The 55,372-nt window shown below is 43.0% G+C and carries 49 protein-coding genes and 3 pseudogenes; 27 read left to right on the top strand and 25 right to left on the bottom strand.

All coding sequences use genetic code 11. The features are described from left to right. The first annotated feature begins 21 nt into the window (after window positions 1–21). From LYNGBM3L_RS44510 to LYNGBM3L_RS28725, 3 genes are all read left to right on the top strand, one after another. A complete protein-coding gene (locus LYNGBM3L_RS44510; protein ID WP_154659947.1) occupies window positions 22–180 on the top strand; it encodes a hypothetical protein in 159 nt (52 codons plus the stop codon). A 339-nt stretch (window positions 181–519) separates the two neighbouring features. Then, window positions 520–1,788 (top strand): tetratricopeptide repeat protein, encoded by a 1,269-nt coding sequence (locus LYNGBM3L_RS28720; protein WP_008189714.1) that lies wholly within the window; start codon window positions 520–522, stop codon window positions 1,786–1,788. Beyond that, window positions 1,761–2,870: a tetratricopeptide repeat protein gene (locus LYNGBM3L_RS28725; RefSeq protein ID WP_008189716.1), complete on the top strand. Its 1,110-nt coding sequence runs from the start codon at window positions 1,761–1,763 to the stop codon at window positions 2,868–2,870. The genes LYNGBM3L_RS28720 and LYNGBM3L_RS28725 overlap by 28 nt, the downstream gene beginning before the upstream one ends. 160 nt (window positions 2,871–3,030) lie before the next feature. On the opposite strand, the gene LYNGBM3L_RS28730 is transcribed toward LYNGBM3L_RS28725, so the two are convergent. Together LYNGBM3L_RS28730 and LYNGBM3L_RS28735 are read right to left on the bottom strand one after the other, a co-directional pair. Continuing rightward, a complete protein-coding gene (locus tag LYNGBM3L_RS28730) occupies window positions 3,031–3,816 on the bottom strand; it encodes a Uma2 family endonuclease (protein ID WP_008189717.1) in 786 nt (261 codons plus the stop codon). A gap of 144 nt (window positions 3,817–3,960) precedes the next feature. After that, window positions 3,961–4,788, bottom strand: a complete 828-nt coding sequence (locus LYNGBM3L_RS28735; RefSeq protein ID WP_008189719.1) for a Uma2 family endonuclease — start codon at window positions 4,786–4,788, stop codon at window positions 3,961–3,963. A 146-nt stretch (window positions 4,789–4,934) separates the two neighbouring features. Here LYNGBM3L_RS28735 and LYNGBM3L_RS28740 point away from each other — a divergent pair, with 146 nt between their 5' ends. From LYNGBM3L_RS28740 to LYNGBM3L_RS28775, 8 genes are all read left to right on the top strand, one after another. Next, window positions 4,935–6,674: a VWA domain-containing protein gene (locus LYNGBM3L_RS28740; RefSeq protein WP_008189721.1), complete on the top strand. Its 1,740-nt coding sequence runs from the start codon at window positions 4,935–4,937 to the stop codon at window positions 6,672–6,674. Window positions 6,675–6,837: 163 nt separating this feature from the next. Then, on the top strand, window positions 6,838–7,563 hold the full coding sequence (locus tag LYNGBM3L_RS28745) for a hypothetical protein (protein ID WP_008189722.1): 726 nt from the start codon (window positions 6,838–6,840) through the stop codon (window positions 7,561–7,563). A gap of 239 nt (window positions 7,564–7,802) precedes the next feature. Further along, on the top strand, window positions 7,803–8,909 hold the full coding sequence (locus LYNGBM3L_RS28750; RefSeq protein ID WP_008189723.1) for a substrate-binding domain-containing protein: 1,107 nt from the start codon (window positions 7,803–7,805) through the stop codon (window positions 8,907–8,909). Between the two features lie 287 nt (window positions 8,910–9,196). Continuing rightward, window positions 9,197–23,785, top strand: a complete 14,589-nt coding sequence (locus LYNGBM3L_RS28755; protein WP_008189724.1) for a hemopexin repeat-containing protein — start codon at window positions 9,197–9,199, stop codon at window positions 23,783–23,785. 53 nt (window positions 23,786–23,838) lie between these two features. Next, the gene (locus LYNGBM3L_RS34365) at window positions 23,839–25,497 is read left to right on the top strand and encodes an EF-hand domain-containing protein (RefSeq protein ID WP_008189725.1); all 1,659 of its coding nucleotides are present in this window, start codon (window positions 23,839–23,841) and stop codon (window positions 25,495–25,497) included. 145 nt (window positions 25,498–25,642) lie between these two features. Next, window positions 25,643–26,590 carry a hypothetical protein gene (locus LYNGBM3L_RS28765; protein ID WP_008189727.1) on the top strand — a complete coding sequence of 316 codons (948 nt, stop codon included), beginning with the start codon at window positions 25,643–25,645 and terminating at the stop codon, window positions 26,588–26,590. A gap of 128 nt (window positions 26,591–26,718) precedes the next feature. Then, complete coding sequence (locus LYNGBM3L_RS28770; protein WP_008189729.1) at window positions 26,719–26,940, top strand: hypothetical protein; 222 nt, start codon at window positions 26,719–26,721, stop codon at window positions 26,938–26,940. A gap of 120 nt (window positions 26,941–27,060) precedes the next feature. Further along, window positions 27,061–27,837, top strand: a complete 777-nt coding sequence (locus LYNGBM3L_RS28775) for a hypothetical protein (protein WP_071986961.1) — start codon at window positions 27,061–27,063, stop codon at window positions 27,835–27,837. A 104-nt stretch (window positions 27,838–27,941) separates the two neighbouring features. On the opposite strand, the gene LYNGBM3L_RS28780 is transcribed toward LYNGBM3L_RS28775, so the two are convergent. From LYNGBM3L_RS28780 to LYNGBM3L_RS44515, 3 genes are all read right to left on the bottom strand, one after another. Next, window positions 27,942–28,157 (bottom strand): type II toxin-antitoxin system HicB family antitoxin, encoded by a 216-nt coding sequence (locus LYNGBM3L_RS28780; RefSeq protein ID WP_008189734.1) that lies wholly within the window; start codon window positions 28,155–28,157, stop codon window positions 27,942–27,944. After that, window positions 28,154–28,348: a type II toxin-antitoxin system HicA family toxin gene (locus LYNGBM3L_RS28785; protein ID WP_008189736.1), complete on the bottom strand. Its 195-nt coding sequence runs from the start codon at window positions 28,346–28,348 to the stop codon at window positions 28,154–28,156. Before LYNGBM3L_RS28785 ends, LYNGBM3L_RS28780 begins: the two co-directional genes overlap by 4 nt. Before the next feature lie 98 nt (window positions 28,349–28,446). Next, window positions 28,447–28,614 carry a hypothetical protein gene (locus LYNGBM3L_RS44515; protein WP_008189738.1) on the bottom strand — a complete coding sequence of 56 codons (168 nt, stop codon included), beginning with the start codon at window positions 28,612–28,614 and terminating at the stop codon, window positions 28,447–28,449. Between the two features lie 179 nt (window positions 28,615–28,793). Between LYNGBM3L_RS44515 and LYNGBM3L_RS28790 the strand changes: the two genes are divergently transcribed. From LYNGBM3L_RS28790 to LYNGBM3L_RS28800, 4 genes are all read left to right on the top strand, one after another. Beyond that, window positions 28,794–29,048, top strand: coding sequence for a hypothetical protein (locus LYNGBM3L_RS28790; RefSeq protein WP_008189740.1), 255 nt, complete (start codon window positions 28,794–28,796; stop codon window positions 29,046–29,048). Further along, a complete protein-coding gene (locus LYNGBM3L_RS28795; protein ID WP_008189742.1) occupies window positions 29,045–29,377 on the top strand; it encodes a type II toxin-antitoxin system RelE/ParE family toxin in 333 nt (110 codons plus the stop codon). Before LYNGBM3L_RS28790 ends, LYNGBM3L_RS28795 begins: the two co-directional genes overlap by 4 nt. A 48-nt stretch (window positions 29,378–29,425) precedes the next feature. Further along, complete coding sequence (locus LYNGBM3L_RS44520) at window positions 29,426–29,581, top strand: hypothetical protein (protein ID WP_154659948.1); 156 nt, start codon at window positions 29,426–29,428, stop codon at window positions 29,579–29,581. A gap of 97 nt (window positions 29,582–29,678) precedes the next feature. Next, window positions 29,679–29,888, top strand: a complete 210-nt coding sequence (locus tag LYNGBM3L_RS28800; protein ID WP_008189744.1) for a hypothetical protein — start codon at window positions 29,679–29,681, stop codon at window positions 29,886–29,888. Between the two features lie 98 nt (window positions 29,889–29,986). Here the strand turns inward: LYNGBM3L_RS28800 and LYNGBM3L_RS46190 are convergent, their stop codons facing one another. The 4 genes from LYNGBM3L_RS46190 to LYNGBM3L_RS44530 all read right to left on the bottom strand — a co-directional run bounded on the left by LYNGBM3L_RS46190 (window position 29,987) and on the right by LYNGBM3L_RS44530 (window position 31,157). Further along, window positions 29,987–30,163 carry a hypothetical protein gene (locus LYNGBM3L_RS46190; protein ID WP_154659949.1) on the bottom strand — a complete coding sequence of 59 codons (177 nt, stop codon included), beginning with the start codon at window positions 30,161–30,163 and terminating at the stop codon, window positions 29,987–29,989. A 29-nt stretch (window positions 30,164–30,192) separates the two neighbouring features. Continuing rightward, window positions 30,193–30,495 carry a helix-turn-helix transcriptional regulator gene (locus tag LYNGBM3L_RS28805; protein ID WP_008189746.1) on the bottom strand — a complete coding sequence of 101 codons (303 nt, stop codon included), beginning with the start codon at window positions 30,493–30,495 and terminating at the stop codon, window positions 30,193–30,195. Next, window positions 30,492–30,815, bottom strand: a complete 324-nt coding sequence (locus LYNGBM3L_RS28810) for a type II toxin-antitoxin system RelE/ParE family toxin (RefSeq protein ID WP_008189748.1) — start codon at window positions 30,813–30,815, stop codon at window positions 30,492–30,494. Before LYNGBM3L_RS28810 ends, LYNGBM3L_RS28805 begins: the two co-directional genes overlap by 4 nt. Before the next feature lie 180 nt (window positions 30,816–30,995). After that, window positions 30,996–31,157 carry a hypothetical protein gene (locus LYNGBM3L_RS44530; protein WP_154659950.1) on the bottom strand — a complete coding sequence of 54 codons (162 nt, stop codon included), beginning with the start codon at window positions 31,155–31,157 and terminating at the stop codon, window positions 30,996–30,998. A gap of 135 nt (window positions 31,158–31,292) precedes the next feature. On the opposite strand from LYNGBM3L_RS44530, the gene LYNGBM3L_RS28815 reads away from it, so the two are divergent. From LYNGBM3L_RS28815 to LYNGBM3L_RS50670, 7 genes and pseudogenes are all read left to right on the top strand, one after another. After that, entirely contained in the window at window positions 31,293–31,691 is a 399-nt protein-coding gene (locus LYNGBM3L_RS28815; protein ID WP_008189750.1) for a DUF433 domain-containing protein, read from the top strand. A 98-nt stretch (window positions 31,692–31,789) separates the two neighbouring features. Next, the gene (locus LYNGBM3L_RS50000; protein WP_229415549.1) at window positions 31,790–32,056 is read left to right on the top strand and encodes a DUF5615 family PIN-like protein; all 267 of its coding nucleotides are present in this window, start codon (window positions 31,790–31,792) and stop codon (window positions 32,054–32,056) included. A gap of 73 nt (window positions 32,057–32,129) precedes the next feature. After that, window positions 32,130–32,423, top strand: coding sequence for a type II toxin-antitoxin system BrnA family antitoxin (gene brnA / locus LYNGBM3L_RS28820; RefSeq protein WP_008189752.1), 294 nt, complete (start codon window positions 32,130–32,132; stop codon window positions 32,421–32,423). Between the two features lie 161 nt (window positions 32,424–32,584). Beyond that, window positions 32,585–32,806, top strand: coding sequence for a type II toxin-antitoxin system HicB family antitoxin (locus LYNGBM3L_RS28825; RefSeq protein ID WP_008189754.1), 222 nt, complete (start codon window positions 32,585–32,587; stop codon window positions 32,804–32,806). Beyond that, window positions 32,796–33,008 carry a type II toxin-antitoxin system HicA family toxin gene (locus LYNGBM3L_RS28830; RefSeq protein WP_008189756.1) on the top strand — a complete coding sequence of 71 codons (213 nt, stop codon included), beginning with the start codon at window positions 32,796–32,798 and terminating at the stop codon, window positions 33,006–33,008. The genes LYNGBM3L_RS28825 and LYNGBM3L_RS28830 overlap by 11 nt, the downstream gene beginning before the upstream one ends. 86 nt (window positions 33,009–33,094) lie before the next feature. Then, window positions 33,095–33,349, top strand: a complete 255-nt coding sequence (locus LYNGBM3L_RS28835; protein ID WP_008189757.1) for a type II toxin-antitoxin system Phd/YefM family antitoxin — start codon at window positions 33,095–33,097, stop codon at window positions 33,347–33,349. Continuing rightward, window positions 33,346–33,438, top strand: a pseudogene (locus LYNGBM3L_RS50670) (Txe/YoeB family addiction module toxin); the annotation flags it as partial. The gene LYNGBM3L_RS28835 and the pseudogene LYNGBM3L_RS50670, both read left to right, overlap by 4 nt. A 187-nt stretch (window positions 33,439–33,625) precedes the next feature. Here the strand turns inward: LYNGBM3L_RS50670 and LYNGBM3L_RS28845 are convergent. From LYNGBM3L_RS28845 to LYNGBM3L_RS39035, 6 genes are all read right to left on the bottom strand, one after another. Further along, window positions 33,626–33,892, bottom strand: a complete 267-nt coding sequence (locus tag LYNGBM3L_RS28845; protein WP_008189761.1) for a DUF2442 domain-containing protein — start codon at window positions 33,890–33,892, stop codon at window positions 33,626–33,628. Then, window positions 33,864–34,109, bottom strand: coding sequence for a DUF4160 domain-containing protein (locus LYNGBM3L_RS28850; RefSeq protein ID WP_008189763.1), 246 nt, complete (start codon window positions 34,107–34,109; stop codon window positions 33,864–33,866). Before LYNGBM3L_RS28850 ends, LYNGBM3L_RS28845 begins: the two co-directional genes overlap by 29 nt. Window positions 34,110–34,437: 328 nt before the next feature. Next, window positions 34,438–35,346 carry a hypothetical protein gene (locus LYNGBM3L_RS28855; RefSeq protein WP_044495369.1) on the bottom strand — a complete coding sequence of 303 codons (909 nt, stop codon included), beginning with the start codon at window positions 35,344–35,346 and terminating at the stop codon, window positions 34,438–34,440. A gap of 168 nt (window positions 35,347–35,514) precedes the next feature. Next, on the bottom strand, window positions 35,515–35,709 hold the full coding sequence (locus LYNGBM3L_RS46195) for a hypothetical protein (RefSeq protein ID WP_008189766.1): 195 nt from the start codon (window positions 35,707–35,709) through the stop codon (window positions 35,515–35,517). Next, entirely contained in the window at window positions 35,710–36,063 is a 354-nt protein-coding gene (locus tag LYNGBM3L_RS28865) for an HNH endonuclease (RefSeq protein ID WP_008189767.1), read from the bottom strand. Next, a complete protein-coding gene (locus LYNGBM3L_RS39035; protein ID WP_044495371.1) occupies window positions 36,060–36,332 on the bottom strand; it encodes a hypothetical protein in 273 nt (90 codons plus the stop codon). The genes LYNGBM3L_RS28865 and LYNGBM3L_RS39035 overlap by 4 nt, the downstream gene beginning before the upstream one ends. Window positions 36,333–36,970: 638 nt before the next feature. On the opposite strand from LYNGBM3L_RS39035, the gene LYNGBM3L_RS50675 reads away from it, so the two are divergent. Both LYNGBM3L_RS50675 and LYNGBM3L_RS50680 read left to right on the top strand, forming a co-directional pair. Next, on the top strand, window positions 36,971–37,162 hold the full coding sequence (locus LYNGBM3L_RS50675; RefSeq protein ID WP_044495373.1) for a hypothetical protein: 192 nt from the start codon (window positions 36,971–36,973) through the stop codon (window positions 37,160–37,162). Continuing rightward, window positions 37,159–37,329 (top strand): annotated as a pseudogene (locus LYNGBM3L_RS50680) (type II toxin-antitoxin system HicA family toxin); the annotation flags it as partial. The gene LYNGBM3L_RS50675 and the pseudogene LYNGBM3L_RS50680, both read left to right, overlap by 4 nt. Before the next feature lie 146 nt (window positions 37,330–37,475). Here LYNGBM3L_RS50680 and LYNGBM3L_RS28880 read toward each other — a convergent pair. Continuing rightward, window positions 37,476–38,012 (bottom strand): annotated as a pseudogene (locus tag LYNGBM3L_RS28880) (AhpC/TSA family protein); the annotation flags it as partial. Window positions 38,013–38,348: 336 nt separating this feature from the next. Then, window positions 38,349–38,639, bottom strand: a complete 291-nt coding sequence (locus LYNGBM3L_RS28885; RefSeq protein WP_008189775.1) for a hypothetical protein — start codon at window positions 38,637–38,639, stop codon at window positions 38,349–38,351. A gap of 463 nt (window positions 38,640–39,102) precedes the next feature. Between LYNGBM3L_RS28885 and LYNGBM3L_RS28890 the strand changes: the two genes are divergently transcribed. Both LYNGBM3L_RS28890 and LYNGBM3L_RS28895 read left to right on the top strand, forming a co-directional pair. After that, window positions 39,103–39,477 (top strand): DUF433 domain-containing protein, encoded by a 375-nt coding sequence (locus LYNGBM3L_RS28890; RefSeq protein ID WP_008189779.1) that lies wholly within the window; start codon window positions 39,103–39,105, stop codon window positions 39,475–39,477. A 2-nt stretch (window positions 39,478–39,479) separates the two neighbouring features. Further along, window positions 39,480–39,851: a DUF5615 family PIN-like protein gene (locus LYNGBM3L_RS28895; RefSeq protein ID WP_008189781.1), complete on the top strand. Its 372-nt coding sequence runs from the start codon at window positions 39,480–39,482 to the stop codon at window positions 39,849–39,851. Window positions 39,852–40,046: 195 nt separating this feature from the next. Here the strand turns inward: LYNGBM3L_RS28895 and LYNGBM3L_RS28900 are convergent, their stop codons facing one another. The 4 genes from LYNGBM3L_RS28900 to LYNGBM3L_RS28910 form a co-directional block, all read right to left on the bottom strand. After that, window positions 40,047–40,619 (bottom strand): Uma2 family endonuclease, encoded by a 573-nt coding sequence (locus LYNGBM3L_RS28900; protein ID WP_008189786.1) that lies wholly within the window; start codon window positions 40,617–40,619, stop codon window positions 40,047–40,049. 304 nt (window positions 40,620–40,923) lie between these two features. Next, complete coding sequence (locus tag LYNGBM3L_RS28905; RefSeq protein WP_008189790.1) at window positions 40,924–41,730, bottom strand: Uma2 family endonuclease; 807 nt, start codon at window positions 41,728–41,730, stop codon at window positions 40,924–40,926. Window positions 41,731–42,011: 281 nt separating this feature from the next. Beyond that, complete coding sequence (locus tag LYNGBM3L_RS37330) at window positions 42,012–42,215, bottom strand: type II TA system antitoxin, ParD family (protein WP_267872116.1); 204 nt, start codon at window positions 42,213–42,215, stop codon at window positions 42,012–42,014. Between the two features lie 96 nt (window positions 42,216–42,311). Continuing rightward, complete coding sequence (locus LYNGBM3L_RS28910) at window positions 42,312–43,487, bottom strand: RNA-guided endonuclease InsQ/TnpB family protein (protein ID WP_008189792.1); 1,176 nt, start codon at window positions 43,485–43,487, stop codon at window positions 42,312–42,314. Window positions 43,488–43,717: 230 nt separating this feature from the next. Between LYNGBM3L_RS28910 and LYNGBM3L_RS28915 the strand changes: the two genes are divergently transcribed. Next, a complete protein-coding gene (locus LYNGBM3L_RS28915; RefSeq protein ID WP_131826858.1) occupies window positions 43,718–44,008 on the top strand; it encodes a hypothetical protein in 291 nt (96 codons plus the stop codon). Between the two features lie 357 nt (window positions 44,009–44,365). Here LYNGBM3L_RS28915 and LYNGBM3L_RS28920 read toward each other — a convergent pair whose 3' ends face one another. The 4 genes from LYNGBM3L_RS28920 to LYNGBM3L_RS28930 all read right to left on the bottom strand — a co-directional run bounded on the left by LYNGBM3L_RS28920 (window position 44,366) and on the right by LYNGBM3L_RS28930 (window position 55,028). After that, the gene (locus LYNGBM3L_RS28920; RefSeq protein WP_044495378.1) at window positions 44,366–46,096 is read right to left on the bottom strand and encodes a ShlB/FhaC/HecB family hemolysin secretion/activation protein; all 1,731 of its coding nucleotides are present in this window, start codon (window positions 46,094–46,096) and stop codon (window positions 44,366–44,368) included. 4 nt (window positions 46,097–46,100) lie between these two features. Beyond that, window positions 46,101–46,397 (bottom strand): hypothetical protein, encoded by a 297-nt coding sequence (locus tag LYNGBM3L_RS42040; protein WP_229414752.1) that lies wholly within the window; start codon window positions 46,395–46,397, stop codon window positions 46,101–46,103. Window positions 46,398–46,576: 179 nt separating this feature from the next. Then, window positions 46,577–47,446, bottom strand: coding sequence for a calcium-binding protein (locus LYNGBM3L_RS35135; protein WP_052308483.1), 870 nt, complete (start codon window positions 47,444–47,446; stop codon window positions 46,577–46,579). Between the two features lie 433 nt (window positions 47,447–47,879). Continuing rightward, the gene (locus LYNGBM3L_RS28930; protein WP_008189801.1) at window positions 47,880–55,028 is read right to left on the bottom strand and encodes a two-partner secretion domain-containing protein; all 7,149 of its coding nucleotides are present in this window, start codon (window positions 55,026–55,028) and stop codon (window positions 47,880–47,882) included. Window positions 55,029–55,372: the final 344 nt, after the last annotated feature.

The raw sequence follows: 55,372 nt of genomic DNA on the forward strand, positions 1-55,372 counted from the left end.
AACTCGGGAATCATGCCATAATTGAGATCTGAAATTATCCATTTTGAGCTGTACTTGTGGAACCTTCAAGTACAGATTCGGTCAAGGATTGGGGTTAACCCAAACTTGACCGATTTTTTTTTAGGGAGTCGGGAGTCGGGAGTCGGGAGCGGTGCGACCCGTGGCGAATTTAATTCTTAATGGGTCAAGGGCACCGAGGGAGTCGGGAGTGTGGGGAGGGTGGGAAGTGTAACGTCTATGTTAACGGTTGTTATTACTTAGCCTGCGCCCTACAATAAAAAGCGGGAACAAAAAAATGTGAGCCAGCTGCAATTACCCCTAGATCAGGTAATCAGCTATCAGCTATCAGCGTGTCGCGTATCAGCTGATGCCCTTGGCTGACGGCTGACGGCTGACTGCTGAATGCTTACAGTCAAGCTTTTCGAGCTTAGTAGTACAAATCTATAAAATCAACTATATAACTATATAAGCTGCAATAACAATTAAGTTTAATTTTTGCTTCTTTGACCCACAAAGTAAATGACTAATCCTCCCTTAGATGAGGCTCTCAAGACTTACGAAATAGCCCTTGAACACCTTGAAGATTCAGCATCACCGATGTCTGAAAAGCAAATTATCGTGGTTTTAAATGCTAGGGATTTTGTTCAGGCTGTTGGTCAGGCACAAGTTTACCCTTCTTATCACCAACAAAAAAAGCTTGTTGCCTTGGATGTGCGCCTCAAACAAAATGCTTGGCAGATCAGCAAAGTTATTGATTTTGCCAGCTGGCGAACTAGTTTGGAACCCCCAGACACAGCTTGGTGGTGGCATTTAGAAACAGAAGCGGAGCTTGCCCGCTGGCAATGGTGGGATTGGTTATGGCGAGGATTGAGCATTGCTGGCTGGACGGCGAATCTTGGCTTGTTAATCGACCTTCTGCCTCGTTTTTTGATAGCAGGCACTGGATTTGCGGGAGCAGTAGCAATTGCTTTTCCCAGTCTTTTGACCGTATTACAAGGGATCAGCGAACTAACGGAAACCGGACAAGAAGGATTTGATAAATTATTAATCCGACTGGGTATTCCCAAGCATTTTCATGCGGAAGCCCAGCTCGGGGCGACGGAGTTATTACTGGTAATCTTACTAGGTTTTCACTTTTATCTGCCCAATTTTTCTAATTTCTCCAATAAAAGAGGTTTTGAAAAGTATAACCAAGGTCAACTAGCCAGTGCTGAAGCCCACTATCAGCAAGCGTTAGCCCTTAATCCTGATAATGTCAAAGCTCACTACAACTTAGCTTTTGTTTACGAAGATTTACAACAGTTTGATAAAGCCAGAACTCAATACCAATTCGCCGTAAAAGGCGGTTTTGTCAAAGCCTATAACAACTTAGGTCGCTTGCATATTCTGAACAACAAACCATCTTTAGCTATACCCCTACTCTTAAAAGGTTTAGCCAAGGCTGAGCAAGCCAGTATCAAAGTTAAATACGACCTGATGAAAAACTTGGGTTGGGCAAGGCTTAAGCAACAGCGCTGGTATGAAGCGGAGAAATTTATCCTGGGTGCTGTTTCTCTAGGAAGTAGTCAAGAAGGTAGTAAACGAATCTCTAATCGCGGTTCAGCCCACTGCTTATTAGCTCAGGTTTATCAAGGACAAAACCAGAAAACCAAAGCCCTGAACCAGTGGCAAAAATGTTGTCAATTCGGCTCAAGTGCTAATCCTGATGAGGATCTGTGGCTGGGCTTAGCTCATAAAAAATTAAAGGAGGACAATCAATCATGTGGTCAAAACAATCGAAAACCTTAATTGCCTTTGCACTGGGGCTAGGTGTGGCAGTTACTTTCATCAAACCTGCCCTGCCTCAAATACCAAGGTTTAACCTAATTATCGCCTTGGGTCCTCCAGGTGAAGTCAAATTCCAGAAGCCCAATTGGTCAAATTTTCAACCAGCTTCTATTGGTTCTGTACTCAGGGGGGATTATCAGCTGTTGGTAGGCTCAAATGCTACGGTTGAAGTGCTGTGTTCCAACTGGACAACCTGGAAACCTGAACCGGGAAGAACTTCCACCGTTAATGAAGGCTGTCCTGCCACCAGAGATAATAGAATAATTCACTCAGAGGATGATACCGCTCCTACTAGGGCAGCAAATAATCAAAACATTCCTTATCTATTAAGTCCGAGGAACACATCCTTACTCGACAACCGACCCACCCTACGCTGGCATCAGGTTGAAGGTGCAGAAAGTTACTCTGTTAGGATTCGTGGACAAGGATTAGATCTAGACTGGAAAACCCACAGTAGGGAGACAGAAATTCTTTATTCAGGGGAACAACCTCTACCACCTGGTTATTATTGGTTAATTGTTGAGACTGACAACGGTCAACGTTCTATAGAGGAAGGGGTATTTGGTTTTCGGGTACTTGATGAAAAGAAAGCTACCACCCTATTAAAAGAAGTAGAGAAACTCCAGCAAAAACAGTTAAGTGAAGAAGCAAAAACCTTAGCCATAGCCCATTTTTACCTCAGCGAAGACTTGAAATATGATGCGATTGATATCCTCGAACAAAGCATCAAAGATGGTAATAATTTGGTAGCCACCTATCAACTGCTAGGGAATACCTACACACAAGTGGGGTTAACTCGACTGGCAAAGGAGCGTTACCTCAAAGGTTTAGAACTGGCTCAAACAGCATCAGATTTAAACAGTCAAGCGGAAATACAAAAGAGTTTAGTGATTATCACCCTAATTCTTGATAGTAAAGAAGAAGCGTTACAGTGGTTAGAGCAAGCCCAGGTCAGTTATCGGGCTTTAGGGGATGAATCAGAAGTGCGTGAATTAGAACAGAATAAAAGTGAAATTTTAGAGGCGGCTCTGGATTTGAGGTAGGGGGTATCGGTATGGTTTCAACTAAATCAAAACGGCCAAAAATTTGGGCAACAGCTCTAGTTAGTCTGATCTCAGTAGGGGTAATTATGCCTTTGCCCACAGTGGGACAAACTACGACGAAACAAGATAGTAGCAACCAACAACTTATCAATCAAATCCCTTACAGGTTAAAATCCTCGGGATTTATCCCTTTGGCTTTTAATTGCTCTAGCAATGCCTTCATGCGAATTCGTTCAAGCTCTAAAGCTTGCTGTGCTTGCTCTGCTCGTTTTGATGCCTGTTGTTTTTCGAGCCTTTCAAGCTCTAAAGCTTCCTGTGTTTGTTCTAAAGCTTCTTCGGCTTGCTCTGCCCGTTGACGTTGTTGTTCTCTCTGCTCACTAATTTCCAAATAGCTAGCAAAAGGCTCACCATTGGGATAATAGAGCACCAATTGAGATGCTACTAACTCAAAGGTAATTCCTAAACGGGGACTAACCCAACCAAGCATCTGAGGGATTGGTTCTAGTTTTTCGGCTGAACGCAACCAGCCTTTTAGTTTGGCTCTATTTGGATCATAGAGATAGTACTCTTCTACTCCATGGGTCCGGTAAAACTTGAGTTTATCGTCTTCTAATTCTTTGATGGTGTTGGTTAATGATGCAATTTCAAAGGTGACTTGGGGATTAAGGTTATCTTCAACCCAGGTTTTATAAGAACGCCGATGCCCTTTGGGTCTACCGATAACTACCATCACATCCGGGGCTTGATTGATTTTGGGTTGTCCTTGTATTGGATACCACAACAAATCCCCAGCAACGAATACATTGGGGTCATCTTTGAAGTGGACTTCCAGGCCATACTTAATGGTGGTAATTAGTTCAAATTGAAGGGTATTGTCGGCCATTGGTTTGCCGTCACTTTCGGGATAGAAGATGTCATCGGTTGTGGGAGTAATTTGCTGAACCATAGGAAAAATTGTTTGGGTTGTAGGGAGTAGGGAGGATCCCCCCTAGCCCCCCTTAATAAGGGGGGAACCTTAATAAGGGGGGAATGGAGTAGGGAAGAGGGAAAAAATTATTTGTATCTCACTCGTGATCAGAATTGCTAGAGATTATAGGTTAAAATCCTCGGGATTTATCCCTTTGGCTTTTAATTGTTCCAGTAATGCTTTCATACGAGTTCGTTCAAGCTCTAAAGCTTGCTGTGCTTGCTCTGCTCGTTGTGATGCCTGTTGTTTTTCCAGCCTTTCAAGCTCTAAAGCTTGCTCCGTTTGCTCTAAAGCTTCCTGCGCTTGCTCTGCCCGTTGGCGTTCTTGTTCTTTTGCCAGCCTTTCGAGCTCTGCCTGTTGTTGAGCCATATCTCTTTGCTCACTAATTTCCAAATAGCTAGCAAAAGGCTCACCATTGGGATAATAGAGTACCAATTGAGATGCTACTAACTCAAAGGTAATTCCTAAACGGGGACTCACCCAACCTCGCATCTGAGGGATGGGTTCTAGTTTTTTTCCTGAACGCAACCAGCCTTTCAGTTTTGTCCGATCTGGGTCATAGAGATAGTACTCTTCTACCCCATGGGTCTGATAAAACTTGAGTTTCTTTTCTTCTAATTCTTTGATGGTATTGGTTTCGGAGGCTATTTCAAAGGTGACTTGGGGATTAAGGTTATCTTCAACCCAAGTTTTATAAGAACGCCGATGCCCTTTCGGTCTACCGATAACTACCATTACATCGGGGGCTTGGTTGATTTTGGGTTGTCCTTGTATTGGATACCACAACAAATCCCCAGCAACGAATACATTGGGTTCATCTTTGAAGTGGACTTCCAGGCCATACTTAATGGTGGTAATTAGTTCAAATTGAAGGGTATTGTCGGCCATGGGTTTCCCGTCACTTTCGGGATAGAAGATATCATCGGTGGTGGGAGTAATTTGCTGAATCATAGGAAAAATTTTCACCAAATACTGGAAGCCTATTCTATCTTATCACACCCTATAAAAAACTACCATTTTAACAGATTTTTTGTAAAGCAAACGTGTTATTATTTAATTGGTGCTTGATCTTAGATTCAACAACTAAGGGATGTGTGATGTTTAATTATAGCAATCTCCCCAAGATTTTCTCTTCAATCTCTTGGAAACTATCTTTGGTACCGGTCTCTTCTGTTCTCTTGCTCCTTGGTGCTTGTCAGAATAGTCAAACGATCAACCAAACAGTCAACCGAGGTTTAGAAATTCGCTTTCTGGCAGGGAGTGACTTAAAAGATTTTTGCGATCGCGCTGCGACCAAACTCAATAACTCCCAGCCTAAACTAGAGGATGGTACTCCCTTTTATCTAACCTGCGATACTAAAGGAAGTGGGGATGTGGTCGATGAAGTTCTTAATCTTACGCAACAATTGCAATCCGGTGCGATCGCTCCTGAAGATTCCCAATTTCCTACTTTAATTTCTGTGGATGGGGAAATTTACCAGAGTCAGCTGATCTTCCAGATTAATAAAATTTTTCCAGGACAGAACTATATCCCAGATTTAACTGAATCACCTCTGCTTGCTTACAGTCCGATGGTTTTTATGACCCAAGCTGATTTAGCCGGAGGTTTAGCAGCAGTGGACGATCTCTATGTTTCCTTGGTAGAGGCGAAAAATCACCAGGATCTAGACTCCAAAGCGGCTCCTTTACCAATAACTTACGTTCACACTGCTCCAACCCGTTCCAATTCTGGCTTGCAAACCCTAGTGGCTCAATTTGCTTCGGTTTCCGGTAAGCGTCCTCAAGAACTCACCATAGCCGATGTTAAAAAATACCAAGATCGGGTTCAGAAAATCCAAAACAAAATCACCCGTTACGGCAAATCTACGGGATCCTTAGCGAAATCGATGGTGAAAAACGGTCCCTTTTGGGCTTCTGTGGGCTCTGTCTACGAATCCTTAGTGATTTCTGCCAACAGCCAAGGTAATAATACGGTTAACTATCAAGCGGTTTATCCTTCTGCTACCTTCAGTTCCAACATCCGCGCCATCCTCCCCAATGCTCCATGGGTGAGTGAAAAAGAGAAAGCAGCAGGGGAAAAAGTTATTGAATTCCTACGGCAACCAGAAACCCAAAAAATTGCGGTAGACTTGGGCTTACGTCCGGGGATTCCAGGGGTGCCCCTTGGCAGTAAGTTTTCCCCTCAATTTGGGGTACAAGCTAATCCTCAATACGATTCCTACCGTCCTCCTAAACCGGAAGTGGTAGAAGCGATGTTGCAAAGTTGGCAAAGCTACGCCAAAAAACCTTCCCAAGTTGCTTTAGTCGTAGATGTTTCCGGTTCTATGAGAGGTGAGAAACTCTCGGGTGTGCAGAATACGTTACTGAACTACGTGCAGAATCTCGGTTCAAGGGAAAAGATTGCCATTATTCCTTTCAGTAATGAGATTAAGCAGCCATTTATGGTGGAAGGAACACCCCAAGGAAAAGCTGAGGGGATAAAATTTATCGGTAGTCTGAAAGCTGGGGGAGGAACTCGATTATATGATAGTGCTATTTTTGCTCGGAACTGGTTAAAACAAAATTTTAAAACAGACGCGATTAATGCGGTGTTGATTTTGACCGATGGTCAGGATTCTGGCTCAGAAATCACTCTCGATAACCTCTCAAAACAATTACAAAGCAGTAACTTTGAAGCGGAGGAAAGTATTGCTTTTTTCACCGTCGGTTACGGCAAACAAGGAGAATTTAGTCCTAAAGTCCTGCAAACAATTGCTGAACTAAATGGGGGCTATTATCGTCAGGGCAATCCCGAAACAATTTCTAATTTAATCGCAGATTTACAAGTTGAGTTTTAAGTACAGCAGTTTTCAATTGGGTGAGGTACAGATTCTTGGGTTTTAGGGAACAGGGAACAGGGAACAGGGAACAGGGAAAAAAATTTAGATGTACCTCATTAAAATAGTTAACCATATATAGTTAAAGTAAATTATCAGTCGCTGATTACCGATTACTAAACCCATGTTAACCTTTGCAAATCCTCTTCATTATCCCCTAGCGGTCTTAGCAGGAGGTGTAGTCCTGGCGATCGCAGTACGAGTTGCTCGACTTCCGAGCCCCATTGCTATTCCCCTAGCAGGAGTGGTCACGGTGGCTAGTGCCACTGTTCTTAAGCAAAAGGAAAGTCAACCACGCCCGACCCTACAAAACCCTGCTTTGGAAAGGGAATTACAACAGGTACGACAACAGGCTCAACTGATTGCTCAAAAAGCAGAAAGCCTGCGCTCAGAATCGGAAAAACTTGCCCTTGCTACCACCGAAATGGAGCTACTTTCTACTATTCAATTCGCATGCGATCGCGCTTTGGAATTACCCAGCAAAATTGATCAATTCTCCCAACGTCTCCATGGTACAGACTCCCTGCTTTCAGTAACCGATTTACAGCAGCAGTTGCAAGAGGTAGAAGCCAAACAAAATAATAGTTCTGGAGTCGCTAGGCAACAATTACAACAATTAGCGACCAGCTTAAACCACAACATTACCCTTGCCCGACAAGGGGAAGATGCCAGACAAGCCCAGGTGATTGCTCTAGCTACTTTGATTACCGATACAGCAGGAGTTCTACAACAGTTGCAGAATAGCCTGCGGACAAGCAATTTACAAGATGCCCAAACAGTGGAAGAATTGCGCTCCCTCAGTACGGAATTGGCAGGTTTTCAAGACAATATGGCTCTTTTCCTATCTTAACTTGATAGTAAGCTATCAGCTATCAGCTATCAGCTATTAGCTATCAGCTATCAGCTATAGCGGTTTTCAATACCCAATTGCAAACTGCTTTAAATAACTTAAGTTTAATACCAACTGATCTATTCCCTGTTCCCTGTTCTCTGTTCCCTATTCCCTCTTCCCTCTTCTCTGTTCCCTATTCCCTGTTCCCTAAAAAACCAGAAATATGTACTCAATAAAGTCGCAAATCGTTATAAATCATGGATAATAAAACCACTAAAACAATTACCTCCCTGGGGATTATCGCTGTTTCCCTAGGCATTGCCTACGCTCCTTTACCAGGGGGAAATCAAACCCTTTATGTGGTAAGTGGAACAGAATTGCAAGAACCCCTCGCTGTTCTCGAACAACGTTTTGAAGAAACCCATTCTAATATTAACATCGAATTTAAATTCCAAGGCTCCCAGGAATTAGTCAATCGCTATCTCGATGAAAAGAATGATTTTAAACCCACAATTTTAATTCCCGCTAATGGGGTTTTGTTGAATGAGTTAAGCGTCCGCTGGCAAGCCCAAAACACTAGTGAAGCCTTTTATGATAACCCCCAACCCATTGCCAAAACCCTCTTAGTAGGTATTGCTTGGCCAGAACGGGGACAAGTTCTATTTCCCGATGGTCGTTTTCAATGGTTAAGACTGGAAAATGCCATGAAAAAGCGCAATTGGCAGGAGATTGGAGGCAATCCTAACTGGGGGAGTTTTGACTTTGTGACTACCGATCCTAATCGTTCCAATAGCGGACAACTGACCTTAAGTCTTTGGACACAGAGTAATTCTGGGGGCGCAACCTTATCCCCAACTAATTTTAATAGCTCGGAAACTCAATCTCTGTTCAGTTTAGTCAAGCGGTCTGTCTATCAACCGCCACGGTCAACAGACACTCTATTGCAAGAGTTTATTGCCCGTGGTCCCAATGAGGCAGATGTTGCTACTGTATATGAAAGCATTGCCCTCTACCGTTGGGAACAGGTAGCCCAGACTCAAAGCAAGCCCTATCAGATTTATTATTTTAATCCCACCATTGAAACGGTTTCCACCGCAGCCATTGTCCGCAGAGATGTGAACTCGCAACAGGTAAAAGCAGCACGGAAATTCCTCCAATTCCTAACTGCTCCAGAACAACAAAAAACCTTTGTGCAATACGGTTTTCGTCCTGTGATTGGGGGTATTGATTTGCAATCTGTCTCCGGGAGTCCTTGGACAAAAGGTATTCCCGGTGCAAAAACTGACCCTAATTTAAAAACCTTAGCACCACCAAATTCTGAGGTGATTGGGGAAATTCAACGGATGTGGAATCGGGTGCAGTAGGGAGTCGGGAGTCGGGAGTCGGGAGTCGGGAGTCGGGAGTCGGGAGTCGGGAGTCGCGAAACTCCCTTATTAAGGTGCTGCATCGCTATTCCCTATTCCCTGTTCCCTATTCCCTATTCCCTGTTCCCTGTTCCCTGCTCCCTGCTCCCTTTGCTTTATATCGATTAATCTTTCTTAACAAAAAAGGTACCCGCAAGGGTACTGTTAAAGCTGTATCAGGTCCAATAGTATAGAAAGACGCACCAGTACAGAGTTGGTATACATACTCGGAATAACTAGGAGCAGATATGACTAAAAATTTACCAAGCTATGAACGGATTTTTGGCGAAATTGACTTCAAGAAAGGCGATGAAGCCCGTTCAGTTTATTCTCCTGCTGCTTATTTAGCTGATTTATTACAACTGTTGGATGATGAGTTTAAGGAACACGGGTTTGACCAGCGTCGCAGCGATATCAAGGAAATACTGCTGGATGCTAAAAATACCTTTGATATGCTACCTTACCTGGATCGAGTCAATGAGATCCTAGCCTCTAAAATCAAGAACGATTCAACTGCCAAGGAAGAGGCATTTGAACAGATTCGCAAAGCAGTTTATCCCTTTAACCTGCCCCAAGATATTGACTACGCCACAGTCAAGGTTTATCTTCAGCATCTTGGTGTCAAAGCAGAGGAACTTTATAGATTGCTTGATGAGATGCCACAGCAAGAGCTGTTGGCAAAAGCCTATTTAGGGATCTTAGAACAAGAGTGGGCGACTCTGATCGAAACACCTCGTAAGGGCGATGATCTCGCAGAGTGTTATGGCGTTGCTAAGCTATCAGACCTAAAGGATTCAGTTAGTAAATATATTATTGTAGATAAGTTTATTGCAGCTACCGGCATCAGTGAACTAGAACTTCGAGAACTTTTATTTCAAAATCTTAATAAAAATAGTGAAGAATTTCAGTACGCTAATTTCTTCAAATTTTTCTGTAATGACCCTCAAATAGGTGCTGCTGATCTAACTGAGGATGAAGAACGCATTAAGTGGCAAAGTAAAGGCTCTACATCGATTGAGTTCTGGTTAGACCGTGCTAACCGCTTCATCCGTCTCGCTAAGAAAACCGGGTTCACGTTTATTGAGCTGGATATCATCCTACGTAACTGCTGTAACAATCAGTTAAACGCAGAAGCGCTTACCCCTATCGCAGTTGTTCACTGGCTCAAGGCTAAGCTGGAACTGGAAGTTGATGAGATTTGTGCCTTTTTTGCTCCGATGAATATCCTCGGGCAAGGTAATGAGGAGATGCCCATTGACCTGTTTAACCGCGTTTACAATAACCCCTGTGCCATCGCCGATAAACAGTATATCTGGAATCACGCCAATATTCCTCAACAATTTTATGCCCTAGGACTTTCCAGGATTGAATTCAAACTAGATATTCTCGATACATCCAATGACGGTTATCGAAAAAGGGTTGCCCACTCTCTAGATTTACCTACCAAGCAACTGACCTACTTAATTAAAAAGTTTCGTAGCCACTTGGATAACGATGAGCTTTGGAACACTGGGGATCAAGAAACGTCAATGCTTACCACTTTCTACCGTGTGAGTAAGCTAGCGAATATCTGTGAGATTTCCCTGGAAGAGCTATTTATTATTTTCGATATTTTAGAAAAAGACCCCGCTGTTCGTCAATTTCAAAATTGCCACGTTTTAATAGACTTTAAGATAGATCAGCGGGATTGTTATCAAATAATATCCAACGATAATGTTCAAGACTCCATGTGGTTGATTCAAGTCGTTTATGGATTGACCCAATGGATGCAAAAGAACGACTTTTCTGCCCATGACTTGTTAAAAATAACCAGTGGTGCTTATGTCGATAAAATCGACTTGAAGAAAATTGATGACACCATGCCGGTTAAGAAAGTCAAAACCCAAAAGGAGATTGACGACCAAGAGCAACTGGCGTTATTCAATAGTTGGCATCAAGCTTTTAAACCCTTACATTTTAAAGAGTCATTACTAAAAGAAGCTGGGCTCGACAGCCGGACATCACGGCTGGTTTACGAAACCTTAAGCGATCGCAACTATCATCTGACTAAGAAAGAGCCTAGGCTGATTTCCTTTGAGGCTAATCTTGTCAAAAAAGCGGCCATCGACGCTGTTAATAAAATTGACACCATTACCGAGAAAGATTTCTTAGGCTTGGGGATTGGGGAAAAAATAGCCGATAAAATCTATGACAATTTGATTCATAAAGGTCACTTGAATACTCAAGGCAGGCTGATTGAAGACAAACTCACTACCGATGTAAGTAAATTCCACATTGATACAGATTTTACCCCGATTCGGTCTGAGCTGTTCAATCAAATTAGCAAGCTCCATCAAGACCATGATGATGTTTCTATTTATCCTTCTGATCTCAAACCCTTGGGCTTACAAGAATTTGAATCTAGAGAGCTCTACCATAATCTAATTTTTAACGGTTATATCGATGATCAAGGTGCCCTAGTTGAAAAGTCATTCTTCGAGGATTCTGATAATGAAGATAATTTTGAAGTTAATGCCAATATCGGTACCCAGTCAAAAGATGTATTCGAGATTCTGTCTAAGCGGAGTCAGGAGATAAAACTACACAAAATTGCGGTTAACAAAGGTATCTTTTCTGAGTTACCACTAACCGAGCTCGAAGTGGATGATTTGATTGAAAATCTCAAGTTTAACGACTATATCGATGAAGACGGGCATTTTGTCGATAACCTGAAACTAACTCAGCTCCCACTCAAAGATTTTTCCCTGGCGTTGCAATTCTATCCCCATAGAACAGCGATATTATCAGCCTTAAAGCAACATCTTGAAAAAAATCTGTCTAGTTATCTTCAGTTTAGCCGAGAGGATTTTATTAAGGTTGCCGAAAAGATTGTGGCCAGATGGTCTTTCCAGGCGGTAAACTACCACTTTCTAGAAGGGGGTAAAATAGCCGAAAAACATAAAGCATTTTTCAGAGAAGAAGAAAATTTCCAAAACTTCGATATTTGGTGGTCATTCGAGCCCACTGATAACCGGGTTGTGTTTAATACTTTGCGCAATATCGTACTGCTATCAGACAAGCTACAGTTAGTGGATCATCCACTAGATCAGCTGGGCTTCAGTAGCAGCGAAAAAGAGGAATTATTTGACCTTCTGATCAGTTTAGAGCACATCACCGATGACCGGAAAATCCCAGAGGATAAGCTTGACTATTTCCTAAATATCGACAATGCCCTGGCCATATCCCTAGAAGCATTTGAAGATTACAATAAAGATGTATTCTTTTTATTGCATGCCATTGCTAAAGAGCAATCGGCGATGGTTAATCAGGTAGTTAGCCAGATTAAAACCCTAGCTGAACAACAAGAAACCTTTATCTATAAACAGTTAAAGCAGACGTTTAACCTTAATGTGGACAGTATGCGAGTGATCTCTGCTGAGATGTTTAAAGGCAGTGATCATATTGCATCTGAATGGTTGTTACCCTTATTAAAGGCTGAAGATCTTCTGGGCAATATTACCACACTGCCCAAAGAACAACGGTTCAATACTGCCTATCGCCGAACTCAACAGTTTGCCTTGCTAGCCAATAAACTCAAACTGACTAAAGAAGATGTTGAGCTAGTCTTTTACGATCAAAGTATAGTGGAGAAGTTTCCTGAACAGCTGGAACTTCCCCAAAAATCTAAACAAGAATCTACACCCATTACCACATTTGATGCCCTCCTGGAGAGCACCCATGGCAAGATCTACTTGTTCAAAGGTAACCGATATTGGATTTATGATGGCATAACCTATGAATTAGAAGAAGAAGACGGAAAGGAACTTAAAGAACTTTCAGTTCACTTTGCCGGTAAAACCATTGATGCGGCTTTTGTGGACAATGAAGCTCGAAACGTGATTATCGCAGGCGGAAAATACTATCAGCAAGCCAAAGATAGTAAAGTTTGGGAACTAAAAGAACGAGAATGGGGTAAGCTCCATAATAACTTCCAGAACCTGGATAAAATTGATGCCGCTTATACCGATAGTAGTGGATACACCTATCTCTTTTCAGGGGAAGAATATGTCCGCCAATCAAAGGAAAGCAACTATATCGATGAAGGCTATCCTAAAACTATAGCCCAACACTGGAAAAATGAACCAGGTAACGAACAATTACCAAAAATATTTCAAGAATCCATAGATGCTGCCTTTGTCGGGCATGATGGTAAGACCTACTTATTTAAAAACGATCAATTTGTTAGTTCAGAGGACCTGACTAAAGCCCAGAGTATTATGGCTAAGTGGGGGCGGACGCAAAATAATCTGAAAACTACCGGCAAAGTGGATGCAGTTTATATCGATGGTAGTCAGATCATGATCTTCTGCGGCGATCAGATATTTAGCTTTAAGGATTGCCTTGAAAATGATGGAGTGATGCCGACGGAAGGGTTCCCTAAACTCATTAAAGAACACTTTAACAATCTTCCTGCTGAGTTCCACCAAGATATTGATGCGGCTTTTAAAGATAAAAATGAAGTACTTTACCTATTTAAAGACAAAAAATCTATAACCGTTGACTCAGCCGGTAATCGTAACGGCCCCGTAGAGATTAAGGAGAAATGGGGTAAAACCTTAAACCCCATAACCAATGGTAAAGTGGATGCCGCCTTTGTTGGTCTTGATGGCAAAACCTATCTCTTCAGCGGCAATCAGTATTTCCGTTATTCCAGTGATGACTATTCCGAAGTCGATGCAGGGTATCCGAGAACGATCGCATCTGACTGGGGGGGATTAGAACAAGTTAATGCAGCCTTTGTCTTGGATGGAAAGACTTATTTATTCGATAAGTCTACTTCAAAACCGAAGTATGTTCGCTATTCAACTAATGACTACAAAGAAGCAGATGAAGGGTATCGGGAGCCAAAACTTGTCAATGATAACTGGTGGAATCTGCCTCAGCATTTAATTAATGCTGGTTTTGCAGCAGTTGATGCGGTTTTCACAGATTATAATGGCAGCCACTATCTATTTTCTGGCAACCAATTTATCCACTCTGATGCTATGCACCGTTGGTGGTCAGAGCCGCAAACTATTTCCGAAAAATGGGACGACATCCCCTTTACTAAAATACATGCAGCCTTTACCGGAAAAGATGGAAAAACCTATTTCTTTTCTGGCAATGAGTATGTTCGTTTTTCAGACAAAGAGTTTTGTCATTTGGACAACGGCTATCCCAGAACAACTAACAAATTCTGGGGCAACATCAAAAATAATATTTTAGAAACCGGCAAGATTGATGCGGCGGTGCGACTGCATTCTGAATGGGAGGAGGAAGTTAAAGGTCAAACTGAGACTCAGAAGCAAAGCGCAATTCATACTTATCTATTTTCCGGTTCACAATTCTTCCGATACACAGATGACAATTACGAGAATGTTGAATCTGGTTATCCGAAGTCAATCAAAGATGCTTTAGCCGATGAGCCTCGCTTTAAACAGCTAAAGGAAGATAAAGAGAGTCTCGCCTTAGTCGAAAAATTGACTGCCGCGTTTGCTGATCAGCGTAATGTTTATCTTTTTGCTGATCAACAGCTTCGCGTCATTTCCAATAGCAGATCAAAAACCTACAAAGACTACACTAATGCAACCTATGTAATTCAATGTGCCTTTATTCAAGACGGCTCGGTTTACATTGAGAGCCAAAACAGAGGTTGGGAGCATAGTACTAGCTTAGAAGGCGTAAAGTGGGACCGACTTAACAAACAGCCTGAATGGTTCACTAAACTCCCTAATGATTTCAAATCGGGTATAGACGCTGTACTCAAAGGCACAGATGGTAATACCTATCTATTCAAAGGTAATCGGGTTTACAACCGATTGCTAGATGAAACCAGGGAGATAAAAGAAGAATGGGGGCGCGTAGCCAACCGCATCTATGAATCTGGACAGGTTGATGCTGGACTCGTGGGCCGGGATGGAAAAACTTATCTGTTTTCACAGGATCAGTTTTTTACCTATGAAAATAATAAACCCATGGATAACCCAGCGTCGGAACTACCGGAAATGATCAAAGATCATTGGGGTGGGTTAACTCGTGTCGCTCATGCTTATGTTCTCGATGGTAAGACCTATCTACTAGAACCCCCTAATGAAGATGGCGAGTTCCGATATGTTTGTTACTCATCCAACGACTACACAGAACCCGATACCGAAAACCCCATACAAGCCGACCAGAGTTTTTGGAATATTCCCCAGGACTATCAAGAAGCGGGTTTTGACCAGGTTGATGCGTTATATGTAGATGGTGACAATCTGATCTTGATCCATGATGGTGAATTCCTGGAATACAATCCCGAAAATGATTATTGGTCTTATCCTAAGTCTCTAGATAAGTTGTGGAAGGGGATTGATTGTGATAATCACGTCATTGAGGAGTTAACCACTGTCTTCGTTGATCAAAGCGGTGCTATTCATTGTTTCAACCCTGAGTGTTTCTTAACTATTACCCCTGGTTCAACTAATCCAGAGCCTAAGATCCACAGAACACGAGATCATTGGGGGCTGGTTAAGAATGTTTTAACCGAAAAAGTAGATGCTGCGGTTGTTGATACTAAAGGGATAACGTATCTATTCTCAGGTGACCAATACGTCCGTTATTCCAGCGATGACTATCGAGAGATTGATCAAGATTATCCCAAATCTATCGCGATCAATTTACGGAAAGAAGCCAGCTTTAAACATCTACCGGATGAATTTGAAGAGAAGATAGCCCAACAGCAAGCCAAGCTAGCAGCAGTGGTGATCAATCAACGGAATGTGTATCTCGTGATCGATACCACCTTGTTTGTTGCCTCCATGGAACTGGCGGCTAATTACGACCTGACTAAACTGGCTTGCGGTGAACAACCCTTTTTAGCCAATGGTAAAATCGATGCTGCGATCGCCTATCACAATTTATCGGACAAGAAGAGCTATACCTACTTGTTCTCCGGTAACCGTTTTATTCGCTATTCCGGTGACGAATACGAATATATCGACAGCGGCTATCCCAAAACCATTGCTTCTGGGTTACTGGGTGAGCCGATATTACCTCAATCTACTTTCCCTACTGTTCCAGTTGAGTTAGTTGATGGCATCGATGCTGCCCTAAAAGACAAAGATGGGAAAGTTCATCTGATTAAGGATAGACAGGTTTGGGTTAACGATCGCAACACTCAACTTAAGGTAACAGAGACCTGGTTAAAGACCAATAACAATTTTGAGGAACCCGTTACATCAATCGATGCTGCCATTATTGACCAGGAAGGGGGTTTACTCGTCTTTAAAGGCAATCAATATATCCGCTATGGTAGCCCATTACAGAAATATGTTGACCCAGGTTATCCTAAGTCCATTGCCAATAACTGGGGTAATCTGCCCCATGACTTTGAAAGTGGTATTGATGCAGCATTCCAGTTTGAAGGTCATAGCTACTTTGTTAAGGCTGACCACTATGTTCGGTTCATCAATAACAGCCATGAATGTCCTAAGATTATGGGGCCTTATCAGTTTAAGCTGCGATGGGGAGACTGGGCTGATTACCTGATCTCCGATATTAAAGTAATCACCGAGTTTAAACAGCTTAACGATACCTATGCTAGCGGTGATTCCACCTTGACCGATATCCTTCATCCGAAACAAGGCTATACCAAATTGCCCTATTTTGATTTAGCAGAGCTATTTGATTGGGATATCAATCAGCTCAAGTGGCTCAAGAAAAATAATGGCTTTATCCAAAAGCATAATCAATTTGAGAATCGGTTTAATATTGAGCTTATCCTACGGATATTCGATTTCTTCCAGGTTGCTCATAAAATTTCCACAGAGCCTAAGACGCTTTATTCACAACTACTGGTTAAACTCTTTGTAACCAAGGCCCAGTTCAATAGCGGTCAGCAGTATCCCAGTCATAGTAATATCGTTGCTGCCAAAGAGGAGTTAAACAAACTGCTGACCACAACCCACTGTGGTGCAAAAGGGGTGGAGTTGCTACACAACGAAATCCGGGATGAATTGAATCTGATCAAGCGTGATGCACTCTTACCTTATGCTATTCATAAAGATCAAGAGGTAAATAATGCTCGTGAACTTTATCAGAAATTATTAATTGATGTGGAAATGGGCAGCGAGGCATCCACTTCTAAGATCAAAGAAGCGATCGCAGCAGTTCAACTGTTTATGCATCGTTACTTTATTAATCTCGAATCCGCCGAGCTAAAACCAGATCAGGCTCAACGCCGTCAAGACTTGCTGAACCGATGGGAATGGATGAAGAACTATCGGGTTTGGGAAGCCAACCGTAAAGTCTTCTTGTATCCAGAAAACTATATTCGAGCGGAACTCAGAGATACCAAAACCCCAGAATTTAAAGCCTTAGAGCAAGAACTCCTGCAAGGGGAACTGAATGAGGCCAATGTCACCCAAGCCTTTAATCGGTTTATCGACCAATATACCGAGCTATCACAGCTCAAGGTGGCTGGGGGCTATGTGTATGATCATCCCGACAATCCTGATGATAAAAACATAGTTCTGTTTGGTCATACCATCAGTGAGCCTCGACGCTATTATTATCGAAGCGCTACCTTTATCAATGGCGAAACCGACTCAGTTAATTGGCAACCCTGGGAAGAGGTTAATATTCAAATTAATTCCGAGCGGGTTTACCCAGTATATACCCTGAATCGGGTTTATGTTTTCTGGGCTGAAATCGAACAGAAAAGCAGTATAGGTTCAGATACAGGGGTCAATATCAGTTCAGAAAATAACAACACTAAGGTCGAGTCTAACGCTGTCACCGAATCTGTTTTGCAGATTTATTACTCCTATTATGATTTGAACAAAACTTGGGTTCCTGCCCAGAAACTAAATCATCAGATGACATCCAATTACACCATTACTAACTATTTTATAGATTTTAGTGGTTCAGAAAGGAGTAAGGCACTCAATCTGGATAGTATTCTAGTACACTGTCACTATGTGACCGAAAAACAGATTAAACCGAAATTGAATGCAGATGGGTTCGCAGAAAGGGAAGAACTTATTAAGGCGATTGAAAAAGCGTCTGTGGATGGTGACAGTAAAGTCTATCTTAAGGCAACTAACACTGATAGGCTTCATCTGGTCAATTATGAAAAGGATCTTCTAAGTTACGTTAAACGGATTCTTCCTGGAGATGCATTTGAAGCACCAGAAAACCAGTTTAAAATAGTTGAATCTACCCTCGATAAAAATCGCAATGATCTTATTTCTATCAAGTCCACTGCAACAGATAAGCCGGATTTCTATCTCAGGCATCAGGGAGATCGAATCAAGCTTCACGAACAAGCAGACGATAATTTATATAAAAATGATTCCAGTTTTCAAATCGTTAAAGGCTTAATTGGTGACGGTTACACCTTCGTATCAGTCAATTATTCCTACGATGTATTGTACTTTGATAATGATGGTGCGATGTGGAAGAAAGACTGGCGAACACTTACGTCTCAGCAAGAAAAACGCCATGCCACCTTCCAAATTATTGCTGATCGCAGAAACGAGGTTAGCAGTTTTAACTTCTATCCCGAAACCAGAGATGTAAAAATTAAGGCAAGTCAGTCTAATACTGCTGGTGTCAACCGTTCTGGTATTGATACCTTTAAAGAATTATTTCCTACTGAAAAAGTGAATAAACTTGAACCCCCTGTACTGTTGCATGTTCCAGAAAACAAAAACTCACTCACCTGGGCATGCTTCTATTACAAAGGGGCGAGCTTCCTGTGTAAACCAGCTTCGGGAGCAACGGATACTTATACGAACGGAGACGTTAAAACACTAGATACTACAAAAGTGTTTACTATGAACGCGGCCTTTGTTGCTAATAATCAGTTGTACGCATTTTCAAAGGAAGGCGAATATACGACAACTAGTATTCCATCAGAGTCAGAGAATAAGAAGATGGAGGATCTTGTTATTTCTTCTGTAGAAGCGACGAAAGATAAGTGGGGTAAGGTCAATAATAATATTCAACAAAATAACCATGTAGACGCTGCAATGGTTAAAGGAGGAAAGACCATATTGTTCAGCGGAGACCAGTACTTCGTCTATTCTACTTCCTTTGAACAGGTTGATGATGGTTATCCAATAAAACTAAGTGAAAATAAAGATAACCTACCCCAGTGGGAATCCATGGACGCTGCCTTTGAATATGGCAATAAGTCGTATTTTATCAAAGGAAATCAGTATGTCACATCCGATGATCTTAACAACCCATTAAAGATTTCGGATAAGCTCTGGCCACCGACTGATGACGCAAAAAGTATTAGAAACGCATTTGATTATGGACAAGATACTTATTTGCATGATACCAGCGGAACTCTCAAGAAGGCGTCAAGTAAAGAAGAGTTACTTAGTAAGCTTGATGGATTATATACTGCTAATATAGAACAACTGAACTTAAGTCAGGTTACCGAAGCGTTTGTGGTTAATGAGGATGCTTTCTTTATCGCCGACAATCAGTTCTACAAAAATAGCTCTACTAGTGATGCCTATCTACTACACTATATTGCTGAAATAAAAAGTTCACGGAGTAAATCCCTCGTCGGGTTATCCATATATGGGGAGCACTTTATTTTAGCGGTTAATGATCCTCAACCGAAACTATTTGTATTTCATAAGGACTTTGCCAGAAATGTTGATGGAAGAAATCAACCCACAAGGTCACCTATGAAAACTATTCATGTTAACGGAGTGCCTTCTAACCAGTTAACAGGAATGTATATTGACTCCCAGGGTCAACTAATGCTTCTTTCTGCGCAAAATTACATAATGGGTCCTAGCTTTAATAAGGTAATGAGTTCATTGCTTATTCCATGGTCTCAACCCAAGAATATTGCAAATTATACATCTAGGGCAGATACTGCCGTTTCATCCATTGACTATGCCTTAACCAAGAGGGATTCCACCGGTAGCCAAATCTTGTATTTGGTGTCTGGCAACCAATACATTAAGTTTGTTGGCGACCCATCATTGTCTCAGCCTGTTACGGGATATCCAAAGAAAATTTCCCAAGGCGGAGAAGATGGTATTCCCAACGAAAATGGAATTAATGCTGCTTTCTTTGGCTCAGATAATAAAATCCGATTTTTCCAAGGAAATATTTATTTCACATCTGATAATGCCTCGGATACAAAGACCATTAAGAAGGATTGGGGAAAAGTAAAAAATAACATCCAAGATGGTAAAGGTGTGGTTGATGCAGCTTTTACTCACAACGAAAAAACATACCTCTTTTCCGGGGACCAGTATTATCGTTACCAGGGTACTGAGTTCGATAATGTCGAACCGGGATATCCTCGACTATTGAGGAATAATACGGAAGGGTTGCCTCGATGGAATGGACCGGTTCGAGCGGTATTTGAATTGGATAATAAGGTTTATCTCTTCGACCATAGTCAATACGCAATTTTCGATCCCGAATCCAAAGCCACCAAAGAAATTAACAATATCCAAGGTAACTGGGTATGGCCCGAGGGATTCGATAAGTTCGACGCTGCCTTTCAATATAATAGTCATGCCTACCTAGTATCAGGAAATGACTATGTGAAGGTTAAGGAATTTGTCACTAAGCAAAATGCTAAGTATGACATCATTCGTTTGTCTTCGATGACGGGAAGTAAATTGAGTCAAAAATTGTTTGCCCATGGCATTGATGACCTATTTAGCCTACAGAATCAGGAAATCGATGAAGTCCCGAAGTTTACTAAAGATGGCGAAAGTGGGGAGACAATAATTCAAGTGAACCCCACAAGGGTCGAAACCCTCCCCTTACATTCACACTTGGAGTTTCGGGGTGCAAATGGCCTTCACTATTGGGAACTCTTCTTCCACGCGCCTTTGCTGATTGCTCAATCTCTGAATACTCAACAGAAGTTTGAAGAAGCGAAGAAATGGTTTGAGTACATATTTGACCCGACCGATGAAGTGGAATATTGGAAGTTCTTGCCGTTCTTATCAGTGGATATTGAGGCTTTGATTGCTCGGATCAAGTCTTATGCTAGGGCATTAAACCTGAATGCATCCGCAGTCATTGGCTTGCTTCAACCCGAAAAGGACAAGAAAAAGTTTGAAGAAGCGTTTGAAGGAAAACGCGAGCTTTCCAGTGCAGACAGGACTCAGTTGGCAAACTTGCCTACAGAACTAGCAGATACCGAACTGAAAAAGACTATCGATAATAAAGTCAAAAATGCTCAGGAGAATAAGCTTCTGATTGACCTTAATACCAAAGCTCTATCCGAAACCTTGGAGATAGTTAAACGACTTCCGATCCGATATGGATTTATGGTTCCTGATGAAACCAGCAGTCAGCCCCAAATCCAAGCCTACCTGAAAGACCCCTTCGACCCTCATGCCATTGCCCGACTGAGACGGATTGCCTATCGACGCACCACAGTGATGGCCTATATCGATAATCTGATCGACTGGGGGGATCAACTGTTCCGTCAGTACACCCGTGAGAGTATCAACGAAGCCCGGATGCACTATATCTTAGCTTACGATCTCCTCGGACAAAAACCCGAAAATACCGGCACCAGACTATTGTCTGATTCAAAACCCTTTGGGCGTAATGGCAACAATGGGATTGAAGGCATTCATGATAAAGGCGCGGAGGCAGATAGTAGTCAATATGACTTTTTGTTTGATGTGAGTAGGAAAGACCCAGATGAAAAGAGTCTAACCTTCGCGGCTAATATTCATAGCTCGGTCACTCAACCCTACTTCTATATACCCGAAAATCAAAATTTAATTGACTATTGGGATCGGATTGAAGACCGGCTGTATAAAATTCGCCATAGCCTAAACATTATGGGGATTAAGCAACCCTTGCCCTTGTTCCAACCTCCCATTGACCCGATGGCTTTAGTTCGCGCAGTAGCAGGTGGCGGTGGCATCGGTGGCGCGATCGCAGGATTGTCTGTTGCTGTACCTCATTATCGCTTCAACTTTATGTTGAATAAAGCGCGAGAGTTGGTAGGTAAACTCAATCAATTCGGTGGGGATTTGTTGGGAGCGATCGAAAAGAAAGATAGCGAAGCCCTGAGTTTGTTACAAAATCGTCATGAAAAAGAAATTCTCGAAGTTACGAGCCGGATTAAGGAAGCGCAATTAAATGATGCACTAGAAAACTTGAAATCCCTTGAAGAAAATAAGAAAAGTGCTGAAGGGCAACTTGAGCATTATAACAAACTGATTGATCAAGGAATGATTGCTTCAGAAATCGTTCAAATTGCCATGATGACCGCATCAGCTTATATGAACTATGGAATTTCCGGTCTCAAATTTGCAGCAGCGATTAGTGGGGCATCGCCAGAAGTAGCTGTTGGTCCTCCATTTGCCTCTTATATTGAGCACGGCGGTATGCACTTAAGTGACATATTAACTACGACTGCTGATGGTATATCGTCTATTTCGGAAGCAATAAATATGGGAGGTGAGATTGCAGGTCTATTTGCCCAGTATCAACGCACAAAAGAGGATTGGGAGTTACAACAAACAATGGCTGAAAGTGAAATCAAGCAACTGGAAGCCCAAATCGAAGGGGCGAAATTTCAAATCAATGTCGCAAGGCTAGAGATACAGTCAACCGAAAAGGAGATCAAACAAAATGAATCAATGAAACGCTTTATGACCAGCAAGTTCTCAAACGAACAGTTGTATCAATGGATGACGAGCAAGTTATCAGGCTTGTTCTTCCAAACCTATAAGCTAGCCCACGATATGGCAAAATCTGCCGAAAAAGCTTATCAATTCGAGCGCGGTCTTAAAGAGAGTGAGGTTTCGTTCATTGGCGGTATGTATTGGGACAGCTTGCGGAAAGGTTTACTCAGTGGTGATTCCCTAGGGCATGACCTAGACCGCATGGAGAAGGCTTATATTGATACCAATAGCCGTTCTTTAGAAATCGGGAAACATATTTCCTTGGCGGAGCTGGACCCCATGGCCTTTATTCAATTAAAAACCAAAGGCACATGTGAGTTCAACCTCTCGGAAGCCTTATTCGATTACGACTTCCAAGGGCACTATAACCGACAAGTTAAAACGATTGCCATTGAAATCGATGCGGGTGAAGGAAAAACCGTGAATGCCACCTTAACTCAACTCCGTCATAAAACAGTGATGGAACCAGACGTGAAAGCGGTGAAATACTTACTGAATCCCAAAGGTAAGGAACCGATGTCAATCCGCAGCGATTGGCGCACCACTCAGCAAATAGCCTTGGGTGACATAGGAGAATATGACGAACCGAACGGTTTATTTGAACTGCGATTAGATGATGAACGTTTCCTTCCCTTTGAAGGAACAGGTGCGGTATCAACCTGGCGATTAGAGTTAAGCGGTAAGCGTGGCAGCTACAACTTGAACGAACTGAATAAGGTGACTATCAAGTTGAAGTACACTGCCCTTAATGGCGGCAGTGCCTTCGCCAGTGCGGTGAAGGGGATGTTAAAGCCTTATCCCACTGCTGTTTATATCAATATGGCGGAAACATTTCCTCAAGAATGGCAGGCGTTTATTAGTGGGGAAACAGAAGAACTTGAGATTATGGTCAAGCGGGAGATGTTACCCAATTTATCGGGTAGTAAAATTACTGGGTTGGTGCCTCATTATGAAATGCAAGGGGAAGGGCAGGTGAGTTTAATTATGAATGATGATACGGACCTGACGCTGAAGCATGGCAAGTTTAATGAGGCGAATGGGCTGATGCTCCGAAGCTCGGGTGCGACTTGGAATTTTAAAGCGAAGGGGGATAGGAAGAGTTTGAGTAATTTGGGGTTGGTTGTGATGTATAAGGCGGTTGTTTAGACAACCAATACATCCAAGATTTAGTTGAATAATAGTAAAGAGGAAATAGTGACATGGGTAAGTCAAGACGTAAAGAAGCTGAACTCGCAAGAAAAAAAGCAAGAGAAAGAAAATATGCTCATGTAGATGATAGCTCGGATATAGCTATCCGCCAGCAAGCAATGGAGAAATATGAAGCGGAGAAAAAACACGAATCAAAAAACAATAAATTATTCCCAAACGAGAATGTGAGAAGAGGAGCTATCCAAAAGGAAGAGTATGAAGCGATAGAAGCCCTAAAAAGACAGGAGTTAAATCAACAAGAACAAAGGCAACGCCAAGAAATTGAAAGGGAAGAGTATGAAGCGATAGAAGCCCTAAGAAGACAGGAGTTAAATCAACAAGAACAAAGGCAACGCGAAGAAATTGAAAGGGAATATGAGGAGGGGATAGAAGCCCTAAAAAGACAGGAGTTAAATCAACAAGAACAAAGGCAACGCGAAGAAATTGAAAGGGAATATGAGGAGGGGATAGAAGCCCTAAGAAGACAGGAGTTAAATCAACAAGAACAAAGGCAACGCGAAGAAATTGAAAGGGAATATGAGGAGGGGATAGAAGCCCTAAGAAGACAGGAGTTAAATCAACAAGAACAAAGGCAACGCGAAGAAATTGAAAGAGAATATGAGGAGGGGATAGAAGCTTTTAAAATACAGCAAACTCAAGAGCGCAATAGGAAAAAGATAACCCAATTAATTGAAAAGGAAATTGATACGTTGGTGAACAATCAGAGGGATAACTTACAAGTTGATCAAATAAAGGGGTATAATGTAATGAAAGATTTCGACCAACTTGCAAACCAGGATAAGCAATATTTTCTTGAAAAGGTTTCTAGTGACGTTATAGGATATCTAAACAAAGAGAATGCACTGGATGACAATTTGCAGGAGGAGAAATTATATGAGCCCATCAACGAAAGAATAGGAATTATAAAAAAAAATGCCTGGAAAATAGGGCTTGTTAGATTACGACAAAAAGGCACAAGAGATTCCAAAACCGGAAACAGCCCCGGATTTCTACTAGGGGCCAACCTAGGGAAAAACAAGCAACAATTTCCTAAAAACCAACATGATGCCAAGAAAGTAAGGAATGAAAATGGGCTCTATATTCCAGATAACAATGAGATATCAAACAAAACAGCCGCTGCCGTAAGAGGCCATCAAATTGCGGACGATTTTGGGGGTGCAGCACACCACATTAATGCAGTATCAAACACATATTGGCAAGAAGAAAAACAAACGGCTATCGAGAAAGCAATCAAACAATCTATCGCCAATAATATAATAGATCCTTCCAAAGTCGTCATCAAACACACAGCATACGCCTACCCCGGAACCACAACGGACAGTATTCAGGCGGCAAAATATATAAGTTATAAGGTGTTGATAAAAAACGGGGACAAAGTGGACACCGTGATTCGAGAGGTGATCGATGATCGCACCTACGAAGGGCAGAAGGAAGAGACAAGTCGAAAAGAGATCAATAATTATCAGGATCAAATGGAGAAAAAGCTCAAGGAATATAGGGATCACGAGAAAAGACTCTCGGCCAAAAACGAAACAACAGGCCAACCCCAAAAGCTCACCATTTCAGCTTCAAAAGGATCGTCAAACCAGGCATTCAGCCGAACGGTACCTAGGCAAACGCCCCCCGCACCAAAAGCAGTCTCAACATAACATTAATTAGAGCGATCATTTTGATCGCTCTAGGTTGGGTGAAACGTTTTCCAACTGTTGACCGAAATCTATCTTGCCAAACCCAAAGTGGAACCTAACCTACTTTTCTATCATAAACAAAAGTAAAAGAGTAAAAGGAGGAAATATGAAGAAACAATCGCGTCAAATTCTATTACGAAAAGCCGATGATAACATGGCCGAACTGTTGCAAGGTGAAGCACGGGTAAAAAGCAATCTGAACACAAAAGAAGGTGGAGAGTCCCAAGTTGAAAAAACAGGTACAGGTAAGGAAAAGGGCGTGTTAGGGGATATGCCGGATACTGTTTCGTTCAAGGACTTAAACCAAGAAGCGCAGCCGCAGACGATGACCAAAATAGTCGTTCAGCTTAACAAAGATGAGAAAGACATGAGGGAAAATTTAGAAAAAAATTTGCGGGCAAAGCCGCAAGCCATGCTCACAAAGAGAGAAGAGCTTGTGCAGAAAATGCAAATAAAAGAAAACTTCAATGCGTTTAAAGAAGATGCACAAAGTTACGATCAGATGAGAAACTTTATCAAAACAGCTAAATCCTTGGATCAATTAAACGAGAAAAGCGTGAAATCTAAAGGGTATAAAGGAATTATACATTTTGGGAACAATAAAACGATCAAGAAACCAGGATCATTGGAGCCGGTCGTGGTAGCTGCAAAAGGGCAAGCGAAGTCGGTATATGGAGGTGCCGAACTAAATTGGCAGAACACACAAGCAGAGCTCAAAATCTTAAACAACACAAAGAATGAAATAACCAAAAAGGTGCAATACGCCAGGAAAGTCAATAATGCACAAATTTCGCTCGTGCGCCTAGAGAGGGCATTGGCTAATAACGAAGTAATCTATTTCCATCTTAATATGTTTAATAAAGACATAATCAAGGCGATATTGACCCAAAATGAGAATTACCAAGTCGATAAATTCAATCCGGTGAAAGAATCCGTAACTGCACAGGAGCTGTATCACATCTATAAGCACTGGGATCTTTTTCAAGGAAATGTGGTCTTCTTTCGCAACCTTGAGCCCGTTGTCCCCCCATGGTACATCATGGCAACATTTTGATTTCCGCTCTTCTAGGAAGCGTTAATAACGCACCAAAGCAACTGAGAAGGAAGGCGAGAGAGCATATAAACAGAACAATCTCTCACGTTCTTCTGATTCAATAATAATAAATAAGGAAAAAACTATATATGTCACTCTCAAGTAAAGTCAAAAAAATCCGCAAGAAGAAAAAAGAGGCAAAGAAAGCGAAAAAGACTTCAAAAGCATCTTCTGATTCTTCCAACTCCCAATCACAAGGAAAAATCAATCCGATCACCGGTATGACGACTGAGGCGGAGATTGAGAAATTGAGTGAGGCCCTTGCTGGTGCTTCTAACCTGTCCAAAGATGATGCTGCTTCTTTGTCTTGATGCAGTCGCTCATGGGGGAAACCACGGCAGTCGCTCATGGGGGGAACCCCCAAGACCGCGCTGCCTCCCCAAGACCGCGCTGCATCGCTTTTAAAGCAGGGGCAAGGTCTTAGAGACAAAATGGAAAGTGGTCAGCCCATCTCAAGGTCTGAGATAGCCTCTTTCAAAGACTCTACTGGCGATATGTTTAAAAAATTGGAGGATGTAAAAGGTTTTGAGCAATTAAAAAATCCATTTACCATGACCGAGAGTGAGCTCAATCAACAAGTGTATCAACTCGCTCAGGCGATGGAGAAAGCAGTAAAAGTCCCTTCAGACAATACCCAAAAAATGCTCAAGGATACCTATGCCTTAATTGCTCATTTAACCAATACCAAGGGTGATAGCGATTCTGCCGATAGTGGAACTAAAGATGACTCAGATACCAATGCCTCTGGTGCTGATTATCAAACCTTACTCAATAACTTCAAAGAATCTTATAGCCAGCATTATGATGCCTTAGAGTCCAGCGAAGCCGGTAAACCCATTGGTGGTCATTTGTTTAATATGACCAAAGATGAACTGGATGCTGAGATTAAGGATATCAATCAAAAAATAGCAGACGCGAGACAACTTCCACCAGAGCAAATTCATGAGTTTGTTCGTGATGCCTATGCCCTAAGAGAAAAGCTATTTGAATTTTCTAAATCCGCAGAAAATGCTTCTAGTACCGATAGCTCTACTACAGAGGATAAAGAAGAGAATGCTACAGCGGAAGAGGCGATAGATCAAGAGGTAAGGGATAAAAATTCACCAGATGATCAAGTTGCGAAAAATGAGGTTAATCGAGAGATAGGTGAATTCAACCAAAAACACGCTGGTACGATGGAGGAGATAGTGCGGGCGTCACTCTTGTAGGGTGCGTTCGATTACACAAGATCTATCAAGACATTTATTGACCGAATATTACAGAACGCACCACCCCACCCAATAGATCTTGTAGCATTTTGAGAAACTAGGGATTAAGCTGCTATTTCTACAAATCCGACTTGGGTTTGAGGTTGAGGGATTTTTTCTCCTTTTTCGACCAAAACTTCCAGATAAAGTGCGATCGCCTCTTTAACATTTTCTTGGACTTCTTCCAAAGTGTCACCAATACTAACACAACCGGGTAAATCTGGCACAATTGCCCCCCAGTTAGTATCGCCTTTTTCATAAATTACTGCATATTTTTTCATCGTTCATCTCCTAACTGTGCTTGTTTCCAAATTGCACCTAATGTTCCGATGGGTATATCATCACTTAGCTTACCTGGAACTACTACAATACCTGGCTTTTGAGGATGAGCTAAAATTCTATGACTTCCCCGCATTCTTACTTGATACCATCCATCTTTTTTTAATCGCTTAAGTACCTCTTTAACTTTCATTCAGACAGTTTTTTATAATTTTCATCGGATTATATATAGTTGAAATTGTTAGATAATCAACCTATTTTAAATAATTAATCGGAGTTTATTTTCTAGTTTTAAAAAGTATCTCCAGATTCTGGCTTCGTCATTTGGCTTTGACGAAATAAACGAAGGATTTGTAATAATTGTGGAATCTGTTCGTCGGGATTTTTTTCAAATTCTAATAATATATCGTCACGCAAATCAGTAAGCGCACGTGTTAGTTCAGAACTCGAATGATTCATGATTCATCTCCTCAAGATCGAGAGTATTAATTTGTTCAGGCTTGACAATTGGTTGCACTTTTATTATATTATAGTGCGTACGCGATCTTGTCGGGTGGGTTGAGGAAATGCTAAAGTAACGCCCCCCACACTTTGCTAGAATAAAGCGCAGAAGCAAAGGTTGGGAGGAAAGTAGCTCGATGACAATTGTTGTTACCCTTAGCTCAGAATTAGAAGCACTACTGCGTGAATATGCTGCTCAGCGAGGTCAAGATGTTAGCTTGGTTGCGTCCGAATTGCTGGCTAGTGTCTTAGAGTCGGAGGTGGAAGATTCACAGGAGGCTATAAAGGGCATTCAAAAAGGACTGAATGATTTCCAGGCAGGTCGATTTCGGTCTTTCGCTGAGTTTGCCCAAGAGCAGCGTCGCCAGTATAACCTGCCAGTCGATTCATGAAATACCCTATTGAAATTTCCAGTGTGGCCGAGGCGGAAGCCGACAGCGCCTTCCTACGTTTATCCCAAGTCACATCTACCACCCAGGCAAGCCAATGGTATGCTGGATTGCTACAAGCAATCGAATCTCTATCGCAATTTCCAAAACGTTGTCCTCTAGCAAGAGAGAATAAGTATTTCAGTCAAGAAATACGACAATTACTCTACGGTCGGGGACGTAATTCATATCGAATTCTTTTTACCATTTTGGAAGAGCAAGAACGAGCGACCGTTCGCATTCTACACATCCGGCACGCATCACAGCAAACCTTAGGTGAAGAACTAGGCTGATGCCAATATGGTCGTAGCGATCGTCGCTTTTGTAGGTTGGGTTGAAGAATGAAACCCAACATAATTCCCCTCAACACAACGTCTTCTCCTCAAGAGCGAGGTTTTCTCTCTTGCAAAGAGAAACTAAAATTTAATTGGTGTGGCGGTCTGATGTTGTTGGGTTTCCGTTCCTATACCCAACCTACGATTGAATTGAGGTGGTGAGTGCGTACGCTTATCCTCTGTTGCGGATAACATACATTGAGCCATGCGATCGTGCTATACTAAGTAAAAAAATATAATCAAAAAAACGTAATTAATCATGACAGCAAATAGCACTATAGAAAATAGACTCATAGAAAAGCTTAAAAAACTCTCCCTTGAACAAATCCAACAAGTAGAAAATTTGATTGATGCCCTTAGTCAAGATAATACAGAGCGAAAATTAACTGTTGTATCGACTAAACTTTCTGAATCTGTCTTTGCTAAAATTTGGGATAATCCTGAAGATGCCGAGTATGACAACCTATAATTTTGGGGATATTATTCTCGTCCCTTTTCCCTTTACTGACCAAACTACTATCAAAAAAAGACCAACCGTTATCATAAGCTCAAACACTTATAGCAATTCTACGACTTGTGAGGTACAAATTTCTGAGGTGCGACCCGTGGCGAATTTAATTCGCCTACGGAAAGCGCACCTAAGTTTTTAGGGAGCAGGGAGCAGGGAGCAGGGAGCAGGGAGCAGGGAGCAGCGGATATGGGAAAAGGTAAGAGGGAAGAGGTAAAAAATAATGTGTACCTCATAGCTAAGAGAAACGCTATATAATTTCAGGTTAAGGAGAAGGTTCAATTGGCACAAAATTAATTTCTACCTTATATCCAACAGCCTGAGCATAGTCTTCGATCGTCGAGAGCTTGGGAGAATAAGATGAATTAACATTCTCTAAACGGGAAATATTGCTCTTTTGTGTATTTAGAATTTTTGCCAACTCTTCTTGAGTTAAACCGGCTTTTTTCCTTAGGTCAATAAGTTTCTTTCTAAGATCGTAAGCTACGGCCAGAGCTTCATACTCTTTTTTAACTTCACTATTAACTAGAGCTTTTTCTTTAAACTTGGCAAAGGTTGGACGGCTCACTTTTTTATCTCCTTCATCCGTTTTTTGGCCAGATATAATTCTTTTTTTGGTGTTTTTTGCGACTTTTTAATAAAGGAATGCAGAATAATTACTTCTCTTCCTTTGATCATACAGTAAAGAGAGCGACCAATACCTTCTTTACCTTTTGATCTTATTTCAAAAAGTCCGCCACCCATTGAAGCTGTGTATGGTTTACCCAGCATCGGACCAAACTCTTCAACCATCTCAGCGATGTGTAGAAAATTAGCGAGGATGCCTGGTGGAAAGTTCAATGTTTCTTGTTCTACTTTCTCGTTGTAGAAAGTAATTTGCCAGTTCATAGTTACAGGTTATCATATTTGATAACTTTTGGGTGATGTCCTAAGATAATGTGCGTACGCCATTCACCATATGATCGAGTTGCGAAAAATGAGGTATATCGAGAAATAGGTGAATTTAACCAAAAACATGCTGGCACGATGGAGGAGATAGTGCGATCGTAGTTCTTGTAGGGTGGGTTATCAACAGCCCTTAGCACCAACCAACCACCAATCAAAGCGATCGCCTTCTGCAACTTCCAGCGGGTCGGCGCTGATGGCAAGTGTGGGAACTGTGGAACCCGCGCGGGAGGTGTAGTGCGATCGCGTTATATAGCAGTCGCCAGGGCAGTTAGGACATGACAAAAGTCTCACACCCTTTGTAAGCGCAAGAGTTTGACTTCTGACTTCGTTCCTTCTGACTTCTGACTTCTGCTATACTAAGAGCATCCGTTAGGATCGGAAGGTAAATTAACAGACAATGCAGACCTTACCTTAAAGATGGCATCCTACTCCCTTAACTTGCCGCTTCAACTTCAGCAAGAAGTAGAACAATGTGCTTTGCGTCAAGGCATTCCCCTCAACGACTTTATTTTATGGGCAGTGGCTGAAAAAGTTGCCGAAATCAAGCATCAATTCCATGACCCAAGCTTTCCCCACATTACTTATCGTCAAGGAGCCAGTGGTCACCCCGTCTCAGTCATTCGTGGGACAGGGATTCGAGTCCAGACAATTGCGATCGCCACCCACCAATGGGGAATGTCTCCCAACCAGCTGGCCGAGGAATATGGGTTAACTGAAACTCAAATTAATGACGCACTAGGGTTTTACACCGCACATCAAACCGAAATTGACAGCGCGATCGTAGCTGAACAAGAGAGCGAAGTAGCCAATGTCTAAACTTCGGCAACACCAAAGATGCGGACACGTCTATCAAAGCCTTACAATCAGCCCTAACCGTTCGTGGTCATGATGTTACTCGGACTCCCAATGAATGGATAGCCAAAGATGCAAGTGATGAAACCCAACTTTTGAAGGCAACGGCTCAAGGGCGATGTATTTTTACATTCAACATCAAAGATTTCTCCGCTTTAGCCATACAATACCCAGAACATCATGGCATTATTCTGGCGGCTCAAAGCAGATGGAACTTATCCGACCTTATTAAGGCACTCGAGCGTTTTCTTTTAGAGACTCAATCAGAAGATTGCTTAGGGCAAGTTCGTTGGTTGAATCAATATCGCCCTATTAGCCGTGATGATTAATGGTGAGTACATGAAGGGGAATATATCTGGTTAATCACATCTGGTCAAAGCATGAAAAGGGAGAGAGAAATTTATGACCAATATTTCTAGTGAAGAAATTGAACAAAAAATTGAAGCAGGAGAAGACGTTATAGACCGCTATTTTGACTCTACAACCACAAGAGTCGGAACACGCCGTCAGATGACTTCACGAAGAAGACAGGATATAGAAACCACAAAGGTGGAAATTCCTAGCCCTATGCTTACCGAACTCGATAAAATGGCAAAAGAACTCAACATTAGCAGATCTGCTGTGATTAAAATGATGCTAAGACGCGCCCTTGACGAACATTATCTTGCATTGAAGCAGATGAAATCAGAAATTTAGTGCGTAGGCTCTTGTAGTACGATAGTGTTTGGAAGGCGCGAGCTATAGCTTTTCGCCTCATTTTGGTTATGCACAAAATATAAATTATCCACCGATTACTCTTTGTTGGGTCTTTCAACTATAGAATAGACAGCCAAAAAAATATCTAGAGAAAAACAACAATGAAATCCTTAAAGGACTATAAAATTATTTTACGTCCCGATGACAATGGAACTTTTGTCGCCTATATTCCAGCCATTAAAGGATGTCATGCCTGGGGAGAAACTCCTGAAGCAGCCCTATCCGAATTAAATCCTGTTTTTGAGATGATTCAAGAAGAATACCTCGAAGAAGGCAAAAATTTACCTGATGATGTCGAGGTAACTGTTTCTCATGCCAGCTAAAGCTAAAACCTTAGAAAAAGTTGCTAAACAATTAGGCTTTCATAAAGTTCGTCAAAAAGGAACTCATGCCCGTTGGAAGCATCCGGATGGACGGTCAACCACTATTCCTGTTCATGGTAATGCTGAGATGGGAGGTTGGTTATTTCGAGAAATACTCAAGCAGTTAGGAATTAGTGATCAGGAATTTTATCAACTCAAATAAGTGCGATCGCCCGTAGATTTTATTGACAAATAAAATAGGTAAATTTCGGTTACCTTTATAGTGTATAAAACTCTGACTATCTCAAAATGAAAGCAATTACGAGCAATCAAGCAAAACACCAATTAGATGAACTTATTGATCGGGTCATTCTTGACGTAGAACCGACTATATTATGTAATGATCAAGGAAAACAAGCTGTTTTAATGTCTTTAGATGAATTTAACTCTTGGCGAGAAACACTATATTTATTATCCCACCCTGCCAATGCCGAACATCTATTAGAATCTATTGGACAAGCTAAATCAGGAAAAAAATCAATTAAACAATTAATTGATGAATGAAAATCACTTTTACCGAAGCATCATGGTCTGACTATATTTGGCTACAAGAGAATGATAAAAGGCTATTAAAAAGAGTTAATTTACTGGTTTACGAGGACCTCAATTCATCAGGTTGACTCAAAGGGGGGATAATGTTGAGGCACGAAACCCAACAATCACGGGCTTTTGCTTACCTAACTGACGCTGCACTGGACGGACTGGCGATCGCTTAGTTCGTAACCGTTAGATACCTGCCGCCAGTGAGCTTGAACGTTAGAGTGCCTCACCTCGATTAACTCATAAATTTCTGGAGGATGGGGCTGGCGCACCACGCAGCATCCCTTCTGTACTCAAATCCTCGTCTATGTCGCTCCAGTGGATACCATAACCACCACCGCAAACTTCCCAATTTGAACGTTGATCGGGTGTGGCGTTAAGTAGCCTTGGGTACCAAACTAGAGGTACGGTAATTTTCCGCCCATCCATTAAATCAACACTAATGGTTTCTTCAGTAAAGTAGACATTCTTAACTCTCTCATCCGCTCGAATTGCCAAAATACCCATACCAAGCCTCTAATAGATTTTTCTGATTTTCCTGGACTATCCCTTGCAATTTCCGAAGTTCCTTAGCACTGAAACCAACATTGCTAGCTAGACTGACTGGTTCCAGCCAGAATTTAGCAGATGAAGCATCACGGTCAATATGGATGTGCGGCGGTTCATTCGGCTCATGACTATAAAAGTAGAAACGATAAGGACCGTACCGTAAAATTGTTGGCATAATGGAATAATTCTAACACTATGCTGGTTACCATGTCTTGAACTTTGGCTTGCAGCACGATCAAGTCGTCTGGTAGTGCGTTCGCGTAGCGTGACCTACGGTCAATCGCTTTTAGCGGAAGCTGAGGCCTTTCGGCCACGCTTTGCGAACGCTTCATCGCGTAGCGTGGCCTACGGCCAATCGCTCTTGTAGGGTGCGTTCGATTACACAAGAGCTATCAAGACATTTATTGACAAAATATCACAGAACGCACCATCCCTTACTGGGCTTCATTCAAAGTTAAATTTTCATTTTTAACTTTGAATTAATCCCTGAATCTTGCTAATAATTACTCACGGGATAGCTGAGATAACTGTAAAATTAAAGCGGAAAATTCTTGATTAGATAAGGACAGCATTGGTTCAATAATACCTCTAAGTTGGTCATCAATAGAATTAAACCGAACTCTCAACAAGTTTTCGATAATCGCAGTGCGCTCCATCCTCAGACCCTGCTGCATACCTTGTTGTATACCCTGCTCTATACCTGACTGAGTAGCAGCTTCTAATTTTTCTAATAAAAGTGGTGATAACCGCATAATTAACTCCCTGTCTTGCTGTTCTAATTCTGTACTTACTTCCAAGTTACTACGCAGAGAAGATAACAACAATAAAGTATTTTCCCGAAATTGATTTGTTTCTGGCAGTGCTTCTAATTCATCAATGGCCTGTTGTTGGACCCTGCCTCTGCCTAACATTCTCAACCATAGTGTGTCTAAGGTCTTTGGTAATTTATGTATTACGACTAATCCAGTCCTTAGGAAAGAGGGTAACAAATAAATCCCCTCACCCCAATGGTCCGGATCACTCTTAGCACCAAAGCCTTCTAATATTGCAGATGATGCTGTCGGGGTCAAAATCCATAATTTTGGGTAATTCTCTTCATTGAGGCGAGTATTCTCTCGATTCCCTTGACGAATAAAATCTGTGTGTACCTCTAATAATTTCAGGAGGCAAGTCCGAATTTCGTTAATAGTAACCGGATTTCTAAAGGGTTCAAACAAACAAGGCGTTGTAGCTAATTTCCCTAATAATCCTAAGGCTTCTGGGGAAGTTTGTGCTTGATTGGCCGGGGCAAAAAATACATCGAATTGTCGGATTTCGCTGCGGATTTCTAGGGGAGCCTGACATTCTCCAAATTGTGATAACAATTCTTCTAAATAATCTTTGGCAAATTGGTCGTGGATAAATCGGGTCATTAGATAAATATGTAGGGTGGGCACTTGTGCGATCATCTGTGATAAAATCTTAGATTTACAAACACAAGTGCCCACCATTATAGGTTTGAATTGGTAAGCATTGTTGTTGGCCAATATCGGTCGATCGCGATCAATATTTCCATCAATGCTCAATCTGAAACCTACTCATTAGGTGGATGCGGTGCCTACTTCAATCCAAATTGCTCTTGCTTCAACCAGATTCTCATTGTTCAAGCGCAGCGCTTGAATAATGAGGTACACAAGATTTTTTCCCTCTTGCCTCTTGCCTCTTGCCTCTTGCCTCTTCTCTGTTCCCTGTTCCCAGATCCGCTGTTCCCTAAAACCCAAAAACTTGTACCTCACCTAATTGAAAAACGCTATACTGTTGCTCGGCCCACTGGTGTTATTCCAGCAATATGAGTTCCACCATTGTTCCAAATGAAATGGTCGTTCCCAAAATTGATTTCGTGGATTATAGAGTGCAACATACTGCCCTGTCTGTGGATCAACTGCGTAGATTTTGCTCCCTTTGAATTCATTACAGCGATAACAGGAAGCAGCTAAATTTTCTCGATTGTCTGTTCCACGTTGTGAGCGAGGCCAGATGTGCTCCATGACTAGTGGTGTACCAGTCAACTGGGAAGAGGTTTTACAATATTCACAGCGAAAATTGGCTTCTTGAATTACGCGCCGTCGTAATTCAACAGATATGGTCATAGAATCACAGGTAAATCAATAAGTGCAGGAATCCGATGCCCTTTCCAACGTAGAACAGACCAGGCATAAGCTTTCCGCAGCATGAGACGATCGGCTGCTTGTCGCAACTCGGCGAGTTCGAGCCGTTCCTCCGGTGTCAGTTTCTCATCCTGATGTTTGTCTAGCAACTCAACACAGCGATGATGCTGATCAGGGTCTATTTCTGCTTGAGCAATGGTGAGTAGCTGTTCAGTATCTAGTATCTGAAGCTGTAATAACTCTGCTTGCATTTCATTTGGTGCATTATCAACCGAAGGTGGCAAATTGCTAACTACACAATGCAGCTGCAAGTGTCTCTACACTTTGCTGCGTAGCTTTGGCAATTCGTGCCAGTTGGTGGAAGATGGGACGGCAGCAGATCGATCGTGATTTGTTGAGTTGTCATGTTCAATGGCTACTGGCTAGATACTGCGGTTATTGTAGCGAGTTTTTTCATCGTGCATCAAACACTTCAGGAAGCTAGGTGTGATCGCTGATGTAGGTTGGGTTGAAGAATGAAACCCAACATAATTCCCCTCAACACAACGTCTTCTCCTCCAGAGCCGGGTATCTGCTCTAACAAAATAGAACCTACAATTTAATTGGTGTGGCGGTCTGATGTTGTTGGGTTTCCGTTCCTATACCCAACCTACGATTGAATTGAGGTGGTGAGTGCGATCGCATCATCGATGGCGTACGGGTGGGGATTGCGTACACTGATGGGGATTGGTTAAAATTAAGAGGTTACTTATTGTCGGTGAGTAAAACCGTTTGCGCGTCTGACAAAGAAAAGAAAATAATTTCTCTTGGTGCGCATTCACGCTTGTCGGGAAACCCGACCGGGGTCGCACCGCTGAGAGTATCGGAGGGCGAAAATAGGGTTTCCATGATGAAAATTACATATACATATTGGAAAGAAGCGGATGGGATGTTCTTGGGCTATTTGAATGAATTTCCAGATCATTGGACACAAGGGGTTGATCTAGAAGAATTAAAAAATAATTTAGCTGTACTCTATAGAACATTTACTAGTGAAGAAATTCCCGGAATTAAGAGAGTCGCAGAACTTGAGGTTGCATGAAAAGACGCGATTTAATTGCCTACTTATAAAAATCCGGTTGCTATTTGATTCGACATGGTGGGAAACACGATATTTACCATAACCCAAATAATGGACAAACGGAACCAATTCCAAGGCATCGAGAAATTAATGAGCGATTGGCTAAAAAGATTATCAAAAGCAAAACTCCAAGAAAATTAAATGCGAATAAAATAGCGCGAGCGGGTGGGAAGGGTGATCTCTGTTGTCGGTTGGGTTGAGTGCGTACGCTCTTGTAGGGTGCGTTCGATTACACTAGATCTATCAAGACATTGTTACTATCGCTTTGGTAGAGCTAATCTAATAAAAACGACAGTGGACGACTCATATTCTGAGCAAAGCCAAGGAGACCGCCATCGCGGTATTCGTAGAGTAATTTCCCCTGTGAATCGAATAAGAAGGTTCCCCCTCGCTGGGTCAGATAAGCCCCATTGGGTACATAAGTATTCCAGTGGCTTAAAACCTCTGTCATATTCCGCAGCCGCAGGGTTGCCAATTCAAAGGGTCTTTGAAAACCTTTGCCACCAGCCAGCCTGAAGAATGACCCCTTGATAGGGGGAAGTGGTATACCTCGCACAACCTCCTCATCATCGAGCAACTGCGGAGCCTGACTATCGCCCCAATAGCCTCGAAATACTTCAGCTAGAGTGCCAGGACTACCAATACCCGCACACATCAGCAGCAGATTCAAGTAGGCATTTAGGGTTATTGAGAGCCCTGGTAGCTTGAGCGATAGTCCTGGATAAAGATTAAGCTGGTGGTGCAGCTGTGCATTGGGACAGACAAACAGCCAATCCCCAGAAAACCCCGTATAGTTGCAGAATCGCTTACCAAAAATTTTGGGTTTAAAGCCCCGTCCTTATAGGACGGCTTTCTTTTTAAGTTAAAACTTGACAGTTTTCGCACTGCGTGTTATTATAAAAGCATAAACAAAAAATAAAAAACTAGATAAATACTATCTAATGATAAGTAGACAACGTAAAAAATATGTATCAGATACATATTGCGTAATTTGGTCTAACGACTTAAACGTCTATGAAAAAAATTAGATTAAAAAAGTATCTATCTATATATAAAAAAAAGGTACGGTGGGGCACACCGAAACCTAGGTTATAAACCAAATACGCTTGTGGAGAGGCGACCTCTATTTTTCCTGGCTCCGGCCTGGTTAAACAAGTAACCCCATTGAAGCAAGAATCCCCGTCCTTCCAGGGCGGGGAGTGTCAACAGAATCGCGATTGCCAATACCAACAGCTCGTATTACTATACCCTCGCCCTGTAACCTTTTTGCTTCCCGTTGCAGCCACCAAGCGTATTCGAGACTGTCGAAATCTCCAAGTTGGGGCCAGACAAGTACCAGCTGGCGGGTGGCTGACTCACAACCGCTCAGAAGTGGCAGGATGACTCCATCACTTACCCGCTGGCACTGGGTCTGATTTAAGATTGTGTAAGGATTCATGTTCAACCGGTTGTTTTAAGGGGAATGTGGTATTAAAAGTAAAGCACGCTTCGACATTGGTTTGAGCTTTGCGATGAAGCGTTCGCGTAGCGTGGCCTACGGCCTCAGCTTCCGCGCTTATGCGATCGCTTCTTCTATAATTTGTTGAATTGCTGCTAAATCAGGAGGCTGTTGGTGGCTCTCCATTCCCAGCCAAAGCAGATACTCAATATTACCACCAGGTCTACTCAAATTGCTGCCTCAATTAAAGGTATTTATCTGCCTTGATCGTAAATTCGGGACTTACTTCAAAGTACCATCGAGTTGAGCCTGGTACGATCGCCGATCAACTGAATGAGTGAGCGAACCATAACGGATCTTATTTCGTGCTTAAAGGGTATATGTGAGCGAACGGGCTTTGAATATAATGGACATTGGGTATCAAGGGAATAGATAGCTATCCACCAGGGATAGGAGGTTTAATATGGTGTCAGCACCTACTGAAGAACCAGCAATCATTCGGACAGAGCGGGGATTGACAATCGCAGGTACACGCATCACTCTTTACGACGTGATGGATTACCTGAAGGCTCAGTATCCACAACAGTTGATCTGTGAAAAACTAAGTCTTAATAATCATCAGATTCGTTCAGCGCTAGCCTACATTGAAACTCATCATGTTGAGTTTGAAGCGGAATACCAAGAATGTCTCCAAACAGCAAAGGAAATTCGGCAATATTGGGAAGAGCGAAATCGAGAACGATTTGCCAAGATCGCAGCAATGCCTCCGAAGCCAGGTCAGGAAGCCCTCCGTGCAAAACTCCAAGCATGGAAAGCGCGAATTGAAGCCCAGGCATAGCCATGAACTTTCTGATTGACTACAATTTAACTGGCGATGCTGTTCTATTTTGGGGAACACTATCGGCTGAAGGATGGCTGGAACTATTACCTATTCGCTTCTTTACATTTCAGGACGCTGACTTGCCAATGGATAGTAGCGATCGCGCTGTTTGGCACTTTGCTCAGAGCAACCAAATGATCCTGATTACCGCTAACCGAAATATGATAGGAGTTGACTCTCTAGAGCAAACAATTCGTGAGGACAATACACCAACTTCGTTACCAATTCTGACAATTGGTAACCCAGATCGACTTGACGAAAGTAGTTATCGGCAAAAATGCGCTACCCGATTGATTGAAGGCAACCCAACACCTCAGAACTTTGACCCATGATGTCCTGGAAGGCAAAAATTTACCTGATGATGTCGAAGTAACAGTTTCTCATGCCAGCATTAGCTAAAACCTTAGTGACTAAACTTTCTGAATCGGTCTTTGCTAAAATTTGGGATAATCCTGAAGATGCCGAGTATGATAACCTATAATTATCACTTATAATTTTGGTGATATTATTCAGTTATACGTGCTGTTTTACTTAACCGGAAAGAAGCGATTGATTAGTACAACAAAATTTGGTAATAACGGAGAAGTTAACTCATCCTGATCAAATAAGGTAGCAACTAGAGTTAATTTTACCTTGTCTCGGCGATATACCTCTACTTGCTTACGAAAACGATCGACAATCCAATATTCTTTTACTCCTTGAATTGAATATAATTTGACTTTCACTTCCCGGTCGCGTTTTTCATTTTCTTTACCAAAAGAAATTACTTCCACCACTAATTCTGGTGCTGCGGTAAGATGTCCAGCTTCATCTTCTATTTGAGCTAATCTTTCTTGGCTTACCCACACTACATCAGGAATCACATTATCGGCATCTGAGAAGATAATTCCGGGAGTAATAATAGTTTCACCATTACCTGTTGATTCTGACCAATTATTCAAATAACTAAAAATTCTGCCACAAACTTGTTGATGTCGTCGGTGAGGCGTTCGAGTCACAAATAATTCTCCTTCAATTATTTCGTATATTGTCCCTTCAGAGTGAGGCAATAGTTCTAAATCATCGATTATCCAACTGACTCGATCAATCGTTTCAGTCATACCAATTCTCCTAATTTAATATGTATTAATTTTATCAAAATGCAGATAAGCTAATATCATGTCGGGATAATTACCCTTAATAAAAATCTCCGCCATCTCCCCATCTCCCCACACTTCCCACCCTCCCCACACTTCCCACCCTCCCCACACTTCCCACCCTCCCTCTAATTATGGGTATTCAACCTGACTTGATATAATCCCTCATCCTGAGGGGGAGGGTGTTGCGCCACCCTTAAGTCATTCATCACCTCATTCACCCCCTTAATCGCCTTCCGCACTTGACAACGTGTCGGTATGGTGGGGTTCATAGCTCGAACTGTTCTGGATCTATGCCCTTTGCTTTTAATTGCGATCGCAAGGCTTGCAACGAAGCTTCTGCCTGTTCTGCCCGTTGTGATGCCTGTTGTTTTTCCAGCCTTTCGAGCTCTAAAGCTTCCTCCGCTTGCTCTAAAGCTTCTTCCGCTTGCTCTGCCCGTTGGCGTTCCTGTTCTTTTGCCAGCCTTTCGAGCTCTGCTTGTTGTTGAGCGAGATCTTTGAGCTCAATAATTTCCAAATAAGTAGCAAAACGTTCACCATTGGGATAATACAGCACCAATTGAGATGCTACTAACTCAAACCTAATTCCTAAACGGGGACTAACCCAACCTGGCATCTGGGGGATGGGTTCTAGTTTTTCGGCTGAACGCAACCAGCCTTTTAGTTTTGTCCGATTTGGATCATACAGATAGTACTCTTCTACTCCATGGGTCTGGTAAAACTTGAGTTTATCCTCTTCTAATTCCTTGATGGTGTTCGTTTCTGATGCTATTTCAAAGGTCACCTGGGGATTAAGGTTATCTTCAACCCAGGTTTTGTAGGAACGCCGATGCCCTTTGGGTCTACCTACAACCACCATCACATCGGGGGCTTGGTTGATTTTAGGTTGTCCTTGTTCTGGATACCACAACAAATCCCCAGCGACGAACACATTCGGGTCATCCTTGAATAGGGCTTCCAGGCCATACTTAATCGTGGTAATTAGTTCAAATTGAAGGGTATTGTCCGCCAAGGGTTTGCCATCACTTTCGGGATAGAAGATGTTATCGGTAGTGGGCGGTCGCTGCTGAACCATAAGGAAAAACCATTACCAGAGCTGATCAGCCTATTTTATCTTATACTCAGATCTTGAACCAAGTTTAAAATTTATCTGTAAAGGTAGGGAACTTCGGATCAGTAAACAGGTAAAAAAACCTGTATACCTCATTACTATGAGAAATGCTATATTAACCCGAAATGACGTTATTTATTGAGAGCATTAATTGCCAATATAGCTGTTGCAAAAGCCATTTTTAGCCTAGGTAATCTGCGGGATTCAGACCACTTTTGCAAAACGTCTAATCAGGGCATCTTCATTCAGGACTGGATGTTATTGCGTGCTTTCTGCTTAATATCAGGAAAAGTGCTGGGGGAGAATTCACCCCATTCAGCCGCTTCTATTCTCGGCTTGAGAAAGGCAGACAGTTGAGCGAGGGCTTCTTCGGAGCTTAGTTCTGGGTTGATGGGCACATCAGGCAGAGAGCGTTCAAGCACATATTCCTTAATCGTTTTGCCGCTCAGGGCTGCGTTCGCGAAGCGGTTCTAAAGGAACATCGCTTTGAGCTTCTGATGCTGTTCTGGGGTAACCAATCCCCACGGCGCTTATGCCGGGGGCTTTTAGTAGCCCTGTACAATATCTGTTAGAGAACAGGATAAGTACGAACCTCCGGGCAGGGTTACACTCTGCCCCAGCATTTTAATCATCATAGAACCATTGAAATCAGCATCTCCAATCCATCCACAAGCACTACACTTGTAGCGTTTTCGGGACCTATAAGACTTGCCTTTTACTGGATGGATATGCAGGCACTTGTGGCACGTTTGAGAGGTATAGCGAGGATTGACGAAGATGACTTCTACCCCAGCTTCTAAAGCCTTGTACCGTATAAATTCTCTAAGCTGATAAAAAGCCCAACTGTTAGACCTTCTTTTTTCGGTCTTAGACCTTGGCTGTAGGTTCGTCCTCTCTCTGATACCTGTCAAATCCTCCAGAGCGATAACTGCTCCTTGAGACTTTGCTGATTCAACAATAGCCTTGCTTACATTATGGTTAACCCAAGTCTGAAAACGTCTTTCTTTGCCTGATAGCCGTTTCTGAAGTTGGCGACATCTGCGTCTACTACTTCTTGTGCCCTTCGAGGCTTTCTGTTGAATTTGTCTTCTTACTCTGGCAAATTTGTCTCTAGTTTCCGTTACTTGCTTGCCAGAAAAACTCAGGTTTTCACTAGTAACAGCGATCTCCGTGCGCCCTAAGTCTACTCCAATAACCTTTTCTCTTTTTTGAGGTAATGGAGCTTTTTCCTTAACTTGGATATGAACATAATACTGACCATCACGATGCTTGCATAGTTGAGCGGAGGTAGGTTGCTTGCCTTTGAGTTTGCCAATTTGGTAGTTACCAATCTGCAAGGTAAATCTCTCTCTGCCACCTACTAAAGTTAAGCTAACAGTTTGATCTTTTTCTCTGTAACTGAAAATTCTGGCATCATAATCAGCACTAGTAGGACTGAAATTTGATACAGGCTTGTTTTTATGTTTAGCTGTTTTTCTGTTTGCAGCCACACGTCCACAAACTCTTACCGCTAAATTAGCGCTTAAGTTATAGGTTTCCCTGATGTATTTGTAAACCTGAGCCTGTATCGTGTTTTTGCTGGTTATGGAGGATTTTACGACAGCATTGGTATAGTTGCAAGCATCCGCAAACCCCTTAAGTGTGGCCTCAATCTTGTCGGCTTGCTGGGGTGTCGGTTGAATCTTGCAAACTATTGTTAATACTGTGGTTTCCATCTCCATAAATTCACATGTGAGTATCTATTGCTATTATACATCAAGATTTTGGATATTCCGGAAGATTTCGCCGCCAACCTCGGGCTTTGTCCGACGCTACGCGAACAAGGGTATTGAACCCATTGACCTGCTTGTCACGCTGCGCGAACGGCTGGCTGCGGGGGATTATCCCCCAGACCCCCTATTTTTGGTGATCTCAATCGAAAGCCTAGGCATGGGAAATCCCTATGTTGTTCTTGAACAACATTTCTGGAATAACAACTTTTGTTGCTTTTACGCAGTCGGGAACAGCGGATCTCGGAACAGGGGATCTCGGAACAGGGCAAAGTGGACAAGAATTGACCCAAAGCCATACAGCGTGGTCTTGGGGGTTCCCCCCACGGGAGTTTAGTTTATCCGAAGACCTTGCTGCATCACTACTCTGTTCTCCCTACTCCCTACTCCATGCTGCCCTCAAGGTAATCCCGGTAAGAGTAGTTATCGACACTAAGAGCCTAACACTAACTAATCTCAGCTCATCCCCCTAGTGGGCAAAGCCTATCCAGAGAGATTCACTTTTTGACTTCCATTAATGGACACAATTGCTCTGAAGCTTATCTGATGGTGGTCTTGAGAGGATTACACCTAGAGTTTTAGAGGAATGCGATCGCTTTTAGCGTGGCCTACGGCCAATCGCGTAGCGTGACCTGCATGTCAATCGCAAAAATAAACCCAAATTACACATGGGTACAGTTTCCCGGAAGCAATTGCTGTAACCCGAATTTAAAAAGGGTTTTATGGGTTGTTAACCCCATTAGTATGGAGGAATTTAAGTTAAATGCGATCGCTTTTAGCGGAAGCTTCGCTTCATCGCATAGACTTTTGGTCAAAACTCAGCTGCGAACCTAGGGCTGGTAGCCCACTGAAAAGTGGAAACCATTCTCTTGTAGTGAATTTCCCCGGTTGTTGACCTCAATCAAGGGGATACCATAGTCTAGGCGCAAATCTAAACCAGAGATAATCTGCGATCGCAAACCTACTCCCAGGCTAGCAATGGTGGCGAGGTCAGGGTCAGGATCTAGATTATTCCAAGCTGTACCGATCTCAAAAAAAGGGGCTAGTTGTAGCCTGCTGGGGTCTGAGGTGAGAGGGATGCGGAGTTGTACCGAACCCAGGATACCGTTATCAGCAACCAGTTGGTTTTGTCGATAGCCTTTGATAGTATCCACGCCACCGATACTGAAGCGTTCTAGGGAGAGCAAAGAATCTGGGGTTAACTGAGCATTAATTTGTGTGATCAGCGTCGTTCTCGGTGACAACTGTTGTACCAATTGGAATTGTCCCAACCAGCTAAAGAATCGCCCGTCAGTCCCACTATTGTTGATAGTTGCATCAAAGGCACCCAACCCAAAACTAAACTGAGAGCGAGCAGCTAATATCCGACTAGGGCTACTACGGTCTATCCAATCTTGAGAAAATCGCAATACCGTTACCTTGGATTCGCCGTCTTCTGGACCAACTGAGAAAGAAAAAGGTTCCCCGAGTAAGAAGGTTTGACTGCGACGCAAGTCTAGGGCTAAACTCAGAGCAAATTCACTTTCTGGGGAGCGTAATATCGGTTGGCGAAAACTAACAGAAAAGGTGCGAGTTTCGCTTTCGATATCAAACTCCTCGAATTCATCTGCGATAATGCCGCTGTCGCTGTTGTTGTAGCGTACAGTAAGGGTGCCATTGTAGGGATTGACGGGGATAGAATAGTTGATATCGTAGAGGTCTAGCCCTTCGGTAAAGCTGTATTGAGTGCTGAAGCGATCGCCAAAACCCAAAAGATTATCATGGGCAACAAACAGCCTGGTTTGTAGTGAACCAATGCTGGGAGATTGGTTGTTGGCCGTAGAAATACCAGCGTGAAAGGCAGACGCTTCTTTGAGTTTGACTTGCAAAATATTGCTACCAGAGCCGCTTCCTGCAGTTAACTCGGCATCCACTTGATTGAGTAAAGGGTCAAGTTGCAGCAGTTTCAGGGCTTCTTCTAAGCGGCTTCGGTTTAATGGTGGGTTAGTGGCCAGTTCAAGGCGACTGCGCACATATCCTTCCCGCAGACGGTTTAATCCCTCCAGTTCAATCCGTTCTAAGTCACCCTCAACCACCTGGATTTTCACAACACCTTTGCTAAAGTCTTGGACGGGCAAAAATGCGCCAGAGGTGATGTAACCATTTTTAATGTAGAGCTCAGTAATGGCAGAACGCAGTTGAAGCAACTCCTCAAACCTTACTTCACGGTTCTCATATTGGTTTTTTTTATCTGCAATTTCTTCTTGCAAAACGGTATTGCCCAAGACCTCCACTTCTGTGACGAAGAATGGCACACTGGATGGAATTGTAACTTCAGGGAGTTGGGGAGAGGAAGGAATTTCCAGACTTGGATCCGGTGGTGATGCTGGAGATTCTTCACGAACAGGAGGAGGTAAATCGGATGGCTTGGGAATAGTTTCCTCAATCCTCTCAGGGGTTTCGGTGGGAAGGTTCACTCCTGGGGGTGGATTAGACTGAGCCACTGCTCCCATAGTTAGGCTCACGATGGGAAGAATGCTAGAGCCTGAAATTACAATAATCGATTTCAGTGTATGATACATAGTTTCAGCCTTGTTCGCATTGCTGAATCTTTGGATGAATAGGAGTGGGGTGGGCATGCTGCTTGCTCGGGAATGAAATAGGCAAGATGCCTGCTCGGAAATGAAACAGGCAAGATGCCTGCTCGGGAATGAAATAGGCAAGATGCCTGCCTGGTCGGAAATGAAACAGGCAAGATGCCTGTTCTACAGCTAGATGCTTGTTCCACCAAGATGCCCGAGGCAGGAAACAGGCAAGATGCCTGCCTGGTCGCAAATGAAACAGGCAAGATGCCTGTTCTACAGCCAAATGCCTATTCCACAACACTATTAAAATCATCCCGTATTTATAGCACTACGCATTAAAGTGTTTGACATTGATAAAAGCTCAAAAGCTGTTGTAGTCAACTTTTCCATGCATGGCTCTTGCCTTGGGCGTAGCGCTATATCTAACCAAATACTTCCCCCAACCCCCAGAGGCTGAGGGTGTTTTTGGAAAGAGTCTTAAACAAAGTTAAAGTCCGCAGAGGTCACGACATTAGTGGTGTCTTCTACCACACCGATAAGATCGTTCTTATAGTAAATCAAGGTATCCTTTGCACTGCTGCCAGACCAGTTTTGGAAGCTCAGTGAGTAGTCACTGGCACTACCATAAACCTCGAACTTATCTCCCTCAGACCAGTAGAAGTCGGTAATTGTGGCATAGCCCGAGCCTAGATAGAATGCCCCAAAGGCATTCCCCAAAACAAATGTATCTGCTCCATCATAAGAACCTTGAACACCAGGCTGGGATGAACTGTAGTCTCCGCTTAGGATATCGTATTCTCCGATAGTGCCACCATAACCATTGAGGATGTCATTACCGGAACCCCCGACTAATGTATCGGTGCCCGTTCCTCCAAGTAATGTATCATGGCCAGATTCACCCTTAAGGCTGTCATGGCCGGAACTGCCACTTAAGTAATCGTTCCCAGAGTAACCTAGAAGGGTGTCGTTACCTGAGCCACCATACATATTGTCATTGCCAGTCCAGCCATCCAGATAGTCGTTACCACTCTCACCGTAGAGCTTATCGTTGCCGCTATTACCATATAAATTATCGTGTCCAGAGTAACCTAGAAGGGTGTCGTTACCTGAGCCACCATACATATTGTCATTGCCAGTCCAGCCATCCAGATAGTCGTTACCACCCTCACCGTAGAGCTTATCGTTGCCGCTATTACCATACAAAGTGTCGTTCTTCGGACCGCCAATCAGGGTATCATCGCCCCCATTACCCGTCATTGTCCAAGACTTCCATTTCTTGAATATCCACCAACCTTCCTTGTGTGCTTGAAAGTAATTGTTAGCATTGTTACCGATGTAATTTCCCATGGTTTTTACTCCTGAGAGCATTGAATTGTGTAACTTCAAAGGGTTATCTTCAGTCAATTAATTCTAGATAACCCCAATGTCTAAGCTTTGATTTTTGCGACGACAATTTGGTCGTTTATTCGGCAAAAAAAACAAATTATTTAGAGATAATTTGTTCAGCAACTACCTTAGCTTGTTGCTTAATTTTCATAATAAAGTTAAGACTTTTAGAATTCATTCACCGTATCTACCAATGTGATGACTTGGATAACCAAGACTCATGGCAAGATTTAGTCAGTGGGATTGCTGAAAACTACATATTGGTAATCAAAAAGAGAGGCTCTAATCCAGTGAGCCTCTCTTTTTTGGTTTACGGTAGTTGTGCTAAAAGCTAAAGCTTGAAGCTAAGGAAGTATAGGATCAAGCTTCTGTTCAAAATCCCTAACCCCCAGCCTCAAGAACATTCCCGCCCCATCACTAGGCGTCCATTGGGCAGTTGATACACCCCGGTTGCTTCAACAATTGGGTCACCCTTTTGCCAAGGACGAGAGGCACTCTGACTCGGTACCGTGCGTACCTCTCCAGTGGGATAACGTGAAACGGAAGCATCCCCAGGGCGGGTGGGTAAGTTACCACCACCGGTAATGATGAATTTTCCTTCTTGTTCACTGGTTCGGACAATGCAGCTATTGGCTAGCAGATTGTCGGTGTCAATCAGATTGTCCGGTAACTCTGTCAGGCTGTTTGTGATATGAGCGAGGTTGGGTAAACCCTGAATATCCCCAGGGATAGCAGCACTAGCGTTGATATCGACTCGGTTATTATTATCTAAAGTGGCTGGGTCAGTGCCTGGTGGTGCTGGACGGAAAGCAAAGCCGAAGAAGATGGGGGTTGTGAAGGTAATATTACCTCCTCGGCCATCACGGGCAAAGGCTAGGATATCACTGTCAGCGAAGGCAATGAGGGAGTCAGTGGTGATGGTAATATTGCCCCCGTTGTCAGCACCGCTGAAGACACTGGTGGTAATGTCACTGTCACCGCGTAGCCTAATATCTTTGGCTGTGATTTTGATCTCACCTCCGGCAGATTGAGTGGTAGCAGTAATAATATTGCCGTCAGTAGCTGTTAACCTGTCTGAGACATTGATATCGATGTTGCCAGCGTCGCCTTCTCCCTGACTTTGGGCAGATATCTCTGCACCATCCTCAAGGGTTAGTTTTCCAGTGGTAATCTCTAAGTCTCCAGCCTTTTTAGTTGAGCCTGGAAGTGCTGCTGTAAAGACACCACTGGGGACTGTGCCATCCGCTGAGGTGCCAATCACTTCTACTGATTCTGAGGCATTGATGGTTATATTTCCTCCTTTACCTGCATTTGCGGTTGCTGCGCCAATGCGTGAACCACTGCGGACCATCAGTTGGTTGGTTTCAATAGTTATATCCCCGGCATTTCCGAAAGCATTAATAGAAGTAGCAACAGAATCAGTAGAAGTAGCAACAGGACCAATAATTGTATCTGCCGAAATTGTAGCTCCCTCCTCAAGAGTTATTCTGCCAGATTTTAAAAATAACTTTCCTGCATCACCATTTCCGAGAGTAGCAGTTGCTATGCCTGCCTGACCTTGAATCTCGATAGACTCGGTAGCAGTTATACTTAACTCTCCGCCTTTTCCGCCAGACAAGGTAACTTGCCCATTATTTCTTTCAGTTAAAAGAGGTGCTGAGGTAATTCCAGCTCCATTCTGAATGACTAAACTACTAGTACTAAGGCTTAACTTACCAGCATTACCAGTCCCAAAAGTTGCTGTTGTCAAACCTGTAGTAGTTTGACCTGCCTGGCGAATTGAGTTTGGGTCTAGAGGATTAGGATTAAATACTATTGATTGATTGCCCCTTAGTATAACAGACTCGGAAGCATTGATGGTTAAGTTCCCTCCATTGCCACTGCTGAATGTTTCTGTTCCTATTCCAGTCAAGCTATTCAATTCAGGTCGGTCATTTTGTACAACCAATTGCTTAGTATTAATGGTTGCGTTGCCAGCATTGCCATTCCCAAATGTCTGGACAAGCAATCGACTACCATTGGTTATATTGATGGAATCAGAGGCATTAATGTTGAGATTTCCTCCCGAGCCATCCCCACGAGTCCTCGTCGATACTTTCGTCCCAGTAAAGGAAACGGATTGAGCCTTGATATTAATATCACCAGCCTTACCGGAGCCATCAGTGTCGGTAGTAATAAGCTGATTTTTTGCTATGATTGCACCGTTGCTATTTAACGTAATATCACTTCCTGCAACATCGCGACCACTAGAATCAAGAGAACCAAGGTTAAGGTCACCGTCAGCAGACAAGGTTATCGGTCCGCCACTGCCAGAGGAATATGTACTGAGAAGACCTGCCGTAGTATCGATACTACCATTGGTGCTGTTGAGGGTAATCGAGCCACTGGGACTAATAATATCCTGAGTATTAATGTCTCCGATGGCGTTGAGGATCAAGCTTATTTCTTGATTGGAAGATTCTCCAATACTAAGGCTACCGCTTTGTGCGATCGCACCACCAGAAGTAATGTTTAAATTACCAGAATAAGTTGAGTTGAGTAAGTTGGTAGAGTCACTTTCGTTGATTGAGATGTTACCCCCTGTAAAGGAAAGATTCCCAAACTGATTGTCTGAGTTGTTGAGAGTAATATTGCCATTCTCAGCATTAAAGCTAGCAGTACCGCTAACATTTAGAGCACCATTTTGGATAATTTCGGGAGTACCTGTATCGAGGCGACTTAGGGGTGCTTCAGTATTTATTCTCAATACGCCACCAAAGGAGTTTCCAGATTGAGCTAATTCAATCGCTGTACTTTCGTTAAAGGCTTCATTGTTGTTGAAAGTCAGTCTTCTGCCTAAGCTGTTCACCGTTAGATTGCCAGAGATAGTTTCGGCATTTAGGGTGATCTGTCCCACGTCAGTGATAATTACATCCCCATTGGGCAAGGTTATTCGAGGCAAAATATTGTTGCCAGTAGGCTCTAAATTGTCACTAGGAGCGTTTGGAATAGTGTTCCCTGCTACTTGTAAGATTTCCCCAGGGGCTTGGAAAATTGGTCCAGTAGAGTTAATCGTAAAATCCCCACCAATCAGGGAATTACCGATGATGGTGGCATTACTGTTAGTAATTGTGACATTGCCAGCGTTGGGGAGGGTAGTGGTGAGGCTGGTATCTCCTACAACAGTTAATGATGCTCCTATATCTTGAGTAATCATGCCTCCAGAGGTTAAGTTCAAGTTACCAGTGGCAGAGGAACTGATCAGATTTGTCTGGTCACTCTCACGGATAGAGACATCATTACCGGTGAAGGCTAGATTACCAAACTGATTAGCTGGTTCGTTGAGACTAATATTGCCAGTGTTGGCGTTGAAAGTAGCGGTACCACTGACAGTTTGAGTGCCAGTTTGAATAATCCCGGGGGTACCTTCCAACAAGATGGCATCGGTGGTGGTGTTAAACCGGAGGGTACCGCCAAAGGAATTGTCTTGATTAAGAGTGATGGCAGGGTTATCCAGAACTTGGTTAAAACTGACAACGGCTGCTGGTAAGCTATTTACTGTCAGGTTACCTGTGACGGTGTGGGCCTCTAGGTTAACTGTTCCCAGCTGAGTAATAATCAAATCCCCATTGGGTAGGAGAGTCTCTTGAGAAAAGTCACCGATAGTGTTAATTAGGGGTTGGCTACCTCCCCCATTCACTGAGATCTCTCCAGCCACTTGCAAGGGTTCGCCGGGAACTTGAGTAATTGGTAGAGCAGAGTTCAGAGTGAAGTTGCCCCCAATAATGGAGTAACCAATGGTGGTAGGTTTAGTGTTGGTAACACTGACATTACCTGCATTGGCTAGAGTGCTGGTGAAGAAGGCATCCCCATTCACAAATAGACTGCCGCTAGTTTGGGTAATGGTACTCCCTAAAACACTAAGATTACCACTACCAGTATTGATGTCATTGTTAAAGGTAACGTCGCTACCGGCAATGAAGGTCAGGGGGTTATTGTTGGTGTTAAGGGCTCCAGTTGTTGTAATCGTTCCGCCTGTAACTGGAGTTTGAATCGTAGTAGGACTATTGAAGGCAGCAGGCAAAATAGCGATCGCACCGCTGCTGTTGTCTCGCCCAATCAGAATCTGGGCAAACCCGTTTTGTAACCTGTTGAGTTCGCTGCTGTCTAAATTTAAGCGGGCATCAGTAGTAGTGCCACCGATAGTGATGCCCAAAGTAGGGTCAAGGGGCTGTAGCTGAAGGCGGTTCGCGCCTCTAATTTCAGCCAGATTACTAGGGATAGTAATTTCATCAGCGGTGAGGGTGATGTTTCCAGTGCCAATAGCTTCAATTGCACCTCCATTACCAAAGAAAATCCCCTCACTGTTATTGCCAATGCCGCTAATAATGCCTTCTATAGTAATGTTTCCAGTTCCAGTAGTTCGCACTACGCCACCGCCAACTGCACCTAACCAAATACCGTAATTTTCAGTTCCGGTTCCTCTGCTAATTCCTCTCAAGAGGATATCGCCATCTACCGATGTCACTCTAGTGTTGGAACCTAAAACAACGATTCCTTGATCCCCGTCCGACCCGATTCCACCATTCCCCCCATTTCCTCTCATGGTAATCATTCCTGTTCCGGTGGATTCTACCCCACCGCCAGCTACAATCGAAATGCCCTCGTTGCCAAACCCAACATTACTGCTTGCGTTAGCAGTACCTGTTATTTCGATAGAGCCTGCTCCAGTCGATTGCACCAAGCCTTGATTTAAAATATAAATGCCGTGGTTAAGATCTCCATTACTTGGAGCTGCTGTACCTCTGAGGGTGATATTTCCATCTTTTCCACTCACTCTGGAACCATTACCATCAATTAATATGCCTTGATTCTCAGAAGTTCCAGCAGCACTTGTACCCTCCAAAGTGATGGCTCCAGTACCCGTTGATTGAATTACACCACCACTGGTAGGATTTGCACCCAGATTGGAATCGCTCAGAAGAATACCGTTGTTGTTGCTCCCAGTTCCGCTACCAGTTCCCTGAAGAGTAATACTTCCTACCCCAGTTGTTTCCAGCAAGCCGTTCTGAAATATGAAAATACCAGAATTATTTTTCCCAGTTCCGTTACTGTTGCCTAACAACCTAATATTTCCATCTACTGAGCTTACTTTAGCGTTGCTTCCAACAGCTATTCCTTGATGATCGTCACTGCCAGCACCGGCAGTACCCGTCAAGGTAATATTCCCAGTTTTAGTTGCTTCCACAATGCTGCGAGTTTGAATCGAAATGCCATCACCGTCCACACCATTTGCATTAGTCGTACCTGTCAAGGTAATATTCCCGCTGGATTGCACTACACCGTCTAATCCAATAAAAATGCCGTGATTGCTTAAACTTGCAGGTGTTTGACCAGCATTACTACCGCCAGTCAGAGTTATATCTCCATTAATCGAACTAATTCTAGACTTTTCATCTTGAAGTAGTATTCCGTGATTAAAATTCGCTCCACTCCCGCTGAAACCCTCTAGGTCAATGGTGCCATTGGTTGTTTCTACCACACTGCCAGAGTTAATGAAAATACCTGTATTGCCGCTTCCAGTGCCGTTTCCAGTACCTGTCAAGCTAAGATTTCCAGTTGTTGCAGAAACCCTAGAACCGGACCGAATACTTATCCCGTGATTACCGTCTGTCCCAATACCATTAATACCTACTAGGGTTATGTTCCCTGTTCCAGTGGCTTCTACCACACTAGGACCTCCAGCGGGGAACTGTTCCCGAATTAGGATGCCATAGTTCAAACTGCCAGTACCGGTAGTAGTACCACTCAGAAAAATGTTCCCCGTCCCAGTGGAACGTACTAGACCATTGTCACGAATTTGAATACCCCATCCATTATTAAAACCTTTGGCAATACCTGTTAGCCTAATATCCCCATTTTCTGAACTAATGATCGTGTTTTCTGTAACATCAACCCCAATACTATGCCCTCCGATTCCACCATTGCCAATTAGAGTAATCGTCCCTAGCCCGGTGGTTTTTAATTCGCTGTTCTCCAGAAAAATGCCGATGCCATTGCCAGTGCCATCAGGTATTCCCGTCCCCTCTAATTTAAGATTGCCACCTCCAGCGTTGATGTTAGCATTGTTAAGATGGTGTCCCCACCCGTTGGAATTATTCGTTCCCCTGCCCAAACTACTGAAATCACCACCATTAGTATCAATCGTGGCATTAAAAATACCAATAGCGCCTGCTCCACTATTGTCACTATCAGCCAACAGCTCTACATTCAACTGACCGCTATTGGAAGTAATATCAGCGTTCAGAAAAATATCGTTTTCTGCCTGCAAGGTAAGAGTTGCGTCTCCACCTGCTGTCTTGCGAATTGGTGCATCATTGTTCTGAGTAATGTTACCTTGATCAGTGCCACCGATAGTTGTTGAAATTGTGACGTTGGTGCCCCTATTCAGGGCAGCATTAATATTAGCAACATCAACTGTATTGGTCCCAATCCCACCGCCACCGTTTGCGAGTGTGATATCAGTGGGATCGATTAACCAAGTGCCACCACTACCATTAGGAGCACTAGCATCGGGAGTAGTGGTGAGATTAAGAAACTGTTTGCCAGAGGTTTCAATAAATCCCCCATCACCGGAAACAGTTCCTCCCCTTGCTGTAAGGGTTCCGTGAACGGTTGCTGTCTGATCCGCCCAAACAATCACCTTGCCCCCATCCCCATTGATCAAGGCATCGGCATTAATCCTTACATCGGAGCCAACAAAGGTACGTGCTGCATTGGGAACGGTGCCATTACCCTGAAAGTCTCCCCCAATCAATACTGTACCGCCACCGGTGTCAGACGAGACATCAATTCGGGCATTTTCCAACAAGCTAACCTGATTTCCGAGAACCTCAACCAGGCCACCAGCTGCTGTCAGGGAGCCAGTGCTAGTTACCGTACCACCGGATAAGCTGAGCGTTTGTCCGGAACCAACTGCCAAATTCCCAGCATTAGCGATCGCACCAGCTTGATTCGTCCCATATTGCAATCCCAAAGGCACACTTACCGTTAACAACGACGAATTGTCGGGATTGGCACTAAAGGATGACCCATCCCCAAAGGTGATCGAATTCGCTGTACTCGCCACAAAGGAACCCTGAATATCCAGTTGAGCATTGGCTCCAAAGATAATCCCATGGGGATTCAGTAAAAATAGATTAGCAGCACCATCGACTCCCAAGGTGCCCAAAATACTTGAGGGATTAGTGCCAGTCACCCGTGAGATAATATTATCAATTCCTGCTGGATTAGCAAAATAAACCCGTTGTAACTCCTCAACATTAAAATCAGTAAAACTGTGGAACAGATTTGCCCCTCGTTCTGCTCCACCTTCTATCAAATCCGCTAGCCCTCCCCTAACATCAGCATCAGGCGTAACCCGAGAACTTTCAGCCCCTAAAGTCGTATCTGGTGTAACCTCAGCCAAGGCTTGATGTTTATCAAAGGGAAAAAACACACCAATCGTTAAGCAACTGGCTACCTTCAATAAGCCACAGCAACGACCCCAAGATTGATTAACCATGGAATTATTCTCCTTGCTCTAAGCATTCAGCGGTCAGCGGTCAGCGGTCAGCGGTCAGTGGTCAGTGGTCAGTAGTCAGTGGTCAGTGGTCAGTGGTCAGTGGTCAGCCGTCAGTGGTCGCTGAAAGCTGAAAGCTTTTCGCGTAGCGTGCGCTAATCGCTGATAGCTGATAGCTGATAGCTGATAGCTGATAGCTGATCGCTGATAGCTGATAGCTGATAGCTGAAAGCTGAAAGCTGATAGCTGATAGCTGATAGCTGATAGCTGATAGCTGATCGCTGATAGCTGATAGCTGATAGCTGATAGCTGAATGCTTACTTTACTTTTTTGCTACCTCAGAAAGA

It is taken from the genome of Moorena producens 3L (genome assembly GCF_000211815.1).
Classification (GTDB): domain Bacteria; phylum Cyanobacteriota; class Cyanobacteriia; order Cyanobacteriales; family Coleofasciculaceae; genus Moorena; species Moorena producens.

What these genes read in the sequence shown, in the direction of transcription:
- LYNGBM3L_RS28845 (WP_008189761.1), bottom strand. Translation starts at nt 33,892, where the DNA reads ATGGGTATTTTGGCAATTCGAGCGGATGAGAGAGTTAAGAATGTCTAC.
- LYNGBM3L_RS28730 (WP_008189717.1), bottom strand. Translation starts at nt 3,816, where the DNA reads ATGGTTCAGCAAATTACTCCCACAACCGATGACATCTTCTATCCCGAA.
- LYNGBM3L_RS28740 (WP_008189721.1), top strand. Translation starts at nt 4,935, where the DNA reads ATGTTTAATTATAGCAATCTCCCCAAGATTTTCTCTTCAATCTCTTGG.
- LYNGBM3L_RS28785 (WP_008189736.1), bottom strand. Translation starts at nt 28,348, where the DNA reads ATGAAAGTTAAAGAGGTACTTAAGCGATTAAAAAAAGATGGATGGTAT.
- LYNGBM3L_RS28755 (WP_008189724.1), top strand. Translation starts at nt 9,197, where the DNA reads ATGACTAAAAATTTACCAAGCTATGAACGGATTTTTGGCGAAATTGAC.
- LYNGBM3L_RS28885 (WP_008189775.1), bottom strand. Translation starts at nt 38,639, where the DNA reads ATGAATCCTTACACAATCTTAAATCAGACCCAGTGCCAGCGGGTAAGT.
- LYNGBM3L_RS28775 (WP_071986961.1), top strand. Translation starts at nt 27,061, where the DNA reads ATGGAAAGTGGTCAGCCCATCTCAAGGTCTGAGATAGCCTCTTTCAAA.
- LYNGBM3L_RS28900 (WP_008189786.1), bottom strand. Translation starts at nt 40,619, where the DNA reads ATGACTGAAACGATTGATCGAGTCAGTTGGATAATCGATGATTTAGAA.
- LYNGBM3L_RS28795 (WP_008189742.1), top strand. Translation starts at nt 29,045, where the DNA reads ATGAAATACCCTATTGAAATTTCCAGTGTGGCCGAGGCGGAAGCCGAC.
- LYNGBM3L_RS28770 (WP_008189729.1), top strand. Translation starts at nt 26,719, where the DNA reads ATGTCACTCTCAAGTAAAGTCAAAAAAATCCGCAAGAAGAAAAAAGAG.
- brnA (WP_008189752.1), top strand. Translation starts at nt 32,130, where the DNA reads ATGACCAATATTTCTAGTGAAGAAATTGAACAAAAAATTGAAGCAGGA.
- LYNGBM3L_RS28815 (WP_008189750.1), top strand. Translation starts at nt 31,293, where the DNA reads ATGGCATCCTACTCCCTTAACTTGCCGCTTCAACTTCAGCAAGAAGTA.
- LYNGBM3L_RS28855 (WP_044495369.1), bottom strand. Translation starts at nt 35,346, where the DNA reads ATGACCCGATTTATCCACGACCAATTTGCCAAAGATTATTTAGAAGAA.
- LYNGBM3L_RS28905 (WP_008189790.1), bottom strand. Translation starts at nt 41,730, where the DNA reads ATGGTTCAGCAGCGACCGCCCACTACCGATAACATCTTCTATCCCGAA.
- LYNGBM3L_RS28930 (WP_008189801.1), bottom strand. Translation starts at nt 55,028, where the DNA reads ATGGTTAATCAATCTTGGGGTCGTTGCTGTGGCTTATTGAAGGTAGCC.
- LYNGBM3L_RS28745 (WP_008189722.1), top strand. Translation starts at nt 6,838, where the DNA reads ATGTTAACCTTTGCAAATCCTCTTCATTATCCCCTAGCGGTCTTAGCA.
- LYNGBM3L_RS28910 (WP_008189792.1), bottom strand. Translation starts at nt 43,487, where the DNA reads ATGGAGATGGAAACCACAGTATTAACAATAGTTTGCAAGATTCAACCG.
- LYNGBM3L_RS50675 (WP_044495373.1), top strand. Translation starts at nt 36,971, where the DNA reads ATGAAAATTACATATACATATTGGAAAGAAGCGGATGGGATGTTCTTG.
- LYNGBM3L_RS35135 (WP_052308483.1), bottom strand. Translation starts at nt 47,446, where the DNA reads ATGGGAAATTACATCGGTAACAATGCTAACAATTACTTTCAAGCACAC.
- LYNGBM3L_RS28735 (WP_008189719.1), bottom strand. Translation starts at nt 4,788, where the DNA reads ATGATTCAGCAAATTACTCCCACCACCGATGATATCTTCTATCCCGAA.
- LYNGBM3L_RS28780 (WP_008189734.1), bottom strand. Translation starts at nt 28,157, where the DNA reads ATGAAAAAATATGCAGTAATTTATGAAAAAGGCGATACTAACTGGGGG.
- LYNGBM3L_RS28850 (WP_008189763.1), bottom strand. Translation starts at nt 34,109, where the DNA reads ATGCCAACAATTTTACGGTACGGTCCTTATCGTTTCTACTTTTATAGT.
- LYNGBM3L_RS28830 (WP_008189756.1), top strand. Translation starts at nt 32,796, where the DNA reads ATGCCAGCTAAAGCTAAAACCTTAGAAAAAGTTGCTAAACAATTAGGC.
- LYNGBM3L_RS28835 (WP_008189757.1), top strand. Translation starts at nt 33,095, where the DNA reads ATGAAAGCAATTACGAGCAATCAAGCAAAACACCAATTAGATGAACTT.
- LYNGBM3L_RS34365 (WP_008189725.1), top strand. Translation starts at nt 23,839, where the DNA reads ATGGGTAAGTCAAGACGTAAAGAAGCTGAACTCGCAAGAAAAAAAGCA.
- LYNGBM3L_RS28725 (WP_008189716.1), top strand. Translation starts at nt 1,761, where the DNA reads ATGTGGTCAAAACAATCGAAAACCTTAATTGCCTTTGCACTGGGGCTA.
- LYNGBM3L_RS46190 (WP_154659949.1), bottom strand. Translation starts at nt 30,163, where the DNA reads ATGAGGTACACATTATTTTTTACCTCTTCCCTCTTACCTTTTCCCATA.
- LYNGBM3L_RS44520 (WP_154659948.1), top strand. Translation starts at nt 29,426, where the DNA reads ATGAAACCCAACATAATTCCCCTCAACACAACGTCTTCTCCTCAAGAG.
- LYNGBM3L_RS28790 (WP_008189740.1), top strand. Translation starts at nt 28,794, where the DNA reads ATGACAATTGTTGTTACCCTTAGCTCAGAATTAGAAGCACTACTGCGT.
- LYNGBM3L_RS28810 (WP_008189748.1), bottom strand. Translation starts at nt 30,815, where the DNA reads ATGAACTGGCAAATTACTTTCTACAACGAGAAAGTAGAACAAGAAACA.
- LYNGBM3L_RS28750 (WP_008189723.1), top strand. Translation starts at nt 7,803, where the DNA reads ATGGATAATAAAACCACTAAAACAATTACCTCCCTGGGGATTATCGCT.
- LYNGBM3L_RS28890 (WP_008189779.1), top strand. Translation starts at nt 39,103, where the DNA reads ATGGTGTCAGCACCTACTGAAGAACCAGCAATCATTCGGACAGAGCGG.
- LYNGBM3L_RS28865 (WP_008189767.1), bottom strand. Translation starts at nt 36,063, where the DNA reads ATGACCATATCTGTTGAATTACGACGGCGCGTAATTCAAGAAGCCAAT.
- LYNGBM3L_RS28920 (WP_044495378.1), bottom strand. Translation starts at nt 46,096, where the DNA reads ATGTATCATACACTGAAATCGATTATTGTAATTTCAGGCTCTAGCATT.
- LYNGBM3L_RS28895 (WP_008189781.1), top strand. Translation starts at nt 39,480, where the DNA reads ATGAACTTTCTGATTGACTACAATTTAACTGGCGATGCTGTTCTATTT.
- LYNGBM3L_RS28825 (WP_008189754.1), top strand. Translation starts at nt 32,585, where the DNA reads ATGAAATCCTTAAAGGACTATAAAATTATTTTACGTCCCGATGACAAT.
- LYNGBM3L_RS39035 (WP_044495371.1), bottom strand. Translation starts at nt 36,332, where the DNA reads ATGCAAGCAGAGTTATTACAGCTTCAGATACTAGATACTGAACAGCTA.
- LYNGBM3L_RS28765 (WP_008189727.1), top strand. Translation starts at nt 25,643, where the DNA reads ATGAAGAAACAATCGCGTCAAATTCTATTACGAAAAGCCGATGATAAC.
- LYNGBM3L_RS28800 (WP_008189744.1), top strand. Translation starts at nt 29,679, where the DNA reads ATGACAGCAAATAGCACTATAGAAAATAGACTCATAGAAAAGCTTAAA.
- LYNGBM3L_RS28720 (WP_008189714.1), top strand. Translation starts at nt 520, where the DNA reads ATGACTAATCCTCCCTTAGATGAGGCTCTCAAGACTTACGAAATAGCC.
- LYNGBM3L_RS44515 (WP_008189738.1), bottom strand. Translation starts at nt 28,614, where the DNA reads ATGAATCATTCGAGTTCTGAACTAACACGTGCGCTTACTGATTTGCGT.